The organism is Paenibacillus sp. YAE3 (assembly GCF_057546105.1).
On sequence record NZ_BAAIYF010000020.1, the window covers coordinates 1 to 57,671 of the forward strand.

Annotated in this window: 45 protein-coding genes (1 of these 45 running past the window's edge); 7 read left to right on the plus strand and 38 right to left on the minus strand. The window is 53.2% G+C overall.

Features of this window, described 5'->3' with window-relative positions; genetic code table 11:
* Window positions 1-216 precede the first annotated feature (216 nt).
* The 15 genes from AC27KL_RS26215 to AC27KL_RS26285 all read right to left on the minus strand — a co-directional run bounded on the left by AC27KL_RS26215 (window position 217) and on the right by AC27KL_RS26285 (window position 21,697).
* A complete protein-coding gene (locus AC27KL_RS26215; protein WP_487171640.1) occupies window positions 217-4,059 on the minus strand; it encodes a BclA C-terminal domain-containing protein in 3,843 nt (1,280 codons plus the stop codon).
* Between the two features lie 180 nt (window positions 4,060-4,239).
* Entirely contained in the window at window positions 4,240-6,153 is a 1,914-nt protein-coding gene (gene thrS / locus AC27KL_RS26220) for a threonine--tRNA ligase (RefSeq protein WP_487171641.1), read from the minus strand.
* A gap of 513 nt (window positions 6,154-6,666) precedes the next feature.
* A complete protein-coding gene (locus AC27KL_RS26225; protein WP_487171642.1) occupies window positions 6,667-7,008 on the minus strand; it encodes a DUF1801 domain-containing protein in 342 nt (113 codons plus the stop codon).
* A 417-nt stretch (window positions 7,009-7,425) separates the two neighbouring features.
* Window positions 7,426-8,703, minus strand: a complete 1,278-nt coding sequence (locus AC27KL_RS26230; protein ID WP_487171643.1) for a Gfo/Idh/MocA family protein — start codon at window positions 8,701-8,703, stop codon at window positions 7,426-7,428.
* A gap of 30 nt (window positions 8,704-8,733) precedes the next feature.
* A complete protein-coding gene (locus AC27KL_RS26235) occupies window positions 8,734-9,621 on the minus strand; it encodes a carbohydrate ABC transporter permease (protein ID WP_212951020.1) in 888 nt (295 codons plus the stop codon).
* Between the two features lie 15 nt (window positions 9,622-9,636).
* Entirely contained in the window at window positions 9,637-10,527 is an 891-nt protein-coding gene (locus AC27KL_RS26240) for an ABC transporter permease (protein WP_212951018.1), read from the minus strand.
* Between the two features lie 111 nt (window positions 10,528-10,638).
* Window positions 10,639-12,366: an extracellular solute-binding protein gene (locus AC27KL_RS26245; protein WP_487171679.1), complete on the minus strand. Its 1,728-nt coding sequence runs from the start codon at window positions 12,364-12,366 to the stop codon at window positions 10,639-10,641.
* A gap of 162 nt (window positions 12,367-12,528) precedes the next feature.
* The gene (locus tag AC27KL_RS26250; protein ID WP_339320804.1) at window positions 12,529-13,869 is read right to left on the minus strand and encodes a response regulator transcription factor; all 1,341 of its coding nucleotides are present in this window, start codon (window positions 13,867-13,869) and stop codon (window positions 12,529-12,531) included.
* The gene (locus AC27KL_RS26255; protein WP_487171644.1) at window positions 13,854-15,614 is read right to left on the minus strand and encodes a sensor histidine kinase; all 1,761 of its coding nucleotides are present in this window, start codon (window positions 15,612-15,614) and stop codon (window positions 13,854-13,856) included. The genes AC27KL_RS26250 and AC27KL_RS26255 overlap by 16 nt, the downstream gene beginning before the upstream one ends.
* 37 nt (window positions 15,615-15,651) lie before the next feature.
* Window positions 15,652-15,810: a hypothetical protein gene (locus AC27KL_RS26260; RefSeq protein ID WP_487171645.1), complete on the minus strand. Its 159-nt coding sequence runs from the start codon at window positions 15,808-15,810 to the stop codon at window positions 15,652-15,654.
* A gap of 395 nt (window positions 15,811-16,205) precedes the next feature.
* Window positions 16,206-16,781: an NADPH-dependent FMN reductase gene (locus tag AC27KL_RS26265; protein WP_487171646.1), complete on the minus strand. Its 576-nt coding sequence runs from the start codon at window positions 16,779-16,781 to the stop codon at window positions 16,206-16,208.
* Window positions 16,782-17,112: 331 nt separating this feature from the next.
* The gene (locus AC27KL_RS26270; protein WP_487171647.1) at window positions 17,113-17,619 is read right to left on the minus strand and encodes a DinB family protein; all 507 of its coding nucleotides are present in this window, start codon (window positions 17,617-17,619) and stop codon (window positions 17,113-17,115) included.
* A gap of 69 nt (window positions 17,620-17,688) precedes the next feature.
* Window positions 17,689-18,642, minus strand: a complete 954-nt coding sequence (locus AC27KL_RS26275; protein WP_487171648.1) for an acetamidase/formamidase family protein — start codon at window positions 18,640-18,642, stop codon at window positions 17,689-17,691.
* A gap of 36 nt (window positions 18,643-18,678) precedes the next feature.
* Window positions 18,679-19,737 carry a P-loop NTPase family protein gene (locus tag AC27KL_RS26280; RefSeq protein ID WP_487171649.1) on the minus strand — a complete coding sequence of 353 codons (1,059 nt, stop codon included), beginning with the start codon at window positions 19,735-19,737 and terminating at the stop codon, window positions 18,679-18,681.
* Window positions 19,738-19,870: 133 nt separating this feature from the next.
* Window positions 19,871-21,697, minus strand: a complete 1,827-nt coding sequence (locus AC27KL_RS26285; RefSeq protein ID WP_487171650.1) for an ABC transporter substrate-binding protein — start codon at window positions 21,695-21,697, stop codon at window positions 19,871-19,873.
* Between the two features lie 522 nt (window positions 21,698-22,219).
* On the opposite strand from AC27KL_RS26285, the gene AC27KL_RS26290 reads away from it, so the two are divergent.
* Window positions 22,220-22,930 carry a G1 family glutamic endopeptidase gene (locus tag AC27KL_RS26290; protein ID WP_487171651.1) on the plus strand — a complete coding sequence of 237 codons (711 nt, stop codon included), beginning with the start codon at window positions 22,220-22,222 and terminating at the stop codon, window positions 22,928-22,930.
* An 86-nt stretch (window positions 22,931-23,016) separates the two neighbouring features.
* Here the strand turns inward: AC27KL_RS26290 and AC27KL_RS26295 are convergent, their stop codons facing one another.
* On the minus strand, window positions 23,017-23,928 hold the full coding sequence (locus AC27KL_RS26295; protein ID WP_487171652.1) for a helix-turn-helix transcriptional regulator: 912 nt from the start codon (window positions 23,926-23,928) through the stop codon (window positions 23,017-23,019).
* A gap of 124 nt (window positions 23,929-24,052) precedes the next feature.
* Here AC27KL_RS26295 and AC27KL_RS26300 point away from each other — a divergent pair, with 124 nt between their 5' ends.
* Window positions 24,053-25,102 (plus strand): Gfo/Idh/MocA family protein, encoded by a 1,050-nt coding sequence (locus AC27KL_RS26300; RefSeq protein WP_487171653.1) that lies wholly within the window; start codon window positions 24,053-24,055, stop codon window positions 25,100-25,102.
* Between the two features lie 59 nt (window positions 25,103-25,161).
* Here the strand turns inward: AC27KL_RS26300 and AC27KL_RS26305 are convergent, their stop codons facing one another.
* From AC27KL_RS26305 to AC27KL_RS26325, 5 genes are all read right to left on the minus strand, one after another.
* Complete coding sequence (locus AC27KL_RS26305; protein WP_487171654.1) at window positions 25,162-26,748, minus strand: response regulator transcription factor; 1,587 nt, start codon at window positions 26,746-26,748, stop codon at window positions 25,162-25,164.
* A 23-nt stretch (window positions 26,749-26,771) separates the two neighbouring features.
* Window positions 26,772-28,523: a sensor histidine kinase gene (locus AC27KL_RS26310; protein WP_339320816.1), complete on the minus strand. Its 1,752-nt coding sequence runs from the start codon at window positions 28,521-28,523 to the stop codon at window positions 26,772-26,774.
* Between the two features lie 148 nt (window positions 28,524-28,671).
* The gene (locus AC27KL_RS26315) at window positions 28,672-30,183 is read right to left on the minus strand and encodes an ABC transporter substrate-binding protein (RefSeq protein ID WP_487171680.1); all 1,512 of its coding nucleotides are present in this window, start codon (window positions 30,181-30,183) and stop codon (window positions 28,672-28,674) included.
* Window positions 30,184-30,277: 94 nt separating this feature from the next.
* Window positions 30,278-31,168 carry a carbohydrate ABC transporter permease gene (locus tag AC27KL_RS26320; RefSeq protein WP_487171655.1) on the minus strand — a complete coding sequence of 297 codons (891 nt, stop codon included), beginning with the start codon at window positions 31,166-31,168 and terminating at the stop codon, window positions 30,278-30,280.
* 27 nt (window positions 31,169-31,195) lie between these two features.
* Window positions 31,196-32,122 carry an ABC transporter permease gene (locus AC27KL_RS26325; protein WP_212950999.1) on the minus strand — a complete coding sequence of 309 codons (927 nt, stop codon included), beginning with the start codon at window positions 32,120-32,122 and terminating at the stop codon, window positions 31,196-31,198.
* Window positions 32,123-32,351: 229 nt separating this feature from the next.
* On the opposite strand from AC27KL_RS26325, the gene AC27KL_RS26330 reads away from it, so the two are divergent.
* Both AC27KL_RS26330 and AC27KL_RS26335 read left to right on the plus strand, forming a co-directional pair.
* Window positions 32,352-33,173 (plus strand): alkaline phosphatase family protein, encoded by an 822-nt coding sequence (locus tag AC27KL_RS26330; RefSeq protein ID WP_487171656.1) that lies wholly within the window; start codon window positions 32,352-32,354, stop codon window positions 33,171-33,173.
* An 18-nt stretch (window positions 33,174-33,191) separates the two neighbouring features.
* Entirely contained in the window at window positions 33,192-34,145 is a 954-nt protein-coding gene (locus AC27KL_RS26335) for a metallophosphoesterase family protein (protein WP_487171657.1), read from the plus strand.
* Here AC27KL_RS26335 and AC27KL_RS26340 read toward each other — a convergent pair.
* The 5 genes from AC27KL_RS26340 to AC27KL_RS26360 all read right to left on the minus strand — a co-directional run bounded on the left by AC27KL_RS26340 (window position 34,136) and on the right by AC27KL_RS26360 (window position 39,735).
* The gene (locus AC27KL_RS26340) at window positions 34,136-34,627 is read right to left on the minus strand and encodes a GNAT family N-acetyltransferase (protein ID WP_487171658.1); all 492 of its coding nucleotides are present in this window, start codon (window positions 34,625-34,627) and stop codon (window positions 34,136-34,138) included. The genes AC27KL_RS26335 and AC27KL_RS26340 overlap by 10 nt on opposite strands.
* 127 nt (window positions 34,628-34,754) lie before the next feature.
* Window positions 34,755-36,248 carry a Na+/H+ antiporter NhaC gene (gene nhaC, locus AC27KL_RS26345; RefSeq protein ID WP_487171659.1) on the minus strand — a complete coding sequence of 498 codons (1,494 nt, stop codon included), beginning with the start codon at window positions 36,246-36,248 and terminating at the stop codon, window positions 34,755-34,757.
* A 33-nt stretch (window positions 36,249-36,281) separates the two neighbouring features.
* The gene (locus tag AC27KL_RS26350; RefSeq protein WP_487171660.1) at window positions 36,282-37,457 is read right to left on the minus strand and encodes a MalY/PatB family protein; all 1,176 of its coding nucleotides are present in this window, start codon (window positions 37,455-37,457) and stop codon (window positions 36,282-36,284) included.
* Between the two features lie 11 nt (window positions 37,458-37,468).
* Entirely contained in the window at window positions 37,469-38,143 is a 675-nt protein-coding gene (locus tag AC27KL_RS26355; protein ID WP_036713705.1) for a helix-turn-helix transcriptional regulator, read from the minus strand.
* Between the two features lie 200 nt (window positions 38,144-38,343).
* Window positions 38,344-39,735, minus strand: a complete 1,392-nt coding sequence (locus tag AC27KL_RS26360) for an MATE family efflux transporter (RefSeq protein ID WP_487171661.1) — start codon at window positions 39,733-39,735, stop codon at window positions 38,344-38,346.
* Between the two features lie 409 nt (window positions 39,736-40,144).
* Here AC27KL_RS26360 and AC27KL_RS26365 point away from each other — a divergent pair, with 409 nt between their 5' ends.
* The gene (locus tag AC27KL_RS26365) at window positions 40,145-40,492 is read left to right on the plus strand and encodes a VOC family protein (protein WP_339320825.1); all 348 of its coding nucleotides are present in this window, start codon (window positions 40,145-40,147) and stop codon (window positions 40,490-40,492) included.
* Between the two features lie 75 nt (window positions 40,493-40,567).
* Here AC27KL_RS26365 and AC27KL_RS26370 read toward each other — a convergent pair whose 3' ends face one another.
* A complete protein-coding gene (locus AC27KL_RS26370; protein ID WP_487171662.1) occupies window positions 40,568-43,159 on the minus strand; it encodes a glycoside hydrolase family 84 protein in 2,592 nt (863 codons plus the stop codon).
* A gap of 233 nt (window positions 43,160-43,392) precedes the next feature.
* Here AC27KL_RS26370 and AC27KL_RS26375 point away from each other — a divergent pair, with 233 nt between their 5' ends.
* Both AC27KL_RS26375 and AC27KL_RS26380 read left to right on the plus strand, forming a co-directional pair.
* Window positions 43,393-44,466: an SPFH domain-containing protein gene (locus AC27KL_RS26375; RefSeq protein WP_487171663.1), complete on the plus strand. Its 1,074-nt coding sequence runs from the start codon at window positions 43,393-43,395 to the stop codon at window positions 44,464-44,466.
* A gap of 12 nt (window positions 44,467-44,478) precedes the next feature.
* A complete protein-coding gene (locus tag AC27KL_RS26380; protein WP_487171664.1) occupies window positions 44,479-45,576 on the plus strand; it encodes a TFIIB-type zinc ribbon-containing protein in 1,098 nt (365 codons plus the stop codon).
* 52 nt (window positions 45,577-45,628) lie between these two features.
* On the opposite strand, the gene AC27KL_RS26385 is transcribed toward AC27KL_RS26380, so the two are convergent.
* From AC27KL_RS26385 to AC27KL_RS26435, 11 genes are all read right to left on the minus strand, one after another.
* Complete coding sequence (locus AC27KL_RS26385; protein WP_339320829.1) at window positions 45,629-46,657, minus strand: LLM class flavin-dependent oxidoreductase; 1,029 nt, start codon at window positions 46,655-46,657, stop codon at window positions 45,629-45,631.
* Window positions 46,658-46,675: 18 nt separating this feature from the next.
* Window positions 46,676-46,912: a DUF896 domain-containing protein gene (locus AC27KL_RS26390; RefSeq protein ID WP_487171665.1), complete on the minus strand. Its 237-nt coding sequence runs from the start codon at window positions 46,910-46,912 to the stop codon at window positions 46,676-46,678.
* Between the two features lie 79 nt (window positions 46,913-46,991).
* Complete coding sequence (locus AC27KL_RS26395; RefSeq protein ID WP_036713701.1) at window positions 46,992-47,474, minus strand: RrF2 family transcriptional regulator; 483 nt, start codon at window positions 47,472-47,474, stop codon at window positions 46,992-46,994.
* Between the two features lie 149 nt (window positions 47,475-47,623).
* On the minus strand, window positions 47,624-48,511 hold the full coding sequence (gene rsiV, locus AC27KL_RS26400; RefSeq protein ID WP_487171666.1) for an anti-sigma-V factor RsiV: 888 nt from the start codon (window positions 48,509-48,511) through the stop codon (window positions 47,624-47,626).
* Complete coding sequence (sigV, locus tag AC27KL_RS26405; RefSeq protein ID WP_487171667.1) at window positions 48,508-49,020, minus strand: RNA polymerase sigma factor SigV; 513 nt, start codon at window positions 49,018-49,020, stop codon at window positions 48,508-48,510. Before sigV ends, rsiV begins: the two co-directional genes overlap by 4 nt.
* A 115-nt stretch (window positions 49,021-49,135) precedes the next feature.
* Window positions 49,136-51,088, minus strand: a complete 1,953-nt coding sequence (locus tag AC27KL_RS26410) for an acyltransferase family protein (protein ID WP_487171668.1) — start codon at window positions 51,086-51,088, stop codon at window positions 49,136-49,138.
* A gap of 172 nt (window positions 51,089-51,260) precedes the next feature.
* Window positions 51,261-52,349, minus strand: a complete 1,089-nt coding sequence (locus AC27KL_RS26415; RefSeq protein ID WP_487171669.1) for a stalk domain-containing protein — start codon at window positions 52,347-52,349, stop codon at window positions 51,261-51,263.
* 117 nt (window positions 52,350-52,466) lie between these two features.
* The gene (locus AC27KL_RS26420; protein WP_487171670.1) at window positions 52,467-54,773 is read right to left on the minus strand and encodes an Ig-like domain-containing protein; all 2,307 of its coding nucleotides are present in this window, start codon (window positions 54,771-54,773) and stop codon (window positions 52,467-52,469) included.
* Between the two features lie 256 nt (window positions 54,774-55,029).
* A complete protein-coding gene (locus AC27KL_RS26425) occupies window positions 55,030-55,857 on the minus strand; it encodes a sugar phosphate isomerase/epimerase family protein (protein WP_487171671.1) in 828 nt (275 codons plus the stop codon).
* Window positions 55,858-55,872: 15 nt separating this feature from the next.
* Window positions 55,873-56,685 (minus strand): arylamine N-acetyltransferase family protein, encoded by an 813-nt coding sequence (locus AC27KL_RS26430; protein WP_487171672.1) that lies wholly within the window; start codon window positions 56,683-56,685, stop codon window positions 55,873-55,875.
* A 298-nt stretch (window positions 56,686-56,983) separates the two neighbouring features.
* Window positions 56,984-57,671, minus strand: partial view of an SDR family NAD(P)-dependent oxidoreductase gene (locus AC27KL_RS26435; protein ID WP_487171673.1) — the 3' portion only. 56 nt of this gene lie beyond the right edge of the window; 688 of the gene's 744 nt are visible here — the last part of the coding sequence; the start codon falls outside the window, past its right edge — the gene reads right to left on this strand; its stop codon occupies window positions 56,984-56,986.

Consider the following 57,671-nt stretch of genomic DNA (forward strand, 5'->3'; position numbering starts at 1 on the left):
GCTGTTCTAAAATTCTGCAAGTCTGCCCTTTTCTTCATCCATATAATACCATTTTCGAAAATTACCCCTTAACGACAGTGAATATGCTATCGCTTCTTCTCTGAAACGGAATTATGCAAAACACTCAGCTTATTGTTTTACGAAAAAGTGCAAAAAATCCCTATTGCTTTTGGCAATAAGGATTTTTTTCTTTTTGCCTGACTCCCTCAGGGAGGGTCAACTTAATCGTATGATCGTAACATTAGTCGGCGTGGTGGTCGTGAGCGTTGCGGTTGCTAGCACGCCGAACAGCTGAATGCTTATGGTTGCCCCTGCAGGAACAGGCGTAATCACGTTTGTTTGGAAGGAAGTCGTGCCGACTGCGGGCGATATCGTTGAGGCCGGTGCGGCGCTTCCGTTGATTAGTATGCGGGAACTGACCAGCAAAGAAACGTTCAGGTTGATCGAATATGAAATATAATAGTTTCCTGCATTGGCGACGGTAAATGTATTATTGGCCGCATTTATCGTGATGCCTGGTCCGATATCCTGCGCGTTTGGGAACGATACGTTTGTTCCGCCTAAAATTACAGCGATGACGGTGCCGGACGTATTGGCCGCAAATGCATGATTTTCGGTCACGCTGGTCCCTGTCGCACCCGTGGCACCTGTGGCTCCTGTAGCTCCTGTTGCGCCTGTGGCACCCGTTAGCCCAGTTGCGCCTGTTGCTCCTGTCTCGCCCGTTGCACCTGTCGCCCCCGTTGCGCCTGTCGCTCCCGTTGCTGCTGTAGCGCCTGTAGCTCCTGTGGCTCCTGTCTCGCCCGTGGCGCCTGTCGCACCTGTAGCACCCGTCGCTCCTGTTGCTCCTGTGGCTCCTGTGGCTCCTGTGGCACCTGTTAGCCCAGTTGCGCCTGTTGCTCCTGTGTCGCCTGTTGCTCCTGTAGCTCCCGTCGCACCTGTAGCACCCGTCGCTCCTGTTCCTCCTGTAGCTCCCGTCGTACCTGTAGCTCCTGTTGCGCCCGTCGCCCCTGTGTCGCCTGTAGCTCCTGTTGCGCCTGTTGCTCCTGTTGCTCCTGTCGCGCCTGTTGCTCCCGTTGCACCTGTCGCTCCTGTTGCGCCCGTCGCTCCTGTGCCGCCTGTTGCGCCTGTCGCTCCCGTCTCGCCCGTTGCTCCTGTCGCTCCTGTTGCTCCTGTTGCGCCCGTCGCTCCTGTGCCGCCTGTTGCGCCTGTCGCTCCCGTCTCGCCCGTTGCTCCTGTCGCTCCTGTTGCTCCTGTTGCTCCTGTCGCTCCTGTTGCTCCTGTTGCACCTGTAGCACCCGTGGCACCTGTTGCTCCTGTCGCACCCGTGGCACCTGTTGCCCCCGTTACCCCCGTTGCGCCCGTGGCTCCTGTCTCGCCCGTCGCACCCGTCGCCCCTGTTGCGCCTGTAGCACCCGTTACACCCGTCGCCCCCGTTGCGCCTGTCGCACCGGTGGGACCCATCGCTCCTGTAGCTCCCGTCGTACCTGTAGCTCCTGTTGCGCCCGTCGCCCCTGTGTCGCCTGTAGCTCCTGTAGCCCCCGTCGCTCCTGTCTCACCTGTAGCTCCTGTTGCTCCTGTTGCTCCTGTGGCACCCGTTGCACCTGTCGCTCCTGTGTCGCCTGTCGCTCCTGTAGCCCCCGACGCTCCTGTAGCACCTGTTGACCCGGTTGCACCTGTCTCGCCCGTAGCTCCCGTTGCACCCGTGGCTCCCGTCGCACCTGTAGCGCCCGTTGCTCCTGTCGCTCCTGTCTCGCCCGTGGCACCTGTTGCGCCCGTCGCTCCCGTTGCGCCCGTAGCGCCTGTTGCGCCCGTTGCACCTGTGTCGCCTGTCGCTCCTGTTGCTCCTGTTGCTCCTGTTGCTCCTGCCTCACCCGTTGCTCCCGTCTCGCCCGTTGCCCCTGTTGCCCCCGTTGCTCCTGTCTCGCCCGTTGCTCCTGTCGCTCCTGTAGCACCCGTCGCTCCTGTAGCACCCGTTGCGCCCGTCTCGCCAATAGCTCCCGTCGCACCTGTAGCACCTGTTGTGCCCGTGGCTCCTGTTGCCCCTGTCTCGCCCGTCGCTCCTGTAGCACCCGTTGCTCCCGTTGCTCCCGTCGCTCCCGCATCACCTGTTGCACCTGTAGCGCCTGTCGCACCCGTGGCACCTGTAGCTCCTGTAGCACCCGTCGCTCCTGTAGCACCCGTCGCTCCTGTAGCACCCGTCGCTCCTGTAGCACCAGTTGCGCCCGTCTCGCCAATAGCTCCCGTCGCACCTGTAGCGCCTGTAGCTCCTGTTGCTCCTGTTGGCCCGGTTGCACCTGTCTCGCCCGTGGCTCCCGTTGCTCCTGTAGCACCCGTTGCTCCCGTAGCTCCCGTCGTACCTGTCGCTCCTGTTGCGCCCGTCGCACCCGTTGCCCCCGTCGGTCCCGTCTCGCCTGTGGCACCCGTTAGCCCAGTTGCGCCTGTGGCTCCTGTAGCACCCGTTGCACCCGTCGCTCCCGTTGCACCTGCCTCGCCCGTAGCTCCCGTCGCACCCGTTGCACCTGTCGCTCCTGTTGCACCCGTGGCTCCCGTCTCGCCCGTTGCCCCCGTTGTTCCTGTCTCACCTGTAGCTCCTGTTGCTCCTGTGTCGCCCGTAGCTCCCGTCGCACCTGTAGCACCCGTTGCTCCCGTAGCTCCTGTGTCGCCCGTGGCCCCCGTTGCGCCTGTCGCTCCTGTGTCGCCTGTCGCTCCTGTTGCCCCTGTCGTTCCTGTTGCTCCCGTTGCACCTGTCGCTCCTGTGTCGCCCGTCGCTCCTGTTGCCCCTGTCGTTCCTGTTGCTCCCGTTGCACCTGCCTCGCCCGTAGCTCCCGTCGCACCCGTTGCACCTGTCGCTCCTGTTGCTCCCGTCGCTCCTGTTTCGCCTGTCGCTCCTGTTGCACCCGTGGCTCCCGTCGCACCTGTAGCACCTGTCGCACCCGTTGCTCCCGTTGCACCTGCCTCGCCCGTAGCTCCCGGCTCTCCTGTAGCTCCCGTTGCTCCCGCATCACCTGTTGCACCTGTAGCACCCGTGGCTCCTGTTGCTCCTGTCTCACCTGTAACTCCTGTTGCTCCTGTGGCACCCGTGCCGCCTGTTGCGCCCGTCCCACCCGCATCGCCTGTTGCCCCTGTAGCTCCCGTCGCTCCCGCATCACCTGTTGCACCTGTAGCGCCTGTCGCACCCGTGGTTCCTGTCGCTCCTGTAGCACCCGTCGCCCCCGTTGCGCCTGTCGCACCGGTGGGACCCGTCGCTCCTGTAGCTCCCATCTCTCCCATAGCGCCTGTCGGGCCGGCAACGCCGGCCGCTCCCGTCGGTCCCGTAGCCCCTGCTTCACCCGTCGCGCCCGCTGCAGCCAGAAGCGTATAATCGGGCGAACTTCCCGGCATGCCTGCCGGCGATGCCACGTTAGCGATATACGTACTTCCATCAAAAGTAACGATTTGTCCCTGCGGATAAAACCGGCTTTGTTCAGGATCAAACGGCAGAATCCCGTTGAACCCCGCTCCTGTCGGCCCCGTCGGGCCAGTCGCACCAACTTGACCGGGATCGCCTGCCGGTCCGGCAGGCCCGGGTGGGCCAGGAGGACCCGGTGGCCCGGGCGGACCAGATACGCCGATTCCCCCGGGCGTTCCGGTGCCCCCAAGCGCAACCGAGGACAGAATGTCGGATATCGAACGCTGGATTTTCCTGATCAGATCGACCAACGTATCTTTGATTTTCCGTGAAACATGAAGCAGCAGGATCGTGGATAAAAGGTCATCCAGATTCTCCTGGAGGTTAATCAGAATCCCTGCTCCTGAAACCGGCACCGCCTCACACATCGTAATCGCCAGCTCAAGCGTCGATTGCAGACGGGCCTTGTCTCTGACGGGAAAATCGGAATCCGTAACAAAGATTTGAAGAAGCTTTAGCACGTCCTTCAAAGCCGCAACCGATACCGGATTCTGCCTGAGCAGCGCAGGAGGGACCGTTTGAAGCATGCGCAGCAAGAGGCCGATGAGCTTTTCGGTCTGCTGCCGGGTAATCGGAATGACGCCGAACCCTTCATTTTCATTCATACTCATTCATCCCCCCTTACGATCGATGCTCCAAAAGCTTGTACGTTCCATGCAGTGTATTTCGAAAGCGTTTAAAACCAAACGTTACTCCACCCTATGCCGTTTGCCCAGAAAGGGTGACTCCCCTTTTTCCCGGCACAACCAAAAAAACGCTCCCCCACATGACGTGAAGGAGCGGTGAAATCCTTATTTTTTTGCAGCGATTTCTTCATTAATAATAGAGATGATCTCCGGGATGCTTTTTGCTCCCAGGTCGCCTGCTTCCCTTTTCCGCACGGACACGCCGCCGGAATTTTTTTCGTTTTCGCCGAGAACGAGCATGTAAGGGACCTTCATCATTTCGGCATCCCGGATTTTGTACCCCAACTTTTCGTTCCGGATATCGATTTCGACCCGAATGCCGGCGTCTTCAAGCGATTGTTTGACCGCGAAAGCGTAATCGACATAGTTCTCCGACACGGGCAGCAGCTTCGCGTGAACGGGGGACAACCACAGCGGGAAGGCTCCGGCATAATGCTCCGTCAGCATGCCCATGAACCGGTCGATCGAGCCGTACACCGCACGGTGAATGACAACCGGACAGTGTTTCTCGCCATCCTCGCCAACGTAAGTGAGATCGTATTTTCGGGGCATTTGGAAATCCAGCTGAATCGTGCCGCACTGCCAGCTTCGCTTGAGCGCGTCCAAAATGTGAAAATCGATTTTCGGCCCGTAAAACGCGCCGTCCCCCTCATTGATGCGGTAATCGATGCCGCGGCGGTCCAACACGTTTTGCAGCGCCCGCTCCGCTTCTTCCCAGAGCTCATCCGAACCCATCGAGTCCTCCGGACGCGTCGACAGCTCGATTTTGTATTCAAAGCCGAACACTTGATACATGTTGTCGATCAGCTCGATGATGCTGCCGATTTCCTCTTCGATTTGTCCCGGAAGCACGAACAGATGGGCGTCGTCCTGGCAAAACGTCCGTACCCGCAGCATGCCGTTCAGGGCTCCCGAAAATTCATGTCGGTGCACCTGTCCGAACTCCGAAATGCGCAGCGGCAGATCACGGTAGGAACGGAGCTTGTTTTTGAAAATCAGCATATGTCCCGGGCAGTTCATCGGCTTCAGCGCATATTTCGTGTCGTCGACGTTCGTGAAGTACATGTTGTCTTTGTAATGATCCCAGTGTCCCGATTGTTCCCACACCCGCTGGTTCATCATAAGCGGCGTCCGGACTTCGTCGTAGCCCCTTTTCCCCTGCATTTCCCTTGCGAAGTTTTCAAGCTCCGTGCGGATCGTCATCCCTTTCGGCAGGAAAAACGGCATGCCCGGCGCTTCCTCCGAAAACATGAACAGCTCCAGCTGCTTGCCCAGCTTGCGGTGATCGCGTTTTTTGGCCTCCTCAAGAAAATGAAGATGCTCTTCCAGCTGTGCTTGCTTCGGAAATGCCGTTCCGTATATGCGCTGCAGCATCTTGTTGTCGGAATTTCCGCGCCAATAGGCGCCCGAAACGTTCAGCAGCTTGAATGCCTTGATTCGGCCCGTGGATGGCAGATGAGGCCCGCGGCATAAGTCGAAAAATTCTCCTTGGTCGTAAATCGAAATGACCACATCTTCCGGCAGATCGCGGATCAGCTCCAGCTTCAGCGGATCTTCGAGCTCTTCAAAGATTCGGACGGCTTCCTCCCGGCTGACCTCCCGACGGACGATCGGCAGATTTTCCCGAGCAATGTTCTCCATTTCCTTTTCGATCGCGGCCAGGTCATCCGGCGTTAAAGGCTTCTCGATATCGATGTCGTAGTAGAATCCGTCTTCGATGACCGGACCGATGCCGAGTTTGACCTCCTTTTCGCCATACAGCCGTTTGATCGCCTGCGCCATCAGATGCGCCGTGCTGTGACGGTAGATCTCAAGCCCGTCCCGACTGTCCAGGGTGACGATTTCCACCCGTCCGTCCGCTTCGAGCGCATGGTTCAGGTCGACGGGCTTGCCTTCGATTTTGCCTGCGATCGCTTTTTTCTTCAGTCCGATGCTGATGGATTCGGCGATTTGTTCCACCGTGGTGCCTTGCGGATACCTCCTTATCGAACCGTCTGGCAGCGTTACTTGAATCTCCATTGTTCTGACCTCCATTCCTTTGAATTGGTTTACGTTTGGCGACTTCAAAACTCCATTTATGAACGCAAAAAAACGCATCTCATCCTCAAGGGACGAGTGCGTTCATCTCGTGGTTCCACCCTAATTCAACCTGCCGTCAACCAGCCTCGGCCGCAGGCCAAAGTTGAAATTGCAGGTTCTCATTGGAATCCGTTAACGGGGATCAGGCGGTGCCGCTTACTGCCGCTCCGTGATGCAAAAAGCGGGTTCAACGCCACAGCTACAAAGGGGTAACTTCATGCCGTTTTCAGGAGAAGCTTTCAGCCGGAACCTCTCTCTCTGGGCAGCTCGTGCAGGAAGTCATGTCTTTGATCAAAGCCAAATGTTGAATTATGGCTATAATCAAATCACAGACCGAAATAAATGTCAAGCCCTCGTTTTCATTTTTTCGTAAAAAGAAAAGCATCGCAGCTCGTCTGCGATGCAATCTTCGTGTCATATATGTGTTACATATTTGACGCTTTCAAATGATTTTTACAAAGCCGAAGAAGCTTGACCGACCCAGGCTTGCAGCTGCTCCGGATCAAAGCCTTGACCTTGGCGCAGCTTCAACGTTTTTCGTTCCGGCGGACCGTCAAAAAGGTCTTCCGGAAGATCGAGTTCGGTCGCATTAAAAATCGTAAAACTAACGGCATCCTTCGAAGTTGAAATGACCGCCGCATATTTCCCGTTTTTCAAAAAATGGGGCTTTTTGTACTGAATCCGTTCCTGAACGTCCGGAATGGCCTGACGAATAACCTCGCGCAGCCGGGCTGCCAGTTCCTTTTGCCACGGTTCCTTGATGGCATCAATAAAATCTGATACTTCCTGGCTCATATCATATACTCCTTTGCTTAGGGAATGTAAGTCCGTTCGGACCCTGTTCGTGCACCGAATCGGGATGGTTGCATAACCTCCGGGTTAAATATGCTCCCACAAATTTGTTTCCATCGCCATGATGTTAGGATTATGATAGGTTTGGGAGCCTTTAACCCTCTCCAAGGCCTCAATCGACGCATCAAACGATTTTTTTCAAAAAAATCATTAGACGATTCCATTTTCAAAGCGTTTTATTTATTTCGAGCAAACAGGACTGTTTCCTGCATCTCCCTGCGCCGTCTGTTCTTAAAAAGTTCCGGATAACCGGATGAAGGTCATTTGGCGTAAAGTGCCTCTTCCTTTGACACGGACGTCCTGGCCAATGCAAAAAAACCTGCCGAACGCTTTATGCTCGGCAGGTTTCGATCTAAAAATTTAATTCGCTTCTTCTTTTGCGCGGTACCTTTCCTTAAACTCCTGAAGACCGATGATCGTCCCTTCGACCCGGGATTGTTCCGCGGCGAATGCCATCAAATGGCTTTGAACCGAGGCATCGGCCGATGTCAAACCTTGGCTAGCGCCGTTTGTGCGCACGAGCTTCAGAAAATCCTTCACGAGGCGCAAATCGCCGCCGCCATGTCCGACGTGGCCGCCCATGTCATCAAAGGAGATGCGTTCGACCTTCCCGCTGCCGAAATGGATGATTTCGATTTCGTTTTTCTCCATCGCTCCGCGGATTTCGCCTTTCGTCCCCATCAGCTTGATCGTGCGGCTGATATCTCTCGTGAACGCGCTCATCGTAAAAGCGGCCGTCACCCCGCTCGCAAACTCCAAATTCACGACCTGATGATCGACGACGTCGTTGTCGCAGTGGTACACGCATCTGCCATACGGCCCTTCCTCCAACGCTTTGTAGCGGGCGGCGTAGCTCATATCGTCGCTGATCGCCGACGTCGGCCAATTCGTGTCCTCTGTCAAATAGATATTGGGCGCATAATACAGGCACTCGTCCGCCGCCGGACATCCGTCCAGGCATCGCAGCGGAGCCCCCTCCGGCGCTTCCGAAGCCGTGAAATGGCTCAGCGAACCGAAGGAAGAAACCTTGACGCAATCCGAACCCGCAAGCCACAGCAAAATGTCCAGATCGTGGCAGGATTTGGCCAAAATCATCGGGCTGGACTCGTCTTTCCGCCGCCAATTGCCGCGCACGAAGCTATGCGCCTGATGCCAATACCCCACGTTTTCATTGTGCTGGATCGACATCAACCGGCCGATCGCGCCTTTATCGAGGAGCTCTTTGAGCGTGCTGAAAAACGGCGTGTACCGCAGGACGTGGCAAATCGAAAACACGAGTCCGGCCTTGGAAGCCATTTCGCCCATCCGAATGCATTCTTCCGGATCAGGCGACATCGGCTTTTCCAATAACACGTGGTATCCCGCCTGCAGCGCCTTCATCGTCGGCTCGAAATGCTGTTTGTCCTGGGTGCAGATCAGCACCGCATCCGCGAGCTTCGGTTTCGCGAGCAAATCATCCCAATGCTCGAAGCACATCTCCTCCGCCAGACCATGCCTTTCTTTGAAGTTTTCCCTCCGCTGACGGACCGGTTCCGCGACCGCAACGACCTCCAGCTCGGCAGGATGCTGCAGCGCATAGTCCATGTAGTTGATGCCGCGAAGGCCCGCCCCGATTAATGCAACTCTAACCTTTTTCATCCGATAACTCCGCTCCTTAGCCAAATTCGCTTATTCTTTGACGCTTCCGACGGTCATGCCTTTAACAAAATATTTCTGCAAAAACGGATATACGACCATGATCGGCAGCGCCCCCATGAAAATTTGCGCCGTCTGCAGCGTTTTTTCGCTCAGGTTCTCCATCGCTTTGATCTGTTCGATCGATACCGAAGTCATCTGGGAATTGATCGACATGATGAGCGTGGACAAATAGGTTTGCAGCGGATATTTCTCCGGCGAGTTCAAGTACAAAATGCCGTCAAACCAAGAATTCCAATGCCCCACGATCGTGAACAACCCGATGGTCGCGATGGACGGCAAGGACACCGGCAAATATATCCGCCACAAAATTCTCCAGTGCCCCGCGCCGTCGATCGTCGCGGCCTCGTCCAGCTCGCGCGGAATGGTGCGGAAGAAGTTCAGCATCAGCACCATGTTCCACACGTTAAGCGCTCCCGGCAAAATCAAGGCCCAGATAGAGTCGATCAATCCCGTATTTTTGACGATGATATACGTCGGGATCAGCCCGCCGCCAAAAAACATCGTTATCGCGAAAAACCACACATATACCGTCCGGAATTTGAACTGGTCCACCGATTTCGACAGCGGGTACGCCGTCACGAAGCATAAAAACATGTTGACGGCCGTCCCCAGCACCACCCGCTCGACGGATACGCCCAGCGAACGGAAAAACTCGACTTTTTCCCCCAGGTAACGGTAAGCATCGAAGTTGAAGCCGACCGGCCAAAGCTTGACTTCCCCCGCCATGGCCGCCGTATTCGAGCTGAGGGACACCGAGAGGAGGTGAATAAACGGAATAATGCCGAGAAGCGTGATCGCCGTTAGCAGCACCGTATTGAATATGACGAAAATCCTTCTGCTGATCGTAGGTTTATGCATCTCTCTGCCTCCCGTTTAAAAGATCCGATAATTGTTGTATTTGTAAGCCGCGTAATAGGTCACGGACACCAGAACCAGGGAAATGACGGATTTGAACAATCCGACGGCGGCGGCCGGTCCGAACTGCTGGCTGAACATCCCCAGCCTGTAAACGAACGTATCGATGATATCCGCCCCTTCGTAAACGGTCGGGTTATACATGATCAGGATTTGTTCGAAGCCCGCATTCAAAATGCCGCCGAGGCTGAGCACCCCAAGCAAAATCAGGATCGGTGCCATGCCCGGAAGCGTAATGTGGATCATTTGCTTCCATCGTCCCGCACCGTCCACTTCGGCGGCTTCGTAAAGCGTCGCGTTGATGCCGGTAATGGCGGCCAGCATAACGATCATGTTATACCCCATCCCTTTCCAGACGTCGGACCCGATCACGATGCCGCGGAACCACTCGTTATCCAGCATGAACATGATCGGCTTCAGACCCATCGCCGCCAGCAGCCCGTTGACCGGACCGCTCAGCGAAAACAGCTCGATGATGACGCCGCCAAGCACGGTCCAGGACAGGAAAAACGGCAGGAACACGGCCGATTGGATGAACCGGGAAAACCAGCGCTTGGTGACTTCATTGAGCAGCAGCGCAAGGATCAGAGGGACGAGCAGAAACAACACCATTTTAATGACGGCGATCAATACCGTATTCCACAGCACCTGCTTGAAATCCGGCATATTAAAAACGTATTTGAAATTGTCGAACCCGACGAACTTCGAATGAAAAAAGCCGGAAAGCGGCTCGAATTGCTGGAATGCCATCACCAGGCCGGCCATGGGCCCGTAAGCATAAATGAGCGTGACGATCACGCCGGGCAGCAGCATGATATGAAGCAAATATTCCTTTTTCAGCGTTCTCACAGATGGACCTCCCCGTTCAAATCGTAAACGGGAGGAATCGCCGGCATCCATCAGGCTCCTCCTCCCGTTTCATCACATCATTCTGGATTGTCGCAGCATTCGCGCAAGCGATTATTTCGCAGCCTGTTTGCTGTACCAGTCGTTCACCTCTTGGGTGATTTGGTCTCCGCCAAGGGACTTCCAGCTTTGAACGAACTTGTCGAATTCGTCCAGGGAACCGCCCATAATGATTTTCGTGAAAGATTCCTGCATCAGCTTGTCGAGCTGGGCGCCTTTTTCGACTTGCGTTTCCGTCGGCAGGCCGAAGAATTCGTTGTTCACGAAAGCTCCGCTTTCCTTGATCTGCCGGGTCATGCCCCAGCCTCCGTCTTTTGCCGCGCGGCTGAAGTATTGGCCCCAGTTGACGCCTTTGGAGGCTTTTTCCGTGTTGCCTGCCAGATAATCCTGGGCTGCCTTAAAGACGTCGGCAACGTTTTTGTAGTTTTCATCGTCCAGCGTAATTTCCGTCTGCTTCGCATCCAGTGCCTTGTTGACTTCCGTATAGATCGTTTCGATTTGGGCCGGGTTGTAAATCCGCGGATTAAACCAGTTGTATACGTATCCGTTTTCCGCTTTGTTTTGCTCCATGTATTTCTTTTTGCCTTTTTCGATGTAGAAGTTGATCATTTTGATGGCGGCTTCCGGATTTTTCATTTTTTTGTTTACGGCATAAACTTTGCCGCTGCGGATTTTAGGCACCAGCGATTTGCCTGGACCGTCGAGACCCGGAATTTGAATCGCGATCCATTCCGCTTTCGGGTCTTTGTCGACGTTCAGGTTCAGCGGATAGTTCGGATACCACCATTCGCCGTACACGATGCCGACTTTGCCTGCCGTGATGTCTTCGACGGCCTTGTTTTCGTCCTTTAGCGCAAATTCTTTGTCCAAAATGCCGTCCTTGTACCAGGATTGCAGCTTGCCCAGGGCGGTTTTCACTTCCGGCTGAATGAGGCCCGGAATCAGCTTGCCGCTGCTGTCCTTGATCCAGGCGGACTGATTGTCGCCGATCGAAGGATATGCGCCGAAGCCGTTAAAAAATCCTCTCAGGTCGTATGCCCAGAAAAACAGGTTTTTTTGCAGGGATACGCCGTACGTGTCGTTTTGGCCGTTTTGGTCCGGATCGTTTTTCACGAAAGCTTCGGCAACCTTGTCCAGTTCGCCCATCGTTTTCGGCGGCTCCAGCTTCAAGTTTTCGAGCCAGTCTTTGCGGAGCCAGAGCAGCTGCGTCGACAGGAACGGATCCTCGAAAGCCGGAATCGCGAGCAGCTTGCCGTCCTCGGTGAACGTCTTCATGGCAAAACCGCCGTCGGATTCCATGTATTTCTTCAGCTCCGGAGAAGCGTAATCGTTATAAGCTTCGGTCAAATCGGCCAGCATGCCCTGCTTTTTCAGCTTCTCGAAGTTTTTCTGGTCAAGCTCCATGATGTCCGGCAGGTCGGCCGAAGCCATCGCCAGCGAGAACTTTTGCTCGAATTGGCTGGAAGGAACGGTCCACTTGTACTTGACTTCGATGTTCAGCATGTCTTTCAAATCTTTGAGGTAAGCGTTTTGGTCCGGCGTGATGCCTTTCGGCGTCCGCGGGTCTTCCGGAGGGTTGTAGCCGAGCACTTCCGTCACCGTGACGGTTTCGGGATATTTCCCGAGCGGCTCCGGCGGCGCGTCCGTGCTCTTTTTTTCTTCCTTGGAGGACGGGTCTGCAGCCGGGCCTGCCGTATCTTTGCCTTGGCTGGAGCATGCCGTAAATAACGAAAGCGACATCGTGACGAGCAAAATCATTTTCCATGGATTGATTTTTTTCATGTTCAACGCGTTTCCCCCTTTGTTTATGCTGCGATTTGCAAGTGCTTTATGTGTTTAATTATAAATTTCAGAAGAAAACGCTATCAATTTTGAGTTTTTTACTTCCCTTTCACTTTATTTACCTTTTTAAAAACGATCGCTGCGAAATAGATGATCGGGCTCTTATTTGGCATTGCGGTATTCTTGGGGAGAGATGCCCGTCTTTTTTTTGAAAAAGGTCGTAAAGTAGGATTGCGAATCGAACCCGACGCGGGCAGCGATTTCGTTCAGTTTCAGGTTGGTGTGCATCATCAGATGCACGGCCGCTTCAAGCTTTTTCGATTGGATATAGTCCAGCAGATTTTGCCCCGTCATTTGTTTGTAGTAGCGCGACAAATACGACGGGTTGAAATGCACTTTCTCCGCGATTGCCGTCAGGGATACGTCCCCGGACAAGTTGGCTTGTATGTAGTTTTGGATCTGGCCGATCACCCAAGATTTCATGTCCTCCTGCTTCAGGAGCGCCGGATCGTCCATGGCTTCCGGTTCGCTGCCGGCATGTTCGATATCGATGACAATCAGGTTTTGGCCGAGGGCAGCCCTGGAACGCAATACGCCCAGCAGCGTGTTGTATTGGCCGGAAACCGTCTCCCAGCATCCGCTTAAATTGCCCGATATGCCAAAAGATACGGATACGCCGATCAGGCTTTCGCATTCGTTCTGCACGAGCTCCAGAATCCCTTTCATATATGACGTAAATCCCCGCCAACGCTGCGGCTCCGAATCCGGCTGGGAAAAACGGGCAAGCAGTTCTTCGTGCGGCTGAAGCAGCCAAACGAGAACGCCTTCATCCAACACGGAGTGTTCGCATGCGATCGAATCGGGCAAATAGTTGCTGAAGCCGTTTTGCACCGCCCCGAGCTTGTCCTTCGTATTCGGATCGTCGATGGAATCCAAGCTGCCGACGACAAAAAATGCAGGCTCGCTCACGCGAACTCGGAAGTCCAGTTCTTCATACCGGGGGTCGGACAGCAATGCGGCCGCGGATTCCCCCTTCAAAAGCCTGCCGACCAGCTCGTTTTTAAGCACGGGAGCGGCGATTTGAAAATGCATTTTCGCCTTTTCTTCCCGGATTCTGCGGCGGTTTTCCTCATCGAGTTTTTGGCAGGCCGCTTTTACCGCCCCAAAGATCGGTTCGATGCCTTCCGTTTTTAAGATGTAATTGTCCGCTCTCTTGCGCAGGGCTTCCTGGACATAATCGAATTCGCTGTAACCGGTCAGAAAAATGATCCGGCAGTGCGGCCAATAATAGGCGATGTCGTCGACAAGCTGCAGCCCGCTTTTTTGGGGCATGCGGATATCGCTGACGAGAATGTCGAGTTTCATTTTTTTGGCGATGTTTAACGCTTCCGCCGCCGAGTAGGCTTTGCAAACATCCAGTTCGAATTCGGTATTTTCCTGGAAAAGCTGAATCAATCCGTTGACGATGACCGGCTCGTCGTCGACGATTAACAATCGGTACATGCTGCTGCCTCCTTCATGTTTTCAAGTACGATGACCAGATCTATTTTTAAGCCGCCATGCCGGCTTCTCGACACCGATAACCCGCTGTCCGGCCCGTATTTAAGCTTGAGTCGGTTGTTGACGTTGATGAGTCCCGTGTTTTCCACCGTTTTCGAATCCATGGCGAGTTTGCCGCGCAGCTCCTCAATCATCCCGTCGGTCGCCAAATTTCCGTTGTCTTCGACCGTGACGCGCAGCATCCCTTCCCGGTACGCCGTGCCGATCAACACCTTCCCTTCCATCATGCCGTCCTCGAAAGCGTGCTCGAACACATTTTCGACGATCGGTTGGATGATCAGCCGCGGCACCGTGATCGATGGCGGAATTCCCGTCTCTTCTTCGTATTCGAAGGATACCCGGTTGGCGAAACGGATGCATTGAATGTCGCAATAATCCAGCGCATGGCGGTATTCCTTATAAAACGGAACCTCGTCGGACCCGCTTCTCGTAATGTACTGATAATAGCTTCCAAGCCGCTGGGAAAGCTCCGCCGCGCTGTCGGAATCCCCTACCTTGCACATCATGTAAATATTGAAAAAGCTGTTGTACAAAAAATGCGGATTGATCTGGGACTGGAGCTGTTTCAGCTGGGAATGCTGCAGCGCGATTTTCTGCTCGTAGTTTTCCTCGATCGAATTTTTGAGCCGCCGCGCCATATTGTTGAAGCTGTTGAACACGTAATGGAACTCGTCTTTGGTTTTCGATTCGATCGTAATATTGAGGTTGTCGGTTTCGATCATATGGAACGCTTTGACCAGCTTCGATAACGGCCGATGGATCATCACGTTGACGGAAAAGGAATAAAGGATCATCACGATGATCGCGATAATGAACAGCGTATAGAACCAGGTAATGAATTGGCTTAACGGGCGCGTAAGCTCATTTTGGTTCACGTACATGATCATGGATAAATGCAGGGAGCCGACGGCGCTTCGGGTGATAAAATAATTGACTCCGTTCATTTTTTTGAACTGCGGCGGTTCTTGATCCACGGATTCGTCCGCCGTCAGTTTCAAAATCTCCTCCGATTCGTCCGCATTTTCCGCCGTCGTCAGCATCGTTCCGGATTCTTGGCTTCCGAGCAGCACTTCCGATTCAGGATACAATTTCGCGATTTCGTTTAAGGACTGCAGCAGCATGGGCCTCGAGATTTCGATATACGTCACGATGCTGCCGTTGTTTGCGCTTTCAATCAGGAAAATCCGGTTCCCGTTGCGGTAAAAGGAAGGCTTGGGCGTCACTTCGCTCAGCGACGTTATAAGCTTCATTTCCTCATTGGGCGTGCCCGTAACCCCCGAGTTCATCGAGATGGTCTTTCGGATGGATTCCACGTATACCCCGCTGTTCACCACGTATTCGCTGGACGCCATGAGCGTAGACAGCCGGTCCCTGACTTGTTCGATCAGCTGCACTTCCTCGTAATCCCCCAGCAGGCTTCCCCGGAAGCTCAGCTTCTGCAGGTCTTTGTCGTTGATCAGCTGCAGCTGCAGATTGCGGATAAAATACATCTCTTTGTCGAGCTGTTTAGAATAAAAGGACGCCCCGGCCTGGGAGGAATTCAGAATGGCGTTTTTCGTGATAGACATGCCTTTGTAGTTCAGCCATATATTCATGGAAATGAGAGGAAGCAAAAATAAGATGAACACGATGACGATTTTTTGATAGACATACCATTTGGACGCTTTGCCCGCCGCTTGCAGCTTCATATGTACCTCCCGCTACTCCCTTGGATGATCGAATCTTTTAATCTTTAGTATAATGCTTCGCAAAAAAAGAACCATCCTTTTGGATGATTCTTTTCCCGATGGGCTGATAATAACCGCCAATTGTCTTGAATTTCTGGGTTCCAAGCTTCACAATCTCCAGTTTTTGATTGATTTCAATCGTTTCCTTTGTCCTCATACATAAGCACTCCATTTCATCTTTTAATTGGTGTGCGCCGCCGGAAGGCGGCGTATCCTTATTTAGCTTGCAATTTGTCCTTTATCCGGCTTGATGTTTTGGATATAATCCGCTGCCTTCTGAGCCGCATTCGCAGCCGTACCGCCCGCGCGTAGATTACAATCAAAAAAAGAACCGGCACGCGGCCGGTTCTATCCATTCATCTTGGATACATCAATCAAAGGTATTAACTCTTCGGCAGGATCGGCGCACAGCCTGTCCCTCCGGCGGCGAAAGCTCATTGCTTGCTAAACCGTCCGACAACGATGACACTATGACATGAAAAAGCCTGCGCGCTCCAAATCTTAGGATTGGAGTGACGCAGGCTTTTGTATTAGGAAATGCGGTTATCTATCTTACCTGAAACCGTTCATGCCGTTTGCAGCTGCCTTTCGTACAGCCTCTTCCAGCTTCCCGAGCATGCCCTTCAGCCTCTCGTTCAGCTCCTCATCCATAATCTCTCCGCCCCGAAGCTTCTGATTGAGGAAAGGTACCGTGAAAGACCCGCCCTCCACCAAGTCAGCCGTCATCATCCTAAGTGTCATCAGCAGGGACTGATGCGCCTTCTCTCCACCGGTTTCCATCGGCGATCCGCTGACGACAGCGACGGGTTTGTAGATGAATTCTCCGGACGATACCAGCCAGTCGAGCGCATTCTTCAGAACGCCGGGCACGCCATGGGCATATTCGGGGGTGCTGATGATCACCCCGTCCGCCTGACGGATCGTGTCACGAAGCCGTGCCACCGAAGGGGCCGGGTCGTCTCCATCGATATCCGGGTTAAAATGGGGCAGATCTCCGATGCCTTCAAATATCGAAATCTCCATCGTTTCCGGCGCCAGCGGATAGAGGGCGTGAATCAGGCTCGTATTGGACGATTGTCTCCGGAGGCTTCCGGAAATCGCCGTGATCTTTATAGGACTTAAATTCAAGGGCATTCATCCTTTCTCGATTTGACATTGGCGGGCGACCGCGCTTGCCCCAGTCGTCTATGACCATTGTGGCCGTAATGGAAAATTTGGTCAATACCGCGAAGCGTTTGTATCCTGTTACCATGCGGATGGCAAAAGCGAAAAAAAATGAAATAAAAAAGAACCGGAATCCATCCGGTTCTATCCAAGCAAAATTGGCTGGCGGACCTTTTCGCCAGGTTAGAGCCCGTAGCATGAGCCCTAAATTGTCTATTGTGAATTGAGGGGAATTTCTTTGATGAGATGAGCTGCCTGGTACCCGCGCGGTTTTCGGTACAGTGCTTGGGCGGAGTTACTGTTTGGCATACAAGTAATAAATGTAGTCGGTCATGACGGACGGGTTCCCCGTTTGCCGCAGCATCGTGGAAATGTTGCCTTTGTGGTATGTCCCGTGCGTAACGATTTGCATGACGATTTCGGCCAGGCTCGTTTCGCGGCTGCCTGCATACGGATTGTTCAACATGACGCGTTTTTCCAGGTCTTCCTGCGCACGAAGGAAACGGGAGCACGCTTCGGACAGCCGTTTGAATTTCGTTTCCAGTTCCGGCAGCGAACCGTTCTCAAGTTCCTCCCTGATGGACCAGGAAGAATTCAGGGCATCCGCCATTTCCGTCCCTTGCAGCGTTTGGAACCAAACGTTGTCGACGATATAAATATGGGCCAGCGTTTTGGCGATGGACGGAAAACTGCTGGCGATCTCTTGCCGGTACAGCTCCTCCGGAATCTCCTTCAGGCGGTCCATGATCCGGGAAACCTCCCACACGTGGTAATCGTACATTTCAATGGCTGGATGCGTCATTATCGATCTCCTCCTTTATCTTGGGTTCATTTTAGCACCCGAAACATGACGGCATACTGTCACAGTTATTCAAGGAGCTGCCGTTTTTTTCGTGATGCGACCATGCGGCAAACAAGCATGCACGCCTTTCACGCCGTTAACGATTTGGGTGATTCGAAGATCGATCGCGGAACTGCCAACCGCCATTGCCTCCACGCGATTCAAGCCGTATAATTCGCTCATCAAACCGAGCATGCCGTCCAAGGCTTGAACCGTCGCTTCATTTAAATCCTCATGAAAACCAAACGTGAGCCAGCTGGACGGCGTGTTCGCCCGCGGATATGTCAGATGCATATCTGGCAAAAGATCTACGGTTACTTCTACCTCTTCCATCGGGCATTCGATCGCTTGACAGCTGACCTCGCCGTCCCCTTGCGCCGCATGCCCGTCGCCAATGACCAGATAAGCTCCGTCGACCGGAATCGGCAAAAAGATCGTACTGCCGCTGACGAGCTCTTTGCAATCGATGTTTCCGCCGCAAAAGCGGGGCGGCCAAGTCGAATGGATCCCCGTCTCTTCCGGCGGCATGCCGACGATGCCCATGAAGGGACGAAGCGGGACCGAATACGTCGCCCCGCCGATTTGGCATCTTCCTTCCATTTTTACCGGATCCAATGCCCAGTCCAGCGTTAGTTCCCGTTCATCCGTCAGATGCAGTTTTTGGTTTTGCCAGTTCGGATATTGCCCCGCCGACGTAAAACCGTACCTTCCGGGGACGATCCGGTTAAAGCGGATGGCGAGGGTCATTCCCCGTTTGGCGTGTTCCAGGAAAAAGGGACCGATCAAGGCATGCCCTCGATCCAGCTTATCCCGTCTGGCATAAGGCTTTTTCCGTTCGGCATAAGATTCCCCGACTCCCCAAGCCGCATCCGGGACGGCAAATCGGATCGTATCTCCGGAAGATACGGTCAGGAGCGGAGGAACCTCTTTCGTGAAACTCCCGATCAGCGCTTTTGAGTTCAAATCCATCTGATGCACAACCATAGGATCGCCTCCAAGGAAGATGATTTTTGGCAAACGCTAAAGCCATTCCACGTCTAAACGGCCGGCAAAACGAATCTTTTCAACCGGGACATGATCTGCCCCGCCGTCCAAAATGGTCCTTACATCTTGAAGCGTATCCCGAAGGGGAATCCACTCCGCTTTTTTCTTGGTAAACGGCTCGGCGATATAAAACGGCTGGGATAAATAAGCTTCCAAGCGCTCGCCCCGCTTGAACAAAGTCCTTTCGGAACCGGGAAGCTTTTCTTCGCCGCGAAACAGGACCAACGGCCTTAATTCGCGGTAACGGCGCATGAGTTTCCGGGCCTCCTGCTGGATGGATAAATGAAGCGGCTCGAGCTGCGCTCCCTCCAGCATCACGGACGTGGATGCGACGGGATCTATGGCGGGAAAAAGCCCTCTTGTCGTCAGTTCCGCGTCAAAACGCAAAAACGTATCCAGCGGTCCAAACGGCAGCTCTTCGTCCGCCGCATTGCCGCTCACGTCGACGAGGATGGTCGTAACGGGACGTATGCCGGCCGATTTCAGTTTCTCTTCGAGATCGAATATCCCGCCCGACAATACCATGGCGCGATCCGCTCCCAATACGATTTCTTTGCTTTTGGCGCATTGGAGAATCCGCTCATACACTTCGGCGGACGTGTTGCCCACGGCTTCGGCCTCTTGAAGCAGCTCGTCGATCCCTTTTACATATGCTTCAGGCTTCCAAAAGACGGTGGCGTAATCCGATGTTTTGAACCTGTAAAATAGCTCCGCCAACAAGGCCAGCTGCCCGACATTTTGGCGCGCCACCAGACCGATGCTGCCGCCTTGGACCAAAGGAGCCAGTAAATCGATCACTTTGATTCCCGTCTCCAGCATGCCCAAAGGTCTTCCCCGAAGGATGAGTTCATCCATGGTGCATCCTGCAAGCTCCGCAAGTGCCGCAAGCGTCCGGACCTCGGCCCTTCCGACCGGGATTTTGCCTGTGCAAAGGTTGGACACGGTTGCCGGTCTGAGTCCCGCAGATCGTGCCGCCACCGTTAAGTTTGGAATTTTGGCGCGCAACAGGGACACGTTTAAATGAAGGTCTTCCATATTTCACCACCACCTTACTTTATAGAGTAATTTATTTACTTTATTAAGTAAATACATTTCTTTACAGCTCTCCATATGAATGCAAACAAAAAAACTGCTCGATGAGCAGTTTTCGGAAGGTTATCAATCCATTTTAGTCATCCACCCACCAACGGATTGCATGGTAAAAGTAACCATTCGCCAGCCTTGCTTCAGGTCGGTCTTTTGCCTCGAATTTAATCCTTTTGTTGATGGCCATAAAAGTATCATATTGATATAAAAAGATGCAGGGCAAGTCGGTAGAAAGAATGCTTGCTGCTTCTTTATATATTTCAGCTCGTTTCTTGGGATTCATTTCTGTGTTCCCCCGACGTAATATTTCATCAAGGTCAGGGTTCTTATACCATAGAAAATTTCCGCCGTTAGGAGGAACGGATTTGGAAGCGAGAAAAATTTCTTGATCGGGATCCAGCGATGTTTGAACTTGGCCCACAAGAACGGCTTCGAATTTCCCTGGATTAAGATGTTGTTCAACCCACTTGGAAAAATCCATCGCTTTTAAATTCACTTCGATTCCGACCGTTCTAAAATATCGTTGTATCATCGCTGCCCCGATTTCCTGAAGCGCATGATATTGCAGCTCGAACGAGAAGCGGTGACCGTTTTTAACTAATATCCCGTCTTTACCGGTTTCCCAGCCGTCTTCCCGTAGTAATGCAACGGCTTTTTTAGGATCATAAGGATGGGAAACTGCCGAATCGCCTGGATCATACCAAGTTCCGGGCAGGAACGGCGAATTGAGGATTCTTCCTCTGCCGAAGAGTACCTTCTCGATCATGGCTTGGCGGTTCAATGCGTAAACCATTGCCTGCCTCGTTTTTGGCGTGGACCACGGAATCCATCGTTCTTTGAAATGGTCTGGATTATGGTTTAAACCTAAAATTTCATATTGTGGTCCCGGTGCGGCGTAGAACTCAATGTCATCATTATGATACGAAAATAAAATGGGACGAATGGCTTCGGCCGGCACACCGATAATAAAGTCAATTTCACCCTTAGCAAGCGCTTTGACTTGTGCGCCTACATCCGTGTATATTTTGTAAATGACTTTGCTCAAATGCGGTCTAGGTCCCCAATAATCCGGATCGGCTTCGAATAACAAGTATCTGTTCCGTTGGTACCCTCTCCATCTCCATGGCCCGTTCGTAACCGTGTGACGCGGGTCCAGGCCGTATGGATGACGATGTAATTTTCCGGGATGCACATCCTTTAATACATGACAAGGAAGCAGCTCCGTCGCCAGCGCATATTGAAACGGCGAATAGGGTTCACGCAAAATAATCCTAACGGTATGCAAATCCAGCTTTTCCATATCAGCTATTTTTTCGAAATCCATGTTGGCCGGAGAACCTGACAAGGGATTCCTGAGCGTTTCAAAAGTAAATATGACATCATCGGCAGTTACAGGCCTGCCATCGCTCCATCGTGCGTACTCTTTTAACTTCACGGTATATGTTTTTCCGAGATCGGATATTTTTAAAGGCTCTGCAGCAAGGGACCAGGGTTGGACAACCAAATTACCGTTTCGGCTGATATCATACAATTTGGCAAAAATCCACTGCACGGCATCGCCGGAAGCAACGTCCTGCACATAGATCGGATTCACGCTTACGATGTCTGACAAACCTCCGAAAACGAAAGTTCCGCCATACGCATGGGCCACGACCTCATCGCAGTCAGGTTCGGCATGCCTGTCCATTTTCAATTCCTTCATCGCTAAGGACGGATTACGATAGCTTGAAAAGAGGTCCTTGGTGAGTTTGGAAAATAGAGCGGGCAACCTTTTTTTCTTGTTTGTCATATCACCGGGATTCCCCCCTTCAATAAATAGGCTGCGAGAGAAGCTGTTTGAAATATTATCGGTCTTTTGACGAAAATCCGTGAGAATAAAGTATCCTTCACCGATCAACAGCGCTTGCATCCAACATCCAAGTTTCGAAGAGAAGCTACCTGTTTTTGAATACGAATCGCAGGAATCCCACAATCGACATAATGACGATCGCTATAAAAAGCAATACGACAAAGATACTTGACCAATTTATCGACATAACCAAAGGAACCTCCATTCTCACATCGTTCATTAACTTATATAACACGCTATTTCCTTTAAAGTTATAATTGGATTTACACTTTCTGATCCAAGTAAAAAAACCAATTAATTCGGAAGCTTGGCCTGAAAAAAATGTATTTTTGAGCTGTTAGCCGATCCCACCCAATCAAAAAAACCGAATCGAAGAACCACTCTTCGATTCGGCTCTATCATGCCATTTGGAATGATGTGAATACTCCCTCCCCGCGTTCTGGCCCCGGCATTCAATAGCGTTTCATCCAACATGCCATCCAGGTTTGCAAGAAAACAAGCTTTTAATAACCTTCATTCCCCCACGCAATTCTTCTATCAGCACAATATGATAGATTATCCGACATAGAGGTGGTGGAATGATTGAACAAGTTTCATAGAGTGTGCAAAATCGCAAGGTCTGGCAAGCCCCGGTTAAACAGCTTGGGATGGGTTTCCGCCAATTGGAGCGGTTACGCCGTGTCGGGACGAACCAATGCCTTTCATCGCATATCCGCAAAATGGACGGTCCCCGTCGTGCGTCCCAGCTCCCAATCTACTTATTCATCCGCTTGGATCGGGATCGATGGTTTTGGCAATACGGACCTGATTCAAGTCGGAACCGGACATGATTACGTGAACGGAAGACCCCAGTATTACGCATGGTGGGAAATTCTTCCCGACGTCATGACGCCGATACCTAACCCCGTCCAGCCCGGTGACCGGATGCATGCCGTCATCTCGAAAGTCAGAGGTTCGACTTGGCTTATTTATTTGCGCAATTCATCCCAAAATTGGACGTTCCGAACGACGAAACGTTATACCGGACCGCAATCCTCGGCGGAATGGATCGTCGAGGCGCCGCAGGTTGGGTCAAGCATATCCCGGATAGCCCGGATTTCGACGGTCAGATTTTCATGCTGCCGCTTGAACGGCCGCAGCCCGAAGCTGACGTCGGACGAACTCGGCGTGATGCTTCAAGGAGAGAATGTTACATCGATTCCGACGGCCCCGAACCGCGAGGGGGACGCTTTCCAAGTCAGAAACGCCGTAGGACGCTCATCGGGAAGCTCCACTTTGCAGAAAAGCTCATAGTTGGAATTCTATGATGTACGGTCTAAGGACCATGCCATAAACCGGCCTGCCCATGAGGCATGGCCGGTTTTTCCGTTTTTTTGCCCCTACTCCTTCCAGCCGCTATCCCCCCTTCCCTTTCTCGTTTGGGAGGGGGTAACCCCCATATACTTTTTATAGAGCTTCGTAAAATAATTCGGGTTCTCGCAGCCGACCTTCGCCGCGATTTCGGTTACCGAATCCTGGGTGGAATCAAGCAATCTTTTGGCCTCCTTGACCCTGCAAATGTTGACGTATTCGATAAACGTGCGGCCGGTCAGCCGCTTGAACAGCTTGCAAAAATAATAGGGGTTCAGATTAACTTGCCCGGCGGCTTGCTCGACGGTAAGTTTTTGGGAAAAACTCGCCTCGACGGTGCGGATCAGTTCCTTGAACCGTTCGCGGTTGGGAAAATAGTCCGTCTCCGGTTTCCATTCGTCCGTCTTCGGCATATACGCCCTGGCTAGCAGCGTAAACAGCAGATGCAGCCGGGATTTGACGACCAAAGGATACGCCGGCGGTTTGGCTGCAAGCTCCCCGATAATGTCATGCAGCAGAGGCATGCAGCCGGCAGCCGATTCGTCCCGATCCGACAGTTTGACGGGAAATTGATTCCTCCCCTCCAAATACGGCGCGACAAATTGGGCATGCAGCGGATCGTGGAGCCAATCGTTAAACAAGGAGGCGTTGACGACGACGCAATCGTAATGGACGTCCCCTTCCGCAAGCGAGTAGCCGACGTGCAGGCTTCCGCCGGGAATCAGCAGAACGTCCCCTGCCTGAACGACATAAGGACGGCTGTCGATATGGAAGACGGCGCTTCCTTTTTGCATCGCCAAAAATTCGAAGTGTTCATGCCAATGCAAATATAAAATGGATTCTCCCGGCTGTACGGACGGGCAGCGGTTTTGGAACAGCTGGAACGGATAAGCCGGATTCTCAAGCAGGGTATCCTCCCAAAGTTCCTTCGGATAGGTCATGATTCGATCACCACCACAAAATCGGACTATTATTGCGCAAGAACGTATAGAGCCAACGGCAAAACCGCCCGTTATAATGAAGGATGTTACGATTACTATAGGCCAATTTAGGAGTGATCACAAGATGACAATCAAGCATCGGGTCGTCGTGGCCGGCTGCGGGAGCATGGCGAATACGTGGGTCGATTATGCCCTAAGCAGGGAAGATACGGAAATTGTCGGTTTGGTGGATATCCGTCCGGAATCGGCAGAGGTCATGGCCGAACGCAAAGGCTTGCGATGTCCCGCGTTTACGGATGTAAAAGAGGCCATTACGTCAACCGGAGCCAATCTGGTTTTCGACGTCACCATCCCGTCAAGCCACCATTCGGTCGGGATCGCGGCTCTTGAGCTGGGCTGCCACGTGTTTGCGGAAAAACCCTTGGCAGAGTCGATGCAGGATTGCTTGGACATCGTTCATACGGCGAAACGCACGGGGCGGACGCATGCCGTCATGCAAAACCGCCGCTACGATCCGCGCATCCGTGCATTCCGGAATCTCATTGCGGAGGGGACGATCGGCCGGCCGGGATTTATCGGGGCCGACTTTTTCCTCGGCCCGCATTTCGGCGGATTCCGGGAAGCGATGGCCAGTCCGCTGCTGGTGGATATGGCCATTCATACCTTCGACCAGGCCAGGTTCATTTCGGGAGCGGACCCGCTGACCGTATATTGCCATGAATTTAATCCCCCCGGCTCGTGGTACGCGGGGAACGCCATGGCCATCTGCATTTTCGAAATGTCGGACGGGTCCGTATTCGATTACCGCGGCTCCTGGTGCGCCGAGGGAGCTCCGACTTCCTGGGAAGCGGCATGGCGCGTCACCGGGGAACGGGGAACGGCGATGTGGGACGGGCAAGGCGAACCCTTCGCCGAAGTGGTGGCAGACAAGGATCAGACGGGCAAATTCGTGCGGGACTACGAGCGGATTTCCGGCAAAACCGTGGAGATGAAACATACGTTCCATCACGGCTGCCTGGACGAAATGTTCGCCGCATTGGACGAAAACCGCAAACCCGAAACGGACTGCAGCGATAATCTCTACAGCATGGCGATGGTGCTCGCGGCGCTGGAAAGCGCAAAAACCGGAAACAAGGTGCGCATCGCGGAATGGATGAATGCGGTCCATCGTTAGAAAAAGCAAAAAAGGATCCTTGGCCATCAGCCAAGGTCCTTTTGTCTTTTTTGCCGGCATCACACCGACAGCTGTCTGAACTGCTGCGGCGAAGCGTCATGCACTTTGCGGAACATTTTTGAAAAATGCGAAAAGTTGTGGTAACCCAACGCCTTGGCCACGTCCGAAATCGGCATGGAGGAGTTTGCGATCAAATCTTTGGCCAGCGCCATCCGCTCATGCAAAATGTAATCCGTAATCGATTCGCCGACTTCGCGTTTGAACAGCCGGGATAAATACGCAGGATTCAAATGCACGTAGCTCGCCAGCTGCTCCCGGGTGATCGGCTCGTTCAAACGCTCTTTAATGTAATACTGGACCCTTTGAATGACGGAGTTGTTCTGATGCAGTTCATGATAAATGATGCCTGCCATATGGAGGGCCGACGCTTCCAGCTGCTCGAGGTTTCTTGGCTGGGCGTTCAGCAGGATTCCTTCCTGCTGCTGGAACAGCTCGTAAGCGGACAACCCGTTTTTATGAAGGATATAATGCACCATCTGCATAAACTCATGGCGGAATCCTTCAAGCTTTGCCAAGGAAAGCCCTTCCATCCCCTTCAACTCCGCGATGCGGCTTCGGATTTCCTTTTGAAGCTCCTCCAGCTTCCCCTGCTCCAAAAGAATCGTCCAGGTCGAAATCCGCGGGATCATCGTTTGGATCGGATCGGGGCCTTGCGATGCAAGGGAATACACTTGATTGGACTTGTTCAAATTGTTGTATTCAAGCTCCAGCAGCTGCTTGTAAGTGTCCGCGACCTCGTACAAACCGGAGCTTCTTCCAATGTAGCAGGAAAGATTGCACCCGAAATATTTATGGCAGTTCTGCACGTATTTTTCGCAGCGGGAACGAAGATCCGCCAATCCATCCTCCCCGGCCTCGCCTACGATGACGACCACGTTCACGCCCTGCTTCGTTTGAATGACCTCGCCGCCTCCGGCAGGCAGCAGCATTTCGGCCGCCCCTTTGCGTACCGCGTATTCCATGATTTCCTCGTCTTTGGTGCTGAACTCGCGCAGCCAGGATTCCACGCTGACGAGAACCGGGAGGAACACGGCATCCTTCAAATCCGACAGCTCATGTTCTTCCAGAATGCCGGCCGCGTTGTCGGGGGTGCACACGATTCTGCCCGAAAACAGGTCATTCCAAAACTTGTCCACGATCAGCGACTTTTTCTTCCGCCACATGTCATAATAGGGCTTGTACTGTTTTCGCAATTGATGCAATTCCCGCTCTTCTTCGATCGAAGCCAGCGCCTTGGATATCGTCTCCTGCAGCACGTCGAATTCGACCGGCTTCAGCAGGTAATCGAACCCGTCCAGCTGGATCGCCCGCTTCATGAAATCGAACGCCGAATGGGCGGTCAGAAAAATCGTCTCCGTTTCGGGCGAGATTTCGTTCACGCGTTCCAGCAGCTCGATCCCCGTTCCTTTCGGCATCTCGATGTCGCAGATCATGATATCGATCGGGGTCCGTTCGAAAACTCGCAAGGCATCCCTCATGTTGTACGCTTCATAGACTTCCGACACCCGCAGTTCCTGCCAATTCACCCCGCTCTTGATTCCCATTACCGCATAGATTTCATCATCGACGATCAATGCCTTATACATCCTTTGCTCCCCCATTTCATTCATCAATATGAAGTAAACTGTTCTACGGTCCGGAAAGGAAGAATGATTCTGATTCGGGCCCCGCCGTCCGGGGCGTTATCGAATTCCAAGGATGCTTTTTGCCCGAAAATATGCTTCAGCCGGTACTGCACGTTCGATATGCCCAAATGCTGCCCGTCCCGATTGGCCTTCAAGCCTCCCGATTGAAGCTGGGACAGCACGTCCGCAGAGAAGCCGTTTCCGTTGTCTTGGATGACGATCTCCAATTGGTCCGAACCGATGAAACGGACTTCGATGCCGATATGGAACGGATGATCCATGAAATCAAACCCGTATTTGATCGCATTTTCGATGAACGGCTGGATGAGCAGCGGCGGGATGGCCGCCTTCTCCGCCTGTTCGGCGATATGAAACGCATAAGTGATGCGCTCCGGGAAACGGACCTGCTGAATTTTGATGTAGCTTTCCATATGCTCCATTTCTTCGGCGATCGTCACGGCAACCTGATGGGTTTTGGTCGTAAAACGGAAATATTTGACCAGATTCATGCACATAAGCTGTATGACACCGTAATTTTTGATTTCGGCCAAATTGTATACGATGTTGATCGAGTTCAACAAAAAATGAGGGTTGATTTGCAGCTGCAAATGTTTAAGCTCGGCTTTATGGGCTTTGATCTGTTCTTCATATACGCTGATTTTGAGGTCATGGATTTCGGCTGCCATGCCGTTGAACGTTTCGTTGATGATGGCAAACTCCTTCGCCTTCGATGAATGCAGGCGCGTTTCCCAGTCCCCGTGTTTGATCCGCCGCATCCCGCGCACCAGATTGTTCAACGGCTTTAATAGAATATCGTTGAGGTAGACCAAATAAATGATCAGCGTAATCAGTGCCGCAATGGAGATGAGGACGATGACCCTGCGAAAATGATATAAGTTTTTCAGCATCTGGGATTCCGGCACAAACGCGCTCAAGATGACGTCCGTTCCCTGGATGGGATTCATGACGACGACATATTTCCGGTCATCCTTCCGGACGACCTGATAGACCTCGTTTGCCTCGGAAGCGAGCGAAATATCGAGCCTATGCCGCCCGAGGGCCGCCGCATTGGTGATCAATTCTCCTTGGCGATTGACGAAACCGGCGAATCCGTCCTCCAAATGGATCAAGTCCAGCGGGATCATCAAATTTTCGAGCTGTACGAAAGCGCCGAGATAAAACCCGTCCCCCGCATCGACCAAACGGATCAGCGCAAATCGGTCCGGACCGTATTCGACCGCCTTCCATTCCCTGAAATATTCGCTTTCGGGACGGACGCTTTTGACCAGCTTTTCGATCGTCGTTTTGATCGATTCCAATTCTTCATAAGACGAGGTTTTGATCGGCGTATGAAACAGATCCTGTTTGTTCACCGAATAGATGAATTGCAGATCGACGCTTTTATCGAACCGGTGATACCTCGTAAGCGTATTCAAAATCCTTGCTTTGGCCAGGTAATATTCGTCCGTATGTTCACGCAGCTGCGAAAACGCAACGATATTCGGGTCTTCCAGGGCGATGTTGTACAAAAAATTCGTTTCTTTGTTCAGTGCCGCTTCGATTTGATGGGAATAAAGAATCATCGAGTTTTTGTTCGAATCGGCCACCTGTTCCCGGATCGTGTTGGAAGCATAATAGTTGTTGTACAGAAGCAGCGCCACGAGCGGAACCGCCACCGTAACGAAACCGATTATCAGCTTGAAGCGTAGCGAATGTTTAATGTTCAGCAGTTTCATGCACTTCCCCGGCTCTTTCAAAAAATGGTAGGATCAATCCCCACCTTTTGAGTATAGTGACATACGGAAAAAAAGGGAATCCCTGACGAAGGACTCCAATCCATAGTCCCGCCTTCGGAAATTCCCGATGTTGCGTCATCCGTTTCTGTTACTTGCTTTGGGTTTTGGCCCATTCGGCAAGCTGTTTTTCCACTTCCGCCTTCACTTTTGCGAAGCCTGCCGCATCGCGTTTTTTCTTCCACTTGGCGATGATCTCTTCCGGATCGGCTGCGCCCGATCTCAAAGTCGATCCGAATTCTTGCTCCACGTTGCTGATCGAGGCCAGCTCCGACTTCACGGGTTCCTGGTTGAACGCAAACCCGAGGGCGATGGAATGCTCCGATCTTTCGTTGAATTTCTTGAACTCTTCCCATTTGTTCGGATCCTCGTTGGCCCAAAGGTACGAATTGAACTGGTTGCCGAACATCCAGCCGCCCGGATTCGGATATCCTTGGTTATCCGCGTTGACACCTTCCGGATAATCGATCATGTTTTCGGATTTTTTGACGTAATGTTTGCCTTCGATCCCCCAATCCAGCATGTTGAGCAGCTTCGGATCGGTGTAAAGCAAATTCAGGAACATCATCGCCCGCGCTGGGTCCTTGGAAGTCCGCGAGATGCCGAGCATCGCGCCTTGCGCGTCGCCGGTCGTCGTGAACGGCTCCGCCGTTTCCACCTGCACCAGTTCGACGCCCGCGCTTACGCTCATTTCCTCGTCTTTGCCCGGTTTCAACGATTGGGCCACGGCAAACGCCTTGCCTGCTTTAATCATGTTGACGCCTTGGTCCGCGTCGGAAGTCAAAATGTCCTTGTCGAACCAGCCGTTCTGATTCCACTGATGCATCCGTTTGTAGAAGTCGATGAACTTCGGATCTTCGAGCGTATCCACCACTTTCAGTTCCTTGCTTCCCCGCGGAATGGCAAGATTGGCGACGACCCCGTCATAGTTGGCCGCCTCCCAAATATTCGTGAATTTGCTGGATACGATCGGCGTCACGCCGGGTTCGTTCTCTTTGATCGTTTTGAATATCGCTTCGAGGTCTTCCAGGGATTTTACGCCGCTGGTATCGAACTTGTATTTGTCCACCAGCTTTTTGTCGAACAGGAAACCGAACCCTTGGCCGAACTCCTTTTTGGTCGGAAGCGCAAACAGCTTGCCGTCGATTCTCGAACCTTTGATAAAATCTTCGCCGAGAACGCCGGGAATATCTTTGCCATATTGGGACATGAGCTCGTCGAGCTCCAAGTATTGCCCTTTGGCGGCATCCTTCGCGTAAGAGAACCAGCTGGCCGTAAACATCAGGTCGAACGGTTCGTTCGAAATTTTCATCAGGTTGGTTTTGTCGTCCCAGGACGCCCATTCGATCGGCTTGAGCTCGATCGTGGCATTGATTTTTTCGGTCAAATATTTGCTCATTTCATCCTGCACCAGCTGCAAATCTTTAGGCGCCGTGGCCGGATAGACGAGCGTAATTTTGTAAGGCTTCAGCCCCGCGTCCGAACCGCTTCCCCCTGCCGATGCGGAATCCGCCGGCTTGCCGGAATCCCCTTTGCCGCAGCCTGCCAAAGCCAGCATACTGCTCAGCATGATCATCAGAACCAAATGATAGGCTTTTTTCATGTTCACTGACGTTCCCCTCTCGATAATGGCTTTTGGAATTCATGGAGATGCATCGAAGACGTTTGTCCCACCCCCTCCTGCGTAATAAGGTATATCAACCTTTGACTGCGCCGCTCGTAATCCCGCTGATGTAGTACTTTTGGAAAAACGGGTAAGCGAACAATAAAGGGGCGATCCCGACGACGGCAAGCGCCATGCGGACGGTTTCCTGCGGCATTTTGGCAAGCAGCTCCCCGACCTGGGCCGTGCTGTTGGATTTCATCAAAAGATACTGGATATTCGTCAGCGTTTTGGTCATCAAATACTGGATATTGTACAGCTCCGGCTTGTCGATAAACAGCATGCAGTTGTACCAATCGTTCCAGTAGGACAGCGTATTAAACAGCCCGATCGTCGCCATGATGGGCAGCGAGAGCGGAACGACGATTTTGAAAAAGATTTTGAGCTCGCCCGCGCCGTCGATCGTTGCCGATTCGATGACCGACTCCGGAATGCTCGAAGCGAAAAAGCTTCGCATCAGCAGCACGTTAAACGCGCTCAACAGCAGGTTCGGGATGATCATCGCGAAAATCGTGTTTTTCATGTCGAACATGTTGACATAGGTAATGTACCAGGGCACCATGCCCCCGCCGAACAACATCGTAAAAAAGATATAGAAGGAAAGCGTGCGCCGAAACGGCAGATCCGGCCTCGACAGCGGATACGCAAACAGCGCGGTGATCATCAGGCTGACGACCGTCCCGATGAGCGTGCTCACAATCGTGACCCCGTAAGCTTTGGCGATTTCCGAAAAATCGTTGAACAAAAACTGATAGGCCGCAAAGCTGATTGTGCTCGGAAACAAGGAATAGCCGTTTTTCAAAATGGAGTCCTCGCTCGAAATGGACACCATGAACACCAATAAAAAAGGAACCAAGGATGCGATGGTGAATCCCCAAAAAAACAGGTGGATCAAAGCAGGTCCGATGCGTTTCGTTATGTTCATTTCCTCACTGTGTCTCCTCTCCCGGTCTTAGAATAAGGCATCCCGTTTGTTGATGCGTCTGACCGCCGCGTTCGCAACCAGGATGAGCACGAAGCAGACGACGGATTGGTAGAATCCCGCGGCCGTGGACATGCCGATATCGCCGGATTGGACCATGGCGCGGTACACGAAGGTATCGATCGTATTCGTTGTCGGAATGAGCGCTCCCGTGTTCATCGGCACCTGGTAGAACAAGCCGAAGTCCGACCGCAAAATGCCGCTGACCGCCAGCAGCGTCATCGTGGTGATGACGGGCAAAATGAGCGGGATGGTGATCCGGGTCATCTGCTTCCACTTGCTTGCGCCGTCGATCGTGGCCGCTTCGTAATATTCCTTGTCGATGCCGATGATGGAAGCGAAGTAGATGATCGACAAATAGCCGACGTTTTTCCATGCATTGACGATGACCAGGATGTACGGCCAGTATTTCGGTTCCCCGTACCAGGAGACGGCTTCCGCCCCGAACCATTTGATCAGCAGCCGGTTGACGAGACCGCTGTCCACGTTCAGGAAGCTGTATACCAGGTAGGCCACGACGACCATCGAAATGATATGGGGCAGCAAAAACGTGCTTTGGTAAAATCGGCTGATCACCTTATCCTTGATCTCGTTGATAAGCAGCGCGACAAAAACCGACAAAACCAAATTCAGCACGATAAAAACGAAGTTGTACAGAAAGGTATTCCGCGTGATGACGTACGCGTTTTCCGAATTGAACAGGAATTTGAAGTTATCGAGTCCCGCCCACTCGCTTCCCCAGATGCCGTCGACGTAATTGTAGTTTTTGAACGCAAGGATCACGCCGTACATCGGGATATAGTTGTTGATGAACAAATATACGACCCCGGGCAGCGTCATCAACAGCAGCCACTTATACTTTTTTAAGCTTCTTCGCAGATATGACGTATTCCTCATGTTCCAGCCCCTTCGCAGCATGTCATGTAAACCTTTTCATCCACATTTTATCTTGCGGCTCGTCCGGTTCACCACCATCTTCGTGACTTTCTGATGCCACGATCATGACTTCTTCCGAACATGCCCGGCGAGTTGGCCAGAAGTTATTGACAGCCTTCGCCGTACTCTATATGCTAGGGGTCATAATAACGCTTTCATTATATTTCATCCGAGGGAGGTATTTCGATTCATGGGCAGCAACGGAATTCAGCGGGTATTTATTTTGGGGATGGACGGGGCCGGGAACTTCATTCAAAACACCGAAACCCCGATCATTGACGCATTTTTGAAAAAAGGGGCGTACACCTACATGGCGCAGGCGCAATCGCCGACGATCAGCGCGGAATGCTGGGGTTCGATCCTTCACGGAGTAACGCCGGAAAAACATCAATTAAATAATGAAGTGGCCGCGACGGCTACGTTCCCTGCCGATTCCCCGTACCCTTCCATCTTCCGTTTGGCGCGGGAAGCGTGGCCCGAAGCGAAGCTGGCCGCCTTCTCCAGCTGGAGGCCGATCAACAGCGGAATTATTGAGGAAAATCTAGGGATACATAAGGAATCGCTGCCGGATGCGGAACTTGTCGGAGCCATCGAATCCTACCTGGAACAAAACCGCGACGTGAAGCTGTTGTTCATGCAGCTCGACGAGCCGGATGCGGCAGGGCATAAATTCGGCTACGGCCCGGACTCCAAGCTGTACCTGCAGGCGATCTCCAAAAACGACGAATTGTTCGGACGCGTGCTTGGCGCCATCGAGAGATTGGGTCTGCTGGAAGACAGCCTCATCATCCTCCTTACCGACCATGGCGGCGGCGGAGACAACAAGTACAGCCATGGCAGCGATCATCCGATGGATAAAAACGTGTTCTGGGGCTGCGTGGCACCCGGGGTTGAACCCGGCACGGAAGTATCGGGCCTGTATATCGTGGATACGGCTGCCGTGGCTGCGCATGCGCTGGGTCTCGAACGGCCGGAGAGCTGGGATGCCAAACTCCCTTCTTTCCTTCAATGAATAAGGACGGGAATCCGGATGAGAAAATCACTTCATTTTAATTCGGACGGCAAATTTAAGATCGTTCAGTTTACGGATACGGAATTTTCGCGGGCAAGCGAAGAAGAAACGCGGATGAAGGCAATGATGGAAAGAGTCGTGGAAGCGGAGAAGCCTGATCTGGTGGTTTATACCGGGGATGTGATCACAAGCGGCGGAAGTCCGGATCCGGTACAGGCGTTCAAAGACGCCGTGTCCGTGCCTGAAGAGATGCAGGTGCCGTGGGCCGCCGTGTTCGGGAACCATGATTCCGAGGCGCCGAACATCACGCGCGAACAGCTGCACAACCTTCAGCTCGCCCATCGTTACTGCTACGCGCAGCCCGATCCGCCGAATGTCCAAGGAACCGGAAATTACGTGCTCGTAATTTTGGGGAGAGACCATCAGGCCGCGGCGGCGCTGTATTTTCTCGATTCGGGGAGTTACTCGCCGCTGGAACACCTGCGGTTAGGTTTTTACGATTGGATCCGCAGAAGCCAGATCGCCTGGTATACGGAAACCTCTTACCGGTTGACCGTCAGGAACGGAGGCTCCCCCCTCCCTTCCCTCGGCTTTTTCCATATTCCTCTTCCCGAATACAACGACGTTTGGGATTTTTCGGTATGTTATGGGCAAAAGCTCGACAAATATTGCTGCGCGCCATGGATCAACTCCGGCTTTTTTGCCGCCATGGTGGAAATGGGAGATATCATGGGGACCTTCGTCGGACATGACCACGGAAATGACTTCTGGGGAACGCTGCATGGTATCCGTCTCTGTTACGGACGCACGACCCGAAATGCCTATTTGAATCAGCCTTTCCTGACGGGAGCACGGGTCATTGAACTGACGGAAGGGGAGCGCAGCTTCGATACCTGGCTTCATCTTGAAGACGGTTCGCTTATACATGATCAGCCCGAACATCGGCCGGAGGGACGGGCGCTTCAGATCTGACCTTCACCAGGATGGACCTCGCCTAAAACGTCTAAATCGAGTTCCATCACCAGACCTGGGACGGCGCCCTCGTTATCGATTTCCCCGTTCAACCGGAATCCGATGGCTTCATAAAGACTTTTGGCATGCTCATTATCGGGATGAATGCTCAGATAGATGGTTTTGCAATCGTATTGCTGTTCGATATAACGAATCATGTGCAGGAGAAATCGTTTGGCATAACCTTTTCCTTGGAAATTGCGGTCGATCATGAAGCGGTCGAGCCACGCGCTCCGCTGCTTGCTGTCCGGCCATCCGTACATGGCAAATCCGATCATCGTATCGTTATCGTACAGGCCGACGGAGACAGCGTTCATCTCGTATAAGCACTCAGCCATCGAAAACGCGTTGCTCTCAATAAAACGCTGCTGTTCGGCTGAAACGGATAACGCTGCGGCATCGCGCCAGTTCTCTTTGGTAATTTCTCGGATGTGTAAACTCATGGGTATCCCTCTTTTCTTTATGTCTTGTCTATATACGAAGACAGCCATGAATAAGTGCCGTACGGCCTATCCATGGCTGTTTTATATCCCTTCGCCAACATTTATTTATGAGGATTCAGCTTTCTTGTTATGCTTTTTGCGCTTCGGCCGCATCCTTTTCCTCATACTCTTTCATCATTTCTTTCTGCTGCTCAGGAGACAGCTTCGCGATCCCGAATCCGGTGAATCCCCAGATCGTTGCGAAAATGATTCCCGTCCAGCACAGCATCGCCCATGGCAAATACGAAAGCGTTGCTACGCCCAGCGTGCCCGCCATGTAAGCCCCGGCCGCCGTCCAAGGCAGGATCGGTTCGATGATCGTGGCCGAGTCTTCGATCGTCCGTCCCAGGTTTTTCGGATGCAAGCCGCGGCGGATGTAAGCTTCCCGCAGCATTTCGCCCGGCATCAGGATGGAAACCTGGCCGTTGCTCGTTACCCCGATCATCGTCAACCCGGTGACGATCGTTGCTACGATGAGGGAACCCGTGGAACGAACGAATTTCAAAATTTTATCGACGATAAGCTCAAGCGATTTGGTAAGCGAAATCGTGCCCGCGAACGTGATTGCGCTGAAACAGATGAGCAGCGTTCCCATCATGGAGTTCATGCCGCCGCGGTTAAGCAGCTTCGGAATGTCGGGAATGACTTTCGCCGCATCGAAACCTTGAGCATGAACCATGGAAATGTCGAATCCGTTGAGCACGGAGCTGACGACGTCATGCAAATTGAAACCTTGGAAAATGAGCGCGTTTGCCATCGCAAATGCGGAAGACAACAGCATGACCGGAAGCGTCGGTTTTTTGCGGATCGAGCCGTACAAAACGATCAATACCGGAATCACGAGCCAGAAGTTCCAATGATAAATCGTGCTGAGCGTATCCATGATCGTGCCGACTTTCTCGGGAATTGCGACCCCTGCGCCGTTCGTGTTCAGGCCCGTAATGACATAGACGATCCCGGCGACGACAAACGATGGCAGCGTCGTATACAAAAGGTGGCCGATGTGCTCGTACAGGTTCACGCCCGTGGACAAAGACGCGATATTCGTCGTATCCGACAGAGGAGACAGCTTGTCCCCGAAGTACGCACCGGCCACGACGGCGCCGGCTACGGCAGCCAGGTTGGCATCGAGTCCTGCGCCGACGCCCATAAACGCTACCCCGATCGTGCCCGCCGATCCCCAGGACGTCCCGGTACAGATGGAAACGACGGAGGTCACGAGAAATGCGGTAATCAGCAAAAATTGCGGGTTAATGATTTTCAGTCCGTAATAAATCATCATCGGGATCGTGCCGCCGACCATCCACGCGCCGATCATCAGACCGACGCAGATCAGGATGAGGATCGCCGGCATCGTTTTGGCGATTTTTTGCGAAATGGATTCCAAAATATCGTTGTAGCTGTATCCAAGCTTGATCGCGATGATGCCCGCGACGACCGTTGACGCGATGATCAGCGGCTCGGGCGGCAGCTCGAACATGACGTATCCCAAGCAAAGCAGCAAAACCATGGTGATGATCGGAAGCAAGGCCAGGAATAATGTCGGTTTCTTGATGGTTTTTACTTGTTTCGGCTCAGCCATTTTGTATTCCCCCTGGGTGTGATAAAAATCTGGTTAGTTTTTGATTAAAGGATAATGTACCGCCATGCGCTCCAGCGCTTCGCGAAGAAGCGGTCTTGGAGCCGCAACGTTGATGCGCACAAAACCTTCCCCGGCCTGTCCGAAGGATGTTCCGAAGCTGACGCTAACCCTGCTTTGTTCCTCTATCCACTTCACTAAATCGCTTTCATTCCGGCTGCATGCCGTACAGTCGACCCACAACAAATACGTGCCTTCTGGTTTCATCACTTTCAACTCCGGCATATGCTCGGCCATAAACGACTCCGTAAACGAAATATTGCCGGTAATATATGCGCGAAGCTCCTGCAGCCAGTCATCGCATGCCGTGTACGCCGTCTCCAAAGCCGGTACCGCAAAAAACGTCGGATTGTGCATTCCGGCTTGCTGCAATCCATCCTTAAACCGTTCCCGCAGCCCGTCATTCGGAATGACGATGTTGGCGATTTCAAGGCTGGCGAGGTTGAAGGTTTTCCCCGGCGAAGTGCAGATGATCGAACGGTCCGCGATCTCCTCCGATAATTTGGCGATGATCGTATGCTCATGGCCTTCGTGGATAAAATCCGCATGAATATCGTCCGACACGATCAGCGCGTCGTATGTGATGCAAAGTTCTGCAAGGCGTTCAAGCTCTTTCCGCGTCCATACCCGGCCCGTCGGATTATGGGGCGACACCAGAAGCACCATTTTTACGCCTTGCCGCATTTGCCGTTCCATATCCTCAAAGTCGATTTCATACCGGCCGTCGACCAGTCGAAGCGGGCTTTCCGCAAGCTTTCTGCCGTTGATCGCAACCGCTTTCGCAATCGGCTGATAAGCCGGCGTATGGATCAATATCCGGTCGCCTTCGTTCGTAAACCTCTGGATCAGGATCGACACCGCCTGGACGATGCGGGGACTGAACACGATCCATTCCTGCGGAACCTGCCAGCCGTAAGCTTTGTCCAGCCAATGCTGCACAGCCTCAAAGTAAGGCGGAAACGGATCCGTATATCCATAAATGCCGTGCCGCGCCGATTCGACCATTTGCTCGATCACCTTCGGCGGCGCCTGCAAATCCATATCCGCTACGGAAAGCGCAATCATATCTTCGCCGTGCGCCTGGGCCATTCCGTCCCATTTGGCGCTGTTCGTTCCGAATCTGCTGATGATTCGGTCAAAATCGTATGTCATGCTGTCACCTTCTATTTCAATTTTTGCAAATACCGGTAAACCGTCGGCTCCGAGATCGATAAAGACGCCGCGACTTGCGAAACGCCGCCTTTTAGAAGAAATACGCCTTGGTCGTTCAATTCCTTGACGATTTCGATTTTCTCCTTGGAAGACAGGCGGTCGATCGGAATCGTAATTTTGCCGAGCACGTTCGATATCATATGCTGCAGCAAATCGTCTGCATTGCCCTGCAAATATTCCTTCGATTGCTGCTTGTCCTCCTGGGGAGAATCGATGGCAGCCGGAGGAACCAGCGAACCGCCCTGCAGCACATGCTGCACCCATTCCGCGGCCACCTCCATATGGGTGACGTCGATGTTCAAGCACATCAGGCCAACCAAGGTGCCGCTGTCGTTTTTAATGAAATATGTCGATGACCTGAAGCTTTGCCCCAGCTTGCCGGAAGCTTTGTAATTCGCGATGAATTGCTGCTCGTGGTAGGCTTCGGCTTTGAGCAGCTTCAACACCAGGTCGGTAGAGGCGTCTCCGACTTTCCGCCCGGTAATGTGGCCGTTTTCGATAAAAATAATGGACCGTTCCAAGTCGCTGATATCATGGATGACGACTTCGCATTTCGGGCCGACGATCGCGGCGATAAATGAAGCGATAGGAAAAAACTTCTCAAGGTACTGTCGATTTTCGCTCATGGATCGATTCCGTTCCTTTCTTCCAGCGTTGAAAGATGTGTTTGCATTTAAATTATCGTTATAATAAATTATTATCTTGATAAGATTATATTATATTCATAAAACGGTTTCAATCCCTAAAATGCGAAAAGAAAAAACTCCGCGCGGTTGGCGGAGTTTTTCAGATTGATTAGGCCTGATGAGCGGGAAAATAGCCCCCTTTAAATGGCAGCATTTTCGGTCGCATCGCGGTTTTTCGGATCTGTGGCGAACGTTCTGATCCACCGGAAACGGTTCACCTTCACCAAGGCAACGAAGCATTTGAGAATTTGGTCGCATTTGAGGCAAATGAACGTGATCAGCGGCGACAGCTCGAAGACGAAGGCGCAGAGCGCGGAAGCGGGCAGCACGATCAGCCACATGAATATAAAATCGTTGTACAGCACGAATTTCGTATCTCCCCCGCTCCGGACGATGCCGGTGAGTGCAGGCATTTGGTACGCGGTGCCGACGACCGTAATCGACAATACCGTCATGAAGTGGACCGCAAGCACCTTGGCGTCGCTGGAAATCGCGTACAAATCCATCACGTAATCTTTCGTAACGAAAAGCACGAACCCCGTCGCAAGTCCGATGAATAGGTATAAAAGCTGGAGCGTTTTGCTGTACGTTTTGATTTTGGAGACATGCCCTTCCCCGATCGTCTTGCCGATCACGACCGCCGTTGCGCTGGCCGAAGCGTACGTAATGACCGTCACGAGCTGGAATACGGTGGTGGCCACGCTGTTGGCCGCAATCGCCGCTTCCCCCATGTGCCCCAAAATGGCGGACTGGGCCCCCATCGCGCAAGCCCACAGCAAATTCGCCATCAAGATCGGTGAACCGATGCGCAAATACTGGCCGAACAACGGCTTGTCGATCTGGAAAAAATCCTTCAATCGAAGCATCAGCCTGCGGTCGAAACGTTTGATGAAAATGACGACGATGACGGTTTCAATGATTCTGGCCGCCAGCGTGGCCGTCGCCGAGCCGCTAACCCCCATGCGCGGAAACCCGAAATGCCCGTAGATCAGCACGTAATTCAAACATACGTTGATGATCAGCGTGGATAAAGACACGATGAATCCGATCCGCACGATTTCGACGCTGCGAAGCGATGCGAGCAGCACATTGGTCACGGCAAAAAACACATAAGAAAAACAAATGATTCTTAAGTAAGCCGCCCCTTCTTCAATGACGCGCGTTTCATTCGTAAAAAGCGACATGCAGCCGTGCGGAAACGCAAACACGAGGATCCACATGACAACGCTGACAAAAAGCGCGATCCGCATGCCGATGCTGGCCGCTTTTTTGACGGCTTCCAGGTTTTTCGCGCCCCAGCTTCTGGCGGACAAAATGACCAGCCCCTCTGACGCGCCCATCACCAGCATTTGGAGAACGAACTGGATCTGATTCGCCAGCGCGACCCCGGACAACGCCGATTCGCTGTAGCCGCCCAGCAGCAAATTATCGGACAGGTTCACGCCGAGCGTAATGATGTTCTGCAGCGCAATCAGCAGCGTTAGCCTAAAAAAGTTTCTGTAGAATGAAGATTCCCGAACCCATAACGCCATAACATTCCTTCTTTTCCTCTGGATTTGACTTGCTTGACTGTCTAAAAGCATACCATAATCAGGCAGCATCGGCGGATTGAAAATCCAAGCGAAAATCACAAAAAAATTCGGCAAAATTTACAGTCCTCACGGGCCGGGAAAAGGCAGCAATCGATTTTCCACAAAGGTTTCGGAGTCCGCCTAATCGTTGTTCAACTCGGCAGAAAATGGTAAACCTGCTCATCGGGTGATATAATGAAATACATGCTCGAACGGATTTTGGACGGTATTTGCATAAGCATTAAGTTGACGCTGAACAACCCGCGTCCGGCAACTTGGTCGTTCGATCCGGAAAATGGGGCACAGAATGGGAAGCCGAGGTTGGCATTGACCTTAAGATCGCGAATAAAATCGATAGGAGGCGCTCGGCATGAAAGTAAAACGGATCGTCACGAATATTGAGGCAACGGATGTTGCGGAAGCCAAACGTTTTTATCAAGATATTCTCGGAATGGAACTATTGATGGATCATGGCTGGATCGCGACATACGGAACTGAGGAAACCATGAGGCCCCAAGTCAGCTTTGCTTCCGAAGGCGGGTCCGGCACCCCTGTCCCGGATCTTTCGATTGAAGTCGATGACGTCGATGAAGCCTGCCGGCGCATGCAGGAGGGCGGGTTCCGGATCGAATACGGACCGGCGGATGAACCATGGGGGGTCCGAAGATTTTATGTCCGCGATCCCTTCGGCCGGCTGTTGAATATTTTGGAGCACTGATGACCCTGCATCCGCAAACGAAAAAGCACTCTCCCTGCATCCTTGCCGGATGCGGAGAGAGTGCTTTTTCCTATATCACGCGAGCCCCTTCGACGTTCTGACGCTGGGCAGCAGAGGTCCGCTGGTCCGTTCGACATAAATGCGGTTGCCGTACTGTTGAAGCGGAATACCTTCGAATACAATCCGTTCCCCGTCCGCTTCCGCCGGCTTCGATACCGAAATCGGCTCTTCGGCCTGCAGCGATGCGAACAGCGCAATGACGTCGCCTTTTTTCACGCGCTCGATTACCACGTTCCCCGACGCTTCCAGACGAATGTCGGACGTCGGCACCTTCTCGGACATTTCCGGATAACGCTCGTCAAACAACTCGAAGCCGTAAATCCGGGTATGCCCGCTTCCTTCGATGCTCATCTGGGTTGGTTCGATGATCTGCAGCCGTACATACCGCGCCTGGACGTCCTGAGGCAAAATGCGATTGATTTCGTCGGCCCGGTTGTCCGTCATTTCGTCGATGAGCGTGAAACTTTCGCCGTCTAGGCTGACCAAAATCCGGGCATGTTTCGTGTTCCAGTATTTCGACTCCCTGGCTTCCGGATGTCCGCAATTGATGATGCGATACTGCTTGATCGTCCTCGGCTCTTTCAGGTCGATCGTCAAATGCGGCCGGACCTCGGTCGAACACCATTTGCCGCTTGAGATGGTACCGTCGATCGTTTTCGACGCATTTTCGTTTTCGTTCGCGCTGCTGGATGCGCTGGCCGTAACGCCCAATGACGATAAAGCGATGTTTTTCCGGTCGTACCCAAGCTCCGGAACAGGCTGCTCCGTTCCCGCCTGGACCGCCGTTTGCACGATCATGTCCGAAATAAACGGCTTGATGGCAAGGGTTCCCACATCCACGACGAAGTCGAACGGTTTTTCCTCCTTCAATCGGTTCACTTTACATTCGTCCATGGCAGCGAGCCGTTTGGAAGCAGCCTCGTTATGCTGCTCCATGCCGATCAAATCCCCGCGCCGCATGGCGTTCGCCGCGTGAATGGCATGTTGCCCCGCTTGCGCCATCAGCTTGAACGCGCGCAGGAACGGATCCAACTCTTCCACCAGATTCCGGTTGAGGCACTTCTCCCGGATCCGGTCCGCCGCTTGTTCCATGCGCTCGAACCGGGCAAGCAGCGCCGACGCAGGCCCGGAAATGTCCCGCCCGCTTTTGAAGCCTTCGCGCAAATCGGCGATGTCTTTTTTTGCGTCCCAGGACTCGTCAAAATAAAAATCCCCGCTCGCGCCGCCGTCGTCTTTCAGGTGGCAGCTGTTGGACGCGAAAATTTCCAAATCCTCCGCCACCTCGGGAGCAAGCGCTTTAAATGATGCCGAAAAGCTGCGTTCCGGATCAAAGGCGTCCGTATTCCAGTTATGATCGGCAATGCAGAACAGCGCCTGCTTGGAAGCCTGCGCCTGGTTCATCGGATTGGCAAAAAAACCGTTGACGTTATCCAGGTCGGGGCTCAGGTTTTCGATTTTGCCCATCAAAATTTTCGAATCGCAATAGTCGTTGACCGGATAATTCCACCAAACGGACAGGTTGCGGTCGGATCCGATCCGGCGTTTCGGCGCGTCATACTGCTCCTTCGAAATGTTGGACATCGTGGCCGCACCCGTCCACATAATTTCGACGTCGTCATGCAGCGTTTCGACGAGCGGTTTGAAATACTCCGTCATGGAAGGTCCCCACGCTTCGCAATACCGGGTTCCGACGGTCAGCAAAGGCCGCACGTCGCCTTTCGGTTTTACGAATTCGCCGTCGATCCGGTTGATGAATTCCGCCTGCTGCTTGCCGTCCGCAGCCCCGACCAGATCGTCGAACAAGACGCCGAATTGACGCACGCCCAAACCGTACAGCTGCTCCAGCTTCACGATCGCGGACCGGAAATCCTCCTCCGACGAAAGGTCGATCGAATCCCCGGGATGGATGGTCCACACGAAATTCAAGTTGTTGGCATGTCCCGCCGCAGCGAGCTCGGCGATTTCCTTCGCTTTCTCTTCCGGATAAAGGTCGCGCCAATGCTTGCGATGATAAGGGTCGTCCTTCGGCGCGTAAATATAAGAGTTCAGCTTCTGACGGCCGCCGAATTCCATCAGGTCCATCCGGTCCTCATGGCTCCATGGATAGCCGTAAAAACCTTCGATATATCCCCGGTACAAAATCTCCGGATAATCGATGATCCGGCAGGTTTTCAGGCGGCGGTTGTCCGACTGCTCCAACATTTGCAGCAGCGTCACGACGCCGTAATGAATGCCGTCGGCGTCGCTGCCGACGACCGCGATTTGTCCGCAGCCCTCCTTTTCGCCGACGCACAAGGCATAAGCTTCTTTGCGTTCAGGGAGAACATCGGAAGCGTACTCCGTGGCTGACAGCCGGCCGGCCTGGCTTTTTTCGGCCAAAACGATTTGCGTTTGCCCGTCTTTCAGCCCGTCGGATACGGAATATGTAAAACCTTGGTCGCTTAACGCTTTTTGCAATTTGGGCAGCGTCGCTTCCTTCAGGCCGGATAATACGGCGATATGCACTTCTTTCGTCAAAACCGCTTCCCCTCCCGAGGAAACGACCGATTGAGGAACGGGATACAGCTCGTACAATGGTTTCGAAACGTTGCTAGCATTTTTCGTCATGATGTGCTCCCCCAGCTTCTTATATATTCATCATATCTATTATAGCAATCTCTTTCTTGCAAACGCTACCGGTGAAACGATAGATTTCATCTTCATGTTCCGCCTAAAGCCCCTTGTATTGGCACCATTCACCATAATTCGGGACAAAATCCCATTTTCATGGGACGGCTCAGCTATTTTCACGTATAATGAATGGAAGAAGATTGAAGAAGCCGAAATGGAGGACCTAAAGAATGGGATTGTTTTCTTTTATTCGCGGCCAGTTTATTGAAGTCATTGAATGGACCGACAACACCAATGAAATCGTTCATCAGTTTCCGGTGTACGACAAAGCGATCAAAATGGGCGCCCAGCTCACGGTTCGCGAGTCCCAAGCCGCCATCTTCCTGAACGAGGGGCAAATCGCCGACGTGTTCGGTCCTGGGAGATACATACTCAGCACGGAGAACATGCCGGTTCTGACGGCATTAAAATCCTGGAAATACGCGTTTAACTCGCCGTTTAAGGCCGACGTCTATTTTGTGAATACCCGGAACTTCACCGACCAAAAATGGGGCACCACCAACCCGATCATGATGCGCGATCCGGAACTCGGCGCCATCCGCATGCGCGGTTTCGGAAGCTATGCATTCCGCGTGCAGGATCCGGCGTTGTTTCTGAAGGAAATTTTCGGTACCCAATCGTCTTTTACGGCCGACCAGATCGGAGGGTACCTGAAATCGGTCATCGTTTCCGGCCTTACCGACCTGATCGGCGAAGCCAAAATCCCGATCATGGATATCGCGCTTCATTACGACGAGCTGAGCGCCGCCGCCCAAACCAAGCTTGAGCCGATATTCAACGGCATGGGGCTGTCCCTCTCGGGATTTTTCATCGAAAACATCTCCCTCCCGGAAGAGGTCGAAAAGATGATCGACCGCAAGTCTTCCATGAATATTGCCGGAAATTTGGACCAATACATGAAGTTCCAGGCAGCCGAGTCGCTTCGGGAAGCGGCAAACAATCCGGACGGCGGGCTTGCCGGAACCGGCGCGGGCCTTGGTGCCGGCATGGCGATGGGCCAAATCTTCGGCCAGGCGATGAACATGACTCCCGGACCCGCCGCTCCGTCTCCGTCGGCCCCGCCGGCCCCTTCCGCCGCGGAAACGTCGGAGCCTTGCGGTTCCTGCGGGCACGGGCTGAAACCGAGCGAGAAGTTTTGTCCGGAATGCGGCACGCCGAGACCCGAAAAGAAATTTTGCACGGAATGCGGCGGCGCGCTTGAACCCGGCATGAAGTTTTGCCCGAATTGCGGCATGAAGGCGTAAAGGAGGACGAAGATGACGGTAGAAGCACCGATTCGTTTCCCATGTTCCGGATGCGGCGCGCAGATGGTGTTCGATGCGGAAAGCCAGCAAATGAAATGCACGTATTGCGGGCAGCTGGCGCCGATCGATCTTCCTGAAGAATATGAGGAGCCCGTCGAATACGAGCTGGATTTTTCGGACGAAAACGATGAAGACTTAAGGGACTGGGGAACGGAGCAGCAGATCATCAAATGCGAAAGCTGCGGCGCCGAGACGCTGATTCCGGTTCAGCAGACGGCGCTCACATGCGCGTTTTGCGGTTCTCCCAAGGTGCTGCCCCAGGGCAGCGACGACAGCATCCGGCCCGAATCCATCATCCCCTTCCATATCACGAAGGAAAAAGCCAACGAGTTATTCCTGAAATGGAAAAAGAAAAAGTGGTTTGTGCCGAACGCGTTCAAAAGGCAGCATACCCATTCCAACGTGACAGGAATTTACGTGCCCTTCTGGACCTTTGACGCCCAAACGCATTCCGATTACGAGGCTGAAGTCGGGACCCACCATTACCGGACCGAAACGCGGACGCGAACCGTGGACGGCAAAACGGAAACGTATGAGGAGCAGGTTCGTTATACCGTGTGGCATTCGACCAGCGGTTCGTACAGCCAATTTTTCAACGACGTGCTTATCCCTGCTTCCAGCCGCCATGAGGACAGGATCATCGAACGGTTCGACGATTTCAGCCTTGAGGATCTGTTGCCGTACAAACCCGAATTTTTGAGCGGCTTCGTGGCCGAACGATATAACGTTTCCTTGCGCGACGGGTGGTCGAAGGCGAGATACCGGATCGATCAAGAGCTCGAAAGCCGGATCAAAAGCAAAATCGGCGGTGATGAAATCCGGAATTTGGAGATCGACACGGGGTATTATGACCAAACGTACAAACATATTTTGCTGCCTTTGTGGAATGCGACGTATACGTTCAAGAATAAAACTTACCATTACATGGTAAACGGCGAGACCGGCAGCGTCAGCGGCAAAGTGCCGCGCAGCGGATGGAAAATTACGTTTTTTATCCTCTTTTGCGCAGCGATCGCCGCGGGCATCATTTGGTATTTCAATCAATCTTAATGCATAAAAAAAGACCGGTCAGCGGGAGACATCCCGCGCCGGTCTTTTCGGTTTATGGCTTCATGCCCGTGATTTCCGCCACGATTTCGTACGAACGCAGACGGGCCTTGTGATCGTAAATTGCCGAGTTGATGATCATTTCATCCGCCTGGGTTTCGTCGAGGAACGCCTGCAGCTGGCGTTTGACCTGATCGGGATTGCCGATGATCGCGGTCGTGAGCCTGCTCATGACGATATATTTTTCCTGTTCGGTCCATAAGCCGTCCATCGATTTGACCGGAGGCGGCAGCTGTCCCGGCGTATTCCGGATCATGCTTAAAAATTGCTGCTGGAACGAAGTGGCGATAAACTCCGCTTCCTCCGTCGTATCCGCCGCGAACACGTTGACGCCGACCATCGCGTGCGGCCGCTCCAAATCTTCCGATGGCTGGAACCGCTCGCGGTATTGCGTCAGCGCAGGGATCGTATATTCGGGCGAAAAATGGCTCGCGAACGAAAACGGCAATCCCAGCTTTGCGGCGAGCGCGGAACTGAATCCGCTCGAGCCGAGCAGCCAAATCGGCACCTTCTGCCCTTCCCCCGGAAATGCCCTTACGCGTTTGTATCTGGAATTCGGGTCAAAATATGCCCGCAGCTGCTCCAATTGCTCGGGGAATTCCGAGCCGTCGGCGCGCACATCGCGGCGCAGCGCCATGGCGGTTACCTGGTCGGTTCCCGGAGCTCTGCCGAGCCCGAGGTCGATCCGGCCTGGATACATCGCTTCCAGCGTGCCGAACTGTTCGGCGATGACAAGCGGCGCATGGTTGGGCAGCATAATACCTCCCGAGCCCACGCGGATCTTTTCGGTTCCGCCCGCCACATAGCCGATGACGACCGAAGTTGCGGAGCTGCCGATCCCCGGCATGTTATGATGTTCGGCCAGCCAGTAACGGTGATATCCCCAGGCTTCCGCATGCTGGGCGAGGCTCATCGTGTTTTTGAACGCCTCCGACGCCGTGCTGCCCACGGTTACCGGGGCCAGGTCCAAAACGGAGTACGTGATGTCGTTTAGCTTTTTGCTTTGAACACGTGCTGAATCCATGTTCTTCACCTCGATTCATTAATGGAGAAACTTGCGCATTTCGTTGACTTGGTGCTGCCTTACCTTTTCGGGGGTCACGTCGTTGCCTTCCGGATCCACGATCGTGATCCCTTCAAAGGATTTGAGTACCTGCCCGCGGATTTCGCGCAAATAGTCTTCGCGAAGCACCTGCTGTTCCACGCGCTCCGCGTTCGTTAAGCCGACCTCGCGTTCTTTTTTGGCCAACTCGTTAATGCGCGCCAACGTCGGTATCATTTGCATTCCTTCTTTCTTTTTCGCAGCCGGGATCCTTGGATGTCCTTTTGCATTGTTATTTTATTCGCGTATAGCTTTCTTAAATGACCATGGTATCCTGCACCCATGCCTTTAGCGATTCTAGTTTGCCCGCAAAACGTTCCGCCTTCATCTCTTCGGCCAAATCCGCTACGGTTTTTTTCTTCAGAACCGATTTCCAGGCATTTTCGGCCTCTTCCATCAGATCGGACAACAAGCAGCAGCGGTCCTCTTCCCTCAGTTCAAGCATGTCGCACAAAATCCCGCTCGAGGAATAAAGCGTCTGCTGTCCCTCGATCGCAAGATATACGTCGTAAATGCGAATCTCTTCGATCCGTTTCTTCAGCTTGAACCCGCCTTTGATTCCGGGCACGGAAGCGATCAGATCGGCGCTGACGAGCTTGCGCAGCAATTTTTGGAAATAGGTCGCCGAAACGCCAAGCTGTTGGCTGATCGCCTCTCCGGGAAGCACCGCTTTGTCCGGCAGCATATTCAGCAGTAATATGGCATAGACGGATTGCTCAACGCCCGTTTTCATGTGCATGAATAAAGTCACCTTGCCTCATCTTGTATAACATGGATATTGTTTATCCGCTTTATACATTATATACGATCCACCGTGTAAATCAACCCCGTCATCCCTGCACGACCCAAAAACCGGCACGGGGAAACTCCCCATGCCGGTCTGTATCGCTATTTGATGTAATTACGGCTGACCAAGTCGTTTGCAATGGCTTCGGTCGGAATCTCGAATTCCACGGAACCCATATATCCCGGAGCGACTTCGTATTTGTCGAATACGATGACGAGTTTGCCGTTTTTATTGATGTAGAAGTTCTGATCCTTTTTGATCGCTTTGAATTCATCCGTCGGCAGGACATCGGAAGCGCCGTGCACCCAATAAAATTTGTCCGGATTGTCCTTCATCTGCGACTTCATCTGTTCTTTAATATTGTCGCTGATCAGCCGAATATACTGATCGTCCTTGAACAGCATCGGCAGCGTGATGAGGATCTGGTTCTTTTTGTCGATAGTGTCCAGCTTCAATTGCTCGGAAGACGAACCCGCGCTTTCGACGACATAACGCTCGATGGACAGGATTTCGTCCGTATCGGTTTTGATTTCGTAGCCGGCATCGACGTTCAGGTGGCCGCCGCCTTGTTTCTTCAATGCCTCGATTTCGGTTTGGAACTTGTCGAAGAGCGCTTTGTTTTCCTTCATGTATTTTTCGTTCAGCCCGCTCTCCAGCGCCTTATTGTCCAGATTCGTCACGACGGGTACTTTGATATTCGCGCCGTAGTTTTTTTCTTCAACCACGTATTGTTTAAGCGTCAACACTTGGATGACCCGGTCCATGCCCGGGATGGCCGATAAAGCGTTCGCGACGGCGGGACTGGCATTGATCGTGACCAGGAAAAGCAGCGCCGCGGCGCAAGCGCCGGCAATCCATCGATATTTCACGCGTTTTTGCTTGCGGCTGCGCAAGGATGTATTGATGGCCCGATCCACGATCATGTCCAGCTCGTCCGGAATCGGGATGTCGTCATACTCTTTTCGCAAATGTTCCATATGTTTGTTCATCTTTGTTTGATCTCCTTTGAGGGTTCGTCATCCATCTTGATCCGCATGACCCGGAGCGCCTGATACAGCCTCGTTTTGACCGTGTTCACGTTTTCGCCCAGCACGGCGGCCACTTCTTCGATTTTCATGTCTTCAAAATATCGCAGCACGATCACGCTTCGGTATTTCTCGGGAAGCTCGTCCAGCGTCCGTGTCAAATCGAAATTCGTATAATCGTCTTCCGCACCGGAAACATGCATTTCGATCGTTTCGTGATCCATCGTCCGTACCTTTTTGTTCCTGCGGAGAAAATCGAGCGCGGTATTGACCACGATGCGGTAAAACCAGCTTTTGACCGCTTCCGGATCCTTCAGTCCGTCGATATGGGTCATCGCTTTATAAATCGAATCCTGCACGATATCGAGCGCATCTTCTTTATTTTTCACGTAACTGTACGCGAGCCTGTACACATTTTCCTTATGCTCTTTAATGCATCGCGTCAGCAGCTTTTCCATTTTCCTGTTCAACATGTCATATTACCCTTCTCTGTTTGGTCGCTGGCGGGGAAGGACGTGATCCCCGTCCCCGCTTTACAGAAGCAAGACGTACGAAGGGGCGCAAAAAGTTTGGCGGTTGCGAAAAAAATTATTTTTTCTGCGCCAGAACGGCCTCCGCAAGCATGGAAGCGTAAAACGACGCACCGCTTCGTTTCAAATGCACGCCGTCGCGGTAGAAATAATCGTCCTTGCCTTCGCTTGCCGAATACCAGTCTACTACCGTCACGTTCCCGAATTCATTGGAAACTTCTGCAATATCCGCATTGACGGCATCCTGCCATTTCCGAGGGACGCGCGTATTCACCAGCAGGATCTGCTTGTCCTCTCCAAGCGATTGCAGCAGGGAGCGCAGTTGCTTTTTGCTAAAAGGCCCGTTGGTGCCGAGCTCGATAATGATCCGGTCCCCGAGCCGCCCTTGTTCTTTTAATCGGGCGACAACATCAGCGGCCTGGCGCATCTGCCGCCCTACTTTGCCGTCCACGACGATGCCGGGAAGCTTTTTTTCCAGAAAAGGCGCTGCGTCCAGCATGACCGAATCTCCGATTGCGGTAATGCCTTGGCCGGAAGGTTGCGAAGCGCTCTCTGCCGGGTTTTCTGCCTTTTCCAGCGGCTGGAGTTCAGCAGACTGTTCTTCATTGACTTGGGACGACGATGCATCCTGTGAAGGGCGGTCCGCAATCTGAGCGTCAACCGGGTGTTCATTTTCATTTTCGGACGCCGATTCCTCATGGGGTTGAACCTGTTCGGCCGGCGCCCCATCCGCTGCGACCAGATGCGCGGCCGGCTCGTGTGTATTCAGGGCAAAACGGCCCCAGGCCGCCGCTACCAAAACCGCCGGGACGATAACGCATAACATGACGGGACGTAAACGCCGTTTCCGGGCAAAAGACGGTTGATTTCGTTTCATATGGAATCCTCCTCTGCGCAGTGGTTCTTCGATATATTGATAGGAACATGCCGCCAGAAAAAAGCTCAAAAACAGCTGGAACAAGATGCGAAGGGCGTTGGCTCCTCCCGTATCGACCTCGGGAGTCGTTAATATAATGACGGGAAAATGCCAAATATAGAGGCTGTAAGATCGGACCCCGATCCAGCGCAAAGGCTTGCAGCCCATCGCTTGGCCGATCCGGCTTGCAGGATGCGCCAGGACCGCGATGACGGCCGCGGAAAGGGACGCTATGCCAAGCAACCCTCCCCGGTACAGGAAATCGTCATATTCGCCCGTCCGGTAGATGAGTACCGCTAGCGCGACGAGTCCCAGAAAACCAGCGATGTCCAGCATAACGCGGGCTCCTGCCGGCACTCTATCGCTCAGCTTCCGGCTTGGCCAAACCACGGCCAGGGCAGCCCCGATCAGGAGCGCAAAAGCCCGGGTATCCGTTCCGTAATAAACCCGGCTCGGGTCCTCGCCCGGTGTGTAAATGCCGAACATAGCCAGTGCGGAAACGCCGGCCAATGCCGCAATCATGAGCGCCAGTTTGCCGCGCCGGGGAAAGATGCGCATACCTGCAGCCAGCAGCAGCGGCCAGGCCAGGTAAAACTGCTCTTCGATGGCCAGCGACCAAAGATGCCCGATCGGCGAAGGCGGGCCGAAACTTTCGAAGTACGATACTTTATGAAAGATGAGCCACCAATTATTCGCATAAAATACGGAGGATAAAAAAGCTCCCTTTAAGCCTTGCAGTCTCCCGGGCTCGATGCATAACAGCCATAAAGCGACGAACCCCAGCATGGCAAGCATCGCAGGCAGCAGTCTGCGGGCCCTGCGGATCCAGAATTCGATGAGATTCAGCCTGCCCCGGCTATGCCATTGCTGGATGATCTGATCCGAAATGAGATAACCCGAGATGACGAAAAAGATCCCGACGCCGATAAATCCGCCCTGCGCCCATTTGGCGTTCCAATGATAGGCCATAACGGCGATGACGGAAAACGCCCGTAATCCGTCGAGTCCGGGCATATACCGCTTGCCCTCGGGAGATCTTCGGGGCATCCAACCCCGTGGTTGTCGGTTGCTGTTCACCTTCATGTTGTCGATCATAGCCATTCATCCTAACCTTTCATTTGTTGTTCATAGACAGGACGCCGGGACATATGCGAAAAGTTGGTGGAATTAACTGGAACATCCATTAAATGATAAAAAAGGCATCCCGAACAGAGTTGCCGTCGGAATGCCTTTTGTTTTTGTAACGATTGGACGGGGGTTTGAGAAGTTACCGCTGAATTTCCGCTTTCAGAATTTCGGATACGAATTGAAGAGGAACGTAAAGCTTGTTTTGCTGAAGCACGGGCGCGGCGTTTAATGCTTTTGGAGCCGTTTTGGCGAAAAAGTACGCGTTTTGGCCCACGGTTACGCGCGTAAATTGTGCCCCTTTTCTCAGCTCGGCCGTTTTGGCGGACGGATTCCACCGGAGTTCGTATCCCAATTGCCAAGCTGCGTCGCGCAAAGCCACCATCTCGATGCCGTGAGCATTTTTATATTTTGCGGTCTTTTTCAAGTCCAGTTTCCGGGCCGCTTCCGGTTTTGTTTTCAAGCCTGTTTTTCCTTTCAAGTCGAATCGAAACTCCGGCGAGCCGATATCCCCCGGCCCAATGCTGTATTTCGGGAACACGACGACCAGCTCGCCGTTTTCAATATAGAAGGTTTGCTCCTCGAACGTTCCTTTGTAATCCTCCATGAAGTATTTATCGGGATCTTTTTTCATCTGCGCAAGAATGTCGGCATCGAGTTTCGCCTTGTAATCGTCCCCCAGCAGGTCGGAGAGCGTCACCCGCTCGGCTGCGGCAGCATTTTTCACGTTGTACGTATCGATCCGCGGCATGCTGGTTCCTCCCGTGAACCCTTCGGTAGTCACCACCAACGAAATAATGCCGGCCGGGGTTCCGGTACCGTCAGACTTCAGGCTGTAGGTCATATACAGCTCGTACGGACGGTATTCGAGATGAGCCGATTTCGCTTTCGCGGCCGCATCCGCGGCATTTTTCTCCCAGTTCGCCAAATCTTTTTGGGCATGCGACAAAATGATGTCGTTTATTTCATCCTGATAGCGCCGATCCAGCATCCCGGAGAGTTGGGGCACTTGGATGTGAGCCTTCAGATTCCCGTTTGCCGACTTCAATGTTTTCTCCTGTACCTTTACGCCTTTCGCTGCCGGGACTCCCGTTTTCATGTTAACCGCTGCCGGGGCAGGGGCTTGTTCGGAAGCCATGGCATGGACCGGCAAACCCGCCGCGCTGATGCTAAGCATAGCCGCACAGCCTGCCGCGGTTAACGCAATTTGTTTGATCGTTTTCTTTTTCATATCCTTTTGTCCTCCATCTCTCTATTCAAAGTGTCTTTTGCTCGCACTCATGGGCTAGGACGCAGGAGAAGAGGCAAAAAGTTTGGAACAAAATAAAAAAAACGTCTCGCGACGTTTTCAATCTCCCCAGCGGACGGACGCGTCTCCCTTCCGATCATAGGCCTGGGCCCAATAATATCCCGGGGCCGTAATGCGTCTTGGAGCAAAACCGATCTCCCCCGACGGGGACGACACGTTTTCCGAGCTTGCGCGAAAGGAACCCGTGGCGGCAGCCGTGCCGTTGACGTATTTTCCCGCCATGTAGGTGAATCTTCCGGATACTTTTGCGCCGCCGATCGCCTCCCCGGTTTTCAAATCCGCCACCTGCAGGGAAACGACCGCTTTAGAACCGTCATATTGCAGCTCCATGCCGGACACGATCAACGGTTTTAAGGAAGTATGTTCCGTTTTCGCTTTGATCGGGTCGCTTGGCGGTCCTTCGTTGCCGGAAGCGTCCACGGCCGTGATGCGATATACGTATTTCGTATCGGGCAGCAGGCCAACGTCCCGGAAGCTGAGTTTGGTGGACACGCCAGCCAAATGCGCTGTGTCCAGCGGAAAGTTCGTGCTGGTGCCCCGGTAAATGCGGTACTCCTGAACGGCGGCGTTATCCGCGGCCGGACCATAGGCTAGGTCGATGCGCTGATAGTCGAACACGGCTGCCTTCGGCCCTCCCGAAACGGCCGTGGGCGGCTCGGTATCCGGCGGCGCCTGCCAAAAGACCGCCTCGGGTCCCCAGACGGAAGGAAGCCTCCGAAGCGAATCATAATGGTGCACGGCGATGCCCCCGAAAGCCGGATTCCCTGCAAAAGCAGCGTACACCTTCTCCAGCTCCGCCTCCATATGCTGCCTTCCTTCCTCGCTAAAGCTGATCGTTTCGGGATCTCCGCCGTCGGCGATGTCTTTCGTTTCCACGCCGATCACGACGGAATACGGTTTCCCGATCTTATTGGCATACTCGATTTCGCCCCGCGCATGTTCGATGATCCCGGCCGTTCCTTCAGCCTGATCGCGATAGTCCATGATGGAGATGTAATCCAGCGTATCCTGCACATGTTCGGAAAGCGGTTTCAAATTACCCTTCCAATCTATATCCGTAGCATCCGCGGAAGTATCGAACCAGCGGGGAATGGCCGCCCCGACATGCAGGGACAGGCCCGAGGCTGTTTTACGGTCCATCAACGCTTGGAGCATATCCAAGTATTGCACCTGTACCGAAGGTTTACTGCTTTTGAAATCAGGCAAGCTGTACGGCTCGGTATCGATGTTGACCCCATCGAACCGTTCATGCTCGTCGGAGGACAAGTTGTAATTCAAGATCTGTTCTAACTCGGCTACCGCCTTCTCCCGATACCTTTCATAAGCCCCGAAATACGGAGGGGTCGTGCCGCCGGCAATCAAAGCCTGAACCCGATAACCGCGTTCATGCGCCCACCCGATAAATTGACGGACTTCCGCGCGTTTGTCTTCCAGCATGCGAATGCCGTTATAATTGCCTACGGCCACATACCAGGTTCGGATCGGGTCTTGGCCGAACGTGTCCGTATCGGTCGACATCGCATCCAATACCGTCCTTGCGCCCGGGTTCAACACGAGCGGATAGGACTCGTTTTCCCAAATCCATAATGCCCGGTCTTGGCTGTATACGTCCTGGGTTACCGTTGAAGACGCGTCTTGTTCCATTTCCGCGGAACCCCCGGCTTTGACGTATAAGGTCGGGCTGAACCCGATGTTTCCGTTTACGTCTTCTGCCCTCGCTTCCAAGCTATTCACCCGGCCGGACACGGACCGGGTATCCCAAGCCAGCGAATATCCCCTTAGGGACGGATTGGCATCCTCCCACTCCCCGCCATTGATCCTTACCTGAACGCGCGCGATAGCATTTTTGCCGGAAACCCCGACATCAACGGCAATTTCGCCCTCGGCTAACTCCTGCTCCCTGGGACTGATCACCTCGACCCGCGGAACGTTCGCCTGCGGATTGTCCACTTCGACTAGCAGGAACGGAGACCATACCATGTAGCGGGTTGCTGCGTCCTTGCCTCTTGCCGCGAGTTCGATCGTACCGTCATGCTTCGAAAGGTCGATATCCGCATACCAGGTGCCCGCCTCCTCTCCTTCCATATGGGCGCTTGCGATCGAATCGCCGTTTACCGCGATTTCGATGTCATATACGCCGCTGTACGTTCCCGTCAAACGGGTGATTCCAGGGCCTAACGGTCCGCCGGCGCCGGGAGGATCGATCGAAATCTGCGCAGCGGCCGTTGCCGACGAAGGGGGAATGCAGGAGAGTGCTAGAAACACCATCAAAACCAGACAAATTCCGAGTTTGGCCAACCCTTCTTTACGGGTCCGGATCGCTCCCCGTTCCTGCTCGGCTGCCATAAGTTCCTCACTTCCTTTTCCCATAATGCAAACGGCGTTGAGACGGCAACTGAAGCCAGCGTGCGTGGTTGCGTTTAAGGCATTTGCCGCATAATAAAGCGCTTACTTTTTCTTATTTTGGCCGACGCTCCGTTAGAACCGGATCCGACAAAAAAATAAGGAGCGGAACATCAAGTCCCGCACCTTTTCGCAAATACACTTAGACGTTGAATATTTCCAAAGCACGAAGCTCGGGCAAAATCCCGGACAAGCTTCCCTATAAATATGGCTGGACTAATGCTTTTACCCGGTTGATGCCTTCCCACATGTCGCCCGGCCCATCGTACACCAATGTAATCGGGCCCTCATAACCGCTGCTTCTGACCAGATCCATGCATTTCTTAAATTCCTCCTCATCCGGTCTGCCCTGGCCATCCGTGATCGCTTTCGCATGAATGGATTCGCTTCGCGGGATCATGGCCCCTAACTCCGCAAGCTTGTCTTCTCCGGCGAAATTGCCAAAATCCGTTGTCAATCCAAGCTCTTCGCCACAAATGTCAAGCAAGGATATGCAATTTGCCGCCGTGGAAGCCAAATCATGAAAATTCTCGGTAACGATTCGGACCTGCTTATCCGAGGCGTATCGGATCAGGCGCTTCAGCTGCGCCGCCGCCAGCCGGACGGCCTCCCCGTCGGCCGGATCCGCATCGCCCGCGATAATGCGAATCCGTTCGGCGCCAAGGGCAGAGGCGACGTCGATCCACTTTTTCATCCATTCCATATCGGCTTCCCTGCGCCGTTCGTCCGGGTTCGTGAGGTCTCCGTAATCGGCCAGCAAAGTGTACAAACGGATGCTCGACCGAACGATAGATTCGCGAAGCTTATTAAGATAAACGGTGCTTGTCTCCGGTAGATGGAAATGGCAAAGCTCCATCGCCTGAAAACCGTTCTCGCGGAGCAAAGCAGGCAACTCCAGCAGCGAGATCGTTTGCGGCTGCTCATCCATCGCGGTGCCTTGCGTTTTAGCCTCCTCATCCCAATACGTCCAGCGGAGCGGGCCCAAATTCCGATGCAAGCTCCAAGTCGTCAACGATAAAAACGGCATGCCTATACGCCTCCTTTATGGATAGTTTCCATCCTCTTCTTTCCGATTCAGCACGATTCCAAAATGTTTCAGCAACGCTTGATGGTACTCCTCTGCCGATTGCGGTACCCATGATTCCACGCCGCCGGAACCAAAAATCCTGAACTCCTCCCCCGCTACCGTGCTCCTGCCTTCCGGGGTGCGGATAAAGACCATTGCGGATTGCGTAAAGATGGATTCGGGCGCATGTTCGCACCAATAGGAAGCCATCGCGTAATCCTGCAGCAGCTGCGGTTCCTCGGTAAACGAATACAATCGGCACCATTCCCCGTGTTTCCATTCGCAAAGCATCCAGCCGAAAAACGGATCCCGATCGAAGCGGTACCGTTCGTTGCCTGCCGGCTGCTCGATCCCATCAGCCAGCAATAACGGGGTTACGGGTACGATGCCCCCGACGCCGACGTCGCATAAATACGGGCGGCCTTCCGCTTCGACCCTCAGCACATGATGCCGCCGCATCGGCGGCGGATTCGGTTCATCGCGCCAAAACCGAGCGAAATAATGCGTCACTTTAAATCCGATCTCCTCCAGCAGCCATGCAAACAGCGCGTTGAGCTCAAAACAATACCCTCCCCGGCGGCGGGAGACGATTTTATCATGCAGATGTTCAAGCTTCAACGACAAAGGCACGCCGTTGACGATGTCGAGGTTCTCATAGGGAACATGGTAAATATGGCATTCCTGAAGACGGGCAAGCACGGCCGCGGTCGGTTCGACCGCTCCGTCGTACCCGATCCTGTTCAAATAATCCGCCGCCCGCGTCGAAATGCCGGATACGTTATGATTCATACCGCAAACCGAACCTCCACTTTCATAAAAATATACGACCTACAATACTTTTCCATAAGTATATGACCATCTCCTCCCGGAAAGACAAAAACCAGCCGGGCAAAGATGCCCACGGCCGGTTTTATGTCATGAACCTGGTAATTCGCTTGGCTTGCTTAAGACAATGCCGGATAAACAGCAAGAGCCCAAACCCCCGGCTTCAGGGAGGTTTGAGCTCTTTTTCACGTTTGGGCCTTGTTGCTGCGTCTTTCCTAATATTGCGGCTTCAGCAAGGCCGCCCGTTGGACCGGGACCCGGATTACACCGCCGTATACCCGCCGTCCACCAACAGGCTTGTGCCTGTAATAAACGATGCGTCATCGCTTGCCAGGAACAGGACGGCTTTGGCCACTTCTTCCGGTTTGCCGAGGCGACCCATCGGGTGCAGCCCGACCAGATGCTGGGTGACCGCTTCGGTTCTGCCTTTGATCAGCGGCGTATCGATGTAGCCCGGGCACACCGCATTGACTCGAATGCCTTTGGCTGCATAATCGGCGCCCAGCGTCTGGGTGAGCAGCTTAACGCCGCCTTTGGCGGATGCATATGCGGTGACGCCCGCTTTGCCGACGTGGCTGTGGATGGAGCCGCAGTTCACGATCGCGCCGCCATGGCCCTGCGCAAGCATCTGTTTGATCGCGTATTTATCGCAGAGGAATACGCCGGTCAAGTTAATGTCGATCGTGCGCTGCCAGCTGTCGGAGGACAGCAGGTCGGCAGGTCCGTCCTGCGCGATGCCCGCGTTTGCGAACAGCACATCCAGCTTCCCGTATTTCTCAACCGTTTGCTCCACCATGCGAATGACGTCCTGCTCATTCGTTACGTCCGTTTTCACGAACAACGCATCAGATCCCGCTGCATTCAGTTCATCCGCAACCGCTTGGCCGCGTTCCGAAAAATCGGCGATCACGACTTTTGCGCCTTCGGCGGCAAACATTCTGACGGAGGCT

Coding starts and splice junctions, on each gene's coding strand:
- AC27KL_RS26215 (WP_487171640.1), bottom strand. CDS start 4,059: ATGAGTATGAATGAAAATGAAGGGTTCGGCGTCATTCCGATTACCCGG.
- thrS (WP_487171641.1), bottom strand. CDS start 6,153: ATGGAGATTCAAGTAACGCTGCCAGACGGTTCGATAAGGAGGTATCCG.
- AC27KL_RS26225 (WP_487171642.1), bottom strand. CDS start 7,008: ATGAGCCAGGAAGTATCAGATTTTATTGATGCCATCAAGGAACCGTGG.
- AC27KL_RS26230 (WP_487171643.1), bottom strand. CDS start 8,703: ATGAAAAAGGTTAGAGTTGCATTAATCGGGGCGGGCCTTCGCGGCATC.
- AC27KL_RS26235 (WP_212951020.1), bottom strand. CDS start 9,621: ATGCATAAACCTACGATCAGCAGAAGGATTTTCGTCATATTCAATACG.
- AC27KL_RS26245 (WP_487171679.1), bottom strand. CDS start 12,366: ATGAAAAAAATCAATCCATGGAAAATGATTTTGCTCGTCACGATGTCG.
- AC27KL_RS26250 (WP_339320804.1), bottom strand. CDS start 13,869: ATGTACCGATTGTTAATCGTCGACGACGAGCCGGTCATCGTCAACGGA.
- AC27KL_RS26255 (WP_487171644.1), bottom strand. CDS start 15,614: ATGAAGCTGCAAGCGGCGGGCAAAGCGTCCAAATGGTATGTCTATCAA.
- AC27KL_RS26260 (WP_487171645.1), bottom strand. CDS start 15,810: ATGAGGACAAAGGAAACGATTGAAATCAATCAAAAACTGGAGATTGTG.
- AC27KL_RS26270 (WP_487171647.1), bottom strand. CDS start 17,619: ATGACGCATCCAGCCATTGAAATGTACGATTACCACGTGTGGGAGGTT.
- AC27KL_RS26275 (WP_487171648.1), bottom strand. CDS start 18,642: ATGGTTGTGCATCAGATGGATTTGAACTCAAAAGCGCTGATCGGGAGT.
- AC27KL_RS26280 (WP_487171649.1), bottom strand. CDS start 19,737: ATGGAAGACCTTCATTTAAACGTGTCCCTGTTGCGCGCCAAAATTCCA.
- AC27KL_RS26285 (WP_487171650.1), bottom strand. CDS start 21,697: ATGCAAGCGCTGTTGATCGGTGAAGGATACTTTATTCTCACGGATTTT.
- AC27KL_RS26295 (WP_487171652.1), bottom strand. CDS start 23,928: ATGACCTATCCGAAGGAACTTTGGGAGGATACCCTGCTTGAGAATCCG.
- AC27KL_RS26300 (WP_487171653.1), top strand. CDS start 24,053: ATGACAATCAAGCATCGGGTCGTCGTGGCCGGCTGCGGGAGCATGGCG.
- AC27KL_RS26305 (WP_487171654.1), bottom strand. CDS start 26,748: ATGTATAAGGCATTGATCGTCGATGATGAAATCTATGCGGTAATGGGA.
- AC27KL_RS26310 (WP_339320816.1), bottom strand. CDS start 28,523: ATGAAACTGCTGAACATTAAACATTCGCTACGCTTCAAGCTGATAATC.
- AC27KL_RS26315 (WP_487171680.1), bottom strand. CDS start 30,183: ATGAAAAAAGCCTATCATTTGGTTCTGATGATCATGCTGAGCAGTATG.
- AC27KL_RS26320 (WP_487171655.1), bottom strand. CDS start 31,168: ATGAACATAACGAAACGCATCGGACCTGCTTTGATCCACCTGTTTTTT.
- AC27KL_RS26325 (WP_212950999.1), bottom strand. CDS start 32,122: ATGAGGAATACGTCATATCTGCGAAGAAGCTTAAAAAAGTATAAGTGG.
- AC27KL_RS26330 (WP_487171656.1), top strand. CDS start 32,352: ATGGGCAGCAACGGAATTCAGCGGGTATTTATTTTGGGGATGGACGGG.
- AC27KL_RS26335 (WP_487171657.1), top strand. CDS start 33,192: ATGAGAAAATCACTTCATTTTAATTCGGACGGCAAATTTAAGATCGTT.
- AC27KL_RS26340 (WP_487171658.1), bottom strand. CDS start 34,627: ATGAGTTTACACATCCGAGAAATTACCAAAGAGAACTGGCGCGATGCC.
- nhaC (WP_487171659.1), bottom strand. CDS start 36,248: ATGGCTGAGCCGAAACAAGTAAAAACCATCAAGAAACCGACATTATTC.
- AC27KL_RS26350 (WP_487171660.1), bottom strand. CDS start 37,457: ATGACATACGATTTTGACCGAATCATCAGCAGATTCGGAACGAACAGC.
- AC27KL_RS26355 (WP_036713705.1), bottom strand. CDS start 38,143: ATGAGCGAAAATCGACAGTACCTTGAGAAGTTTTTTCCTATCGCTTCA.
- AC27KL_RS26360 (WP_487171661.1), bottom strand. CDS start 39,735: ATGGCGTTATGGGTTCGGGAATCTTCATTCTACAGAAACTTTTTTAGG.
- AC27KL_RS26365 (WP_339320825.1), top strand. CDS start 40,145: ATGAAAGTAAAACGGATCGTCACGAATATTGAGGCAACGGATGTTGCG.
- AC27KL_RS26370 (WP_487171662.1), bottom strand. CDS start 43,159: ATGACGAAAAATGCTAGCAACGTTTCGAAACCATTGTACGAGCTGTAT.
- AC27KL_RS26375 (WP_487171663.1), top strand. CDS start 43,393: ATGGGATTGTTTTCTTTTATTCGCGGCCAGTTTATTGAAGTCATTGAA.
- AC27KL_RS26380 (WP_487171664.1), top strand. CDS start 44,479: ATGACGGTAGAAGCACCGATTCGTTTCCCATGTTCCGGATGCGGCGCG.
- AC27KL_RS26385 (WP_339320829.1), bottom strand. CDS start 46,657: ATGGATTCAGCACGTGTTCAAAGCAAAAAGCTAAACGACATCACGTAC.
- AC27KL_RS26390 (WP_487171665.1), bottom strand. CDS start 46,912: ATGATACCGACGTTGGCGCGCATTAACGAGTTGGCCAAAAAAGAACGC.
- AC27KL_RS26395 (WP_036713701.1), bottom strand. CDS start 47,474: ATGCACATGAAAACGGGCGTTGAGCAATCCGTCTATGCCATATTACTG.
- rsiV (WP_487171666.1), bottom strand. CDS start 48,511: ATGAACAAACATATGGAACATTTGCGAAAAGAGTATGACGACATCCCG.
- sigV (WP_487171667.1), bottom strand. CDS start 49,020: ATGTTGAACAGGAAAATGGAAAAGCTGCTGACGCGATGCATTAAAGAG.
- AC27KL_RS26410 (WP_487171668.1), bottom strand. CDS start 51,088: ATGATCGACAACATGAAGGTGAACAGCAACCGACAACCACGGGGTTGG.
- AC27KL_RS26415 (WP_487171669.1), bottom strand. CDS start 52,349: ATGAAAAAGAAAACGATCAAACAAATTGCGTTAACCGCGGCAGGCTGT.
- AC27KL_RS26420 (WP_487171670.1), bottom strand. CDS start 54,773: ATGGCAGCCGAGCAGGAACGGGGAGCGATCCGGACCCGTAAAGAAGGG.
- AC27KL_RS26425 (WP_487171671.1), bottom strand. CDS start 55,857: ATGCCGTTTTTATCGTTGACGACTTGGAGCTTGCATCGGAATTTGGGC.
- AC27KL_RS26430 (WP_487171672.1), bottom strand. CDS start 56,685: ATGAATCATAACGTATCCGGCATTTCGACGCGGGCGGCGGATTATTTG.